The sequence below is a fragment of the Bradyrhizobium genosp. SA-3 genome (assembly GCF_004212635.1).
GTDB lineage: Bacteria > Pseudomonadota > Alphaproteobacteria > Rhizobiales > Xanthobacteraceae > Bradyrhizobium.
On the sequence record NZ_PSRT01000033.1, the window covers coordinates 1 to 55,246 of the forward strand.

A 55,246-nucleotide genomic window follows, 5' to 3' on the forward strand; every position below is an offset into this window, starting at 1 on the left:
GGACCAGAATGTGGACCGGCTTGCTCGGGTAATTGTCGGCGGCCTGCGCGGCGCCGCCCGCCAGCAGCAGACCGGCACCCAGCATCAACCCGCCGATCTTGTTCAAACCCAGCATTTCCCAGCACTCCTTGAGGGCATTCGCGCGCCTGGCGGCGGTCTTCAGGCCATTGCGGACGCCGCCCGTGGTTTTTGTTGACGAGACCTGATCTTTTGTACGATAGTACAAATCACATGGTACGCAAGCCCACCAGCAAGGAAACGGCCCGCAAGCCGAACATGCGCGAGGCGATTCTCGCCGCGGCCGAGGAACTGTTCGCTACCAACGGCTTCAATGCCGTCTCCGTACGCGACATCGCACAGGCGGCCGGGGCCAACCCCGGCAGCGTGACCTATCATTTCAAGACCAAGGACGGCCTGCTGCTGGAGATCTACCGGCGGCATTGTGGGCCGATGAATTTGCGCCGCTCCGAACTGCTCGCGGCCGCCAGGCGCGTGCGCGATCTCCAAGACCGGCTGGAGGCGATCGTGCGCGCTTATGTGGTGCCGGCTTTCACCTCGGGCAGCGATCTCGCCGGCGGCGGGGCCCGCTTCACGCGGCTCCGGGCTGTGATGTCGGCGGAAGGCAACGAGGTCGCGCGCAAGATCATCGCGCAGACTTTTGATGACACCAGCCACGCCTTCATCGACGCGATTCACGAGAGCCTGCCGCATATCCCGCGCACCGACATCGTCTGGCGCAGCCACTTCCTGCTCGGTGCACTCTATTATTCATTGGTAACGCCGGAGCGCGTCTCGCGCCTGTCGCGTGGCGAAGCTGATGGCGGCGACGCCGCCAACGCCATCGAGCAACTGGTGCAGGCCGCCGTTGCCGCGTTCCAGGCACCCGCGCTGGATCAAGCCGCGCCGGCGCGGCGGCGGCCGGTCGTCAGCAGCAAGACTTGAAAGAAGCCGCCCCGAGCGGAGGCGCCTCGCGCTTCCGCTCGCAAGTGGAGCATGTGATGGGGTGTTGAGGATATGAACAGGCGGGAGTGCTTGCATCTCTTGACCGGACTGGCCGGCGCAGCGCTCGCGAGCGAAGCCCGCGCGCAAGGCGGCGAGCAGAGATCGATTCCGACCATTGAGCCGCCGGACCCAAGTCCGAAAACGCCGTCGTTCAAGCTGCCGGCAAAATCCTGTGACAGCCATACCCACATTTTCGGTCCGGCATCCCGCTATCCGTTCTCCGAGAAGCGCCCCTACAGCACGGCCGATGCGCCGCTGGAGGCATTCCGCAGCGTGCACGAGAAGATCGGCGTCGAACGCTGCGTCATCGTGAATGCCACCGTGCACGGCACCGACAATCGTGTCGTCACCGACGCCATCGCCCAGAGTGAGGGCGCCTATAAGGGTATCGCCAACGTCAGTGACGAGATGAGCGAGAAGGAGCTGGCGGCGCTCGACAAGGCCGGCATCTGCGGTTGCCGCTTCGCCTTTCTCAAGCGCCTCGGCGGCGTCGGCGACATGGGAAAATTCCAGCGCGTCGTGCATCGCGTCGCCGAGCTCGGCTGGCATATCGACGTCTATTTCGAGCCTGATACGATCGCCGAATTCGCGCCCATTCTCGCTGCGCTGCCGACGCCTTACGTGATTGATCACATGGGCACGGTGCAGGCCGGCAAAGGCCTCGATGATCTCGGCTTCACGGCCTTGCTCGATCTCCAGAAGAAGGACGAGAAGTGCTGGGTCAAGATTACCGGCCTCGAACGTGCGTCACCCGCCGGCAAGCCGTTCCACGACGCCGTGCCATTCGCCAAGGCGCTGATCGACAATGCGCCCGATCGCGTGCTGTGGGGCACCGATTGGCCGCATCCCAATGTCAAGGTCATGCCGAATGACGGCGAGATCGTCGACCCGATCCCGCTCTACGCGCCCGACGCAAAGGTCCGGCAGAAGCTGCTGGTCGATAATCCTGCGCGCCTGTTCAAGTTCACCTGAGACGATGATGTACACGCCGACCATTCCGCCGCCCGATCCGAACACGCGCACGCCGAAATTCAAGCTGCCGAAGCTGTCATGCGACGCGCATTGCCACATCTTCGGCCCCGGTGCGAAATATCCGTACGCGCCTGACCGCTCCTACACGCCGCCCGATGCGCCGCTGGAGGACTTCCGCGCGCTGCATGCCAAGCTCGGCGTCGAGCGCGCCGTCATTGTCAATGCCAGCGTGCACGGCACTGACAACACGGTAGCGCTGGACGCCATCGCGCAGAGCAACGGCGCCTATCGGGCCGTCGCAAACATCGACGACACCATCACCGAGCGCGGGCTTCGGGCGCTGCATGACGGTGGATTCCGCGGCTGCCGCTTCAATTTCGTCCGCCATCTCGGCGGCGTCCCCGACAAGAGGGTATTCGACCGTGTCATCGCCTTGGTCGCGCCGCTCGGCTGGCATATCGACCTGCATTTCGACGCGATCGACTTGCCTGAATATGCCGATATGCTGGCAAAGCTGCCGCTGAACTACACCATCGACCACATGGGACGGGTGCAGGCCTCTAATGGGCTCGACCAGCTGCCGTTCAGGATTTTGATCGAGCTGATGCAGCGCGACGAGAAATGCTGGGTCAAGATCTGTGGCTCGGAGCGGGTGTCCTCGGCCGGTCCGCCGTTCACGGATGCGGTGTCGTTCGCGCGCAAAATCGTCGAGACCGCGCCAGGCCGCGTCATCTGGGGTACCGACTGGCCGCATCCCAACGTCAAGGCGATGCCGAATGACGGCGACCTCGTCGATCTGATCCCGTTGTTCGCGCCGGAGCCGGAGTTCCAGCAGAAGATCCTCGTTGACAATCCCGCGCGCCTGTTCGGGTTCGAGCAATGACGGCGCTCGCGATCGACAAGCCGCGCGGCCGCGCCTGGTGGAAGGAGCTCTGGATCCAGGTGCTCATCGCCATGGCGGCCGGCATCGCACTTGGGATCGCAAGTCCCGAGGCGGGCGCCAAGATGCAGCCGCTTGGCGATGCCTTCATCAAGGCGATCCGGATGCTGATCGCGCCGATCATCTTCTGCACCGTCGTGCACGGCATCGCGCACATGGCCGACATGGCGCGCGTCGGGCGCGTCGCGGTGAAGGCGATCGTCTATTTCGAGGTCATGACGACGATCGCGCTGATCATCGGCCTCGTCGCGGTGAACCTGCTCAAGCCCGGCGTCGGCATGAACATCGATCCCGCCAGAATCAATGCCAGCGCCATCGAGCCCTATGTCAAGCAGACCGGTGCGATCGGCTTCGTGCCGTTCCTGATGAACATCGTGCCCGCGACGTTCGTCGGCGCCTTTGCCGAGGGCAATATCCTCCAGGTGCTGTTCATCTCCGTACTGTGCGGCTTTGCGCTGGTGCAGCTCGGCGAGCGGGCCGCGCCGCTGATCCATTTGATCGACATCGCCGCCAAGATGGTGTTCGCCGTCGTCGGCTTCGTGATGTGGGCGGCGCCGATCGGCGCGTTCGGCGCCATCGCGTTTACGGTCGGCAAGTTCGGCGTGGGCTCGCTGGCTTCGCTCGGCAAGCTGCTGGGTGGCTTCTATCTCACCTGCGTAGTCTTCATCATCGCCGCGCTCGGCCCCGTCGCGCGCCTCTGCGGCTTCTCGCTGCTCAAGCTGATCAGCTACATCTGGGAAGAGCTGCTGATCTGCATCGCCACCACGTCGTCCGAGACGGTGTTGCCGCGGATGTTGACCAAGCTGGAAAAGGCCGGCTGCGAGAAGAGCGTCGTCGGGCTCGTGATCCCGACCGGCTATTCCTTCAATCTCGATGGCACCTGCCTCTACCTTGCCGCGGCCTCGGTGTTTCTGGCACAGGCGACCAACACGCCGTTCGGCCTTGCCGAGCAGATCGAGCTGCTGCTGATCCTGCTCGTGACCTCCAAGGGCGCGGCGGGGATTGCGGGCGCGGCCTTCGTCGTGCTGGCGGCGACGCTGTCGGCCACCGGCACCATTCCGGTGACGAGCGTTGCGCTGGTGCTCGGCATTCATCGCCTGATGTCGCAGGGGCTGACGCCGACCAATCTGATCGGGAACGCGGTTGCGACCATCGCAATTGCCAAATGGGAGGGCGCGCTCGACGGCGAGCGCCTCCGGCGTGTGCTCGACGGCGAGGAACAAGCGGCCGCTGTGGCTTGATGAACCGGCTTCCTGCCTGAGGCAGACGGCCTATGATGCTTACGAACGAAAGAGGGGAGTTTGTCCCATGAAAACCGGTCTCGTGATCACCGCCCATCCCGGCGATTTCGTCTGGCGCGCCGGCGGCGCCATCGCGCTGCATGCGAAGAAAGGCTATCGCATGAAGATCGTGTGCATGTCCTTCGGCGAGCGCGGCGAGAGCCAATTCGCCTGGAAGGAAAAGGGGGCGACGCTTGAATCAGTCAAGGCCGGTCGCAAGGACGAGGCGGAGCGGGCCGCAAAGCTGTTAGGTGCCGAGATCGAGTTCTTCGATTGCGGCGACTATCCGTTGAAACTCACCGAGGCGCATTTCGACCGCATGGTCGACATCTACCGCGAGATCAATCCGAGCTTCGTGCTGACGCACGCACTGGAAGACCCCTACAATTTCGACCATCCGAACGCGGCGCATTTCGCGCAGGAGACCCGCGTGGTCGCGCAGGCGATGGGCCATAAGCCCGGCGCGCAGTACAAATATTCCGCGCCGCCGGTCTTCCTGTTCGAGCCACATCAGCCGGAGCAGTGCAATTACAAGCCGGACCTGCTCCTCAAGATCGACGAGGTCTGGAAAGAGAAGTACGAGGCGTTCCAGATCCTGGCCGCGCAAAAGCATCTGTGGGGCTATTACGAGCGTGTCGCGCTCAACCGGGGCATCCAGGGCAGCCGCAACACCGGCGTGCCCATGACCTATGGCGAGGCCTATCAGCGTCTGTTTCCGACCGTTGCGGAGGAACTCGCATGAAGCCGGTCGTCGTTCGCAACATCAAGCGTGCCGATCCCGCCGGCATGGCGGAATACGGCGTCTCGACCGTGCACGAGGCCTATGGCCGTGCCGGCCTGATGAAGCCGTATTTGCGGCCGGTCTGGCCCGGCGCGGCGATTGCCGGTCCCGCGGTCACCGTGCTGGCGCAGCCCGGTGACAATTGGATGATCCATGTCGCGGTCGAGCAGTGCAAAAAGGGCGATATCCTCGTCGTCGGCTGCACCGCCGACAACACTGACGGAATGTTCGGCGAGCTGCTCGCGACTTCGCTCCAGGCTCGCGGCGTGCAGGGATTGATCATCGATGCCGGTTGTCGCGACGTCAAAGCGCTGCACGAGATGAAGTTTCCGGTGTGGTCGCGCGCGGTCTCGGCCAAGGGCACGGTGAAGGCCACGCTCGGCTCGGTCAATGTCCCCGTGGTCTGCGCCGGCGTCAATGTCGACCCCGGCGACATCGTGGTCGCCGATGACGACGGCGTCGTCGTGGTGCCGAAGCGGAACGCGGCCGAAGTCGCCGAGAAGGCGAAGAAGCGCAATGCGGATGAAGGCGGCAAGCGTAAGCGCCTGGCTTCGGGCGAACTCGGCCTCGACATGTACAGCATGCGCGAGGCGCTGGCGAAAGCCGGGCTCGTATATGTCGACAATCCCGAGGACGTCTGAGGCTACGGCGGGAGCGGGCGGATGGATCGTCTCAAGCTGAAGGCCGTGCTCGGCAGTCACCCTCATGTCCGGGCGGTGAAGAGCGGCGAGCTCCGCTCCGACCTTTTCGACCTCGACTTCGTCGAGTACACGCCGACCAACACAGCATTCAAGCCGATGGTGCGCGAACAGGCCTTCGACGTCTGCGAGATGGCAATCGTCACTTATCTGATGGCGAAGGCGCACGGCAAGCCGCTGGTGCTATTGCCGGCCACCATGCTCGGCCGTTTCCAGCATGCCTACGCGCTCTACAATCCCGCGAGAGGAACGCTCGGTCCGTCCGACCTCGAAGGCAAGCGCGTCGGCATCCGGTCCTTTACAACGACGACGGGGGCCTGGATCAGGGGCATCCTCGCCAACGACTACGGCGTCAATCTCGACAACATCCGCTGGGTGACGTTCGAGGATCCGCATGTCGCCGAATATGTCGACACCACCGAGCGCGCCCCGAAGGACAAGAAGGTCCTACAGATGCTGCTCGACGGCGAGCTCGACGCCGTCCTCGGCGAGACCTCCAACGATCCCAAGCTGAAGCCGCTGTTCCCCGATCCGGCCGCAGAGGCCGCCAAATGGTACGCCCGGCGCGGCGTCGTGCCGGTTAATCATCTCGTGGTCGTGACCGAGCAGCTCGCCAAATCACGCCCCGACGTGGTCGCAGGCGTCTATGATCTGCTCAAGCGGAACAAGGAGCTGGCGGGGCCCGCGGCCTCGCCGGACCTCATTCTGTTTGGCATCGAAGCGAACAGGAAACCGTTGGAGCTGATCGTCGACTACGCGTTCCAGCAGGCGCTGATCCCGCGCCGCTGCGCGGTCGAGGAGCTCTTCGACGAAACGACACGAGGATTGAACTGATGGCGGATCCGAGACGATGGCAGATCGGGCTGGTCGGCTATGGCGAGGTCGGCAGGATCTTGGCCGAGGATTTGCGCCAGCAGGACATCAAAGTATCGGCCTACGACATCAAGCTCGGAGGCGAGCAGGGCGCTTCGCTGCAGGCGCATGCGGCGAAATTCGGTGTGGTGCTCGCAGGCTCTCATGCCGAGCTGACCGCGAAGTCCGATTTCATCGTGTCTGCGGTCACCGCAAGCCAGGCCGTTCCGGTGGCACAGGCATGCGCGACCGCGATCAACCACGGCACCTGGTTCCTGGATTTCAATTCGGCCTCACCGGGCGCCAAGCAGCGCGCTGCTGCGCTGATCGATGGCGCTGCCGGTCGCTATGTCGAGGGCGCGGTGATGACCTCGGTGCCGCCGTACCGCATCAAGGTGCCGCTGCTGCTCGGCGGCCCCGGCGCGAAGGAGCTCGAGCCGCTTCTGAATGCGATCGGCTTTGCGGCGAAGGTTGCCAGCGACAAGCTCGGTGTGTCCTCGGCGGTGAAGATGTGCCGCAGCATCATGATCAAGGGCCTGGAGGCCATGGTCATCGAAAGCTTCACCACGGCGCGTGCCTATGGCGTGGAAGATGCCGTACTGGCGTCGCTCGCGGAAACCTTCCCCGGCATCAATTGGGAGAAACAGGGCGCCTATTTCTTCCAGCGCGTAATCGAGCACGGCCGCCGTCGCGCTGAAGAAGTGCGCGAGGTCGCCGAGACCGTGCGCGAGGCGGGACTGACGCCGTGGTCGGCGCAGGGCACGGCCGAGCGGCAGGCCTGGGTGGCCGATCTCGCCGATGAAGGGCTGTTCGGCGCCAGGGGCACCAGGGAATTCGCCCGCAGCGCTGACTGGCGCACCGAGGCGGATCGGATCCTCGCGAAGATCAATCGCGCAAAATAATCAGCTTACGACCGCATCGCCGGCCTGGAAGCTCACGACCTGGTCGCGGGCGCGTTCGATCAGGTCGATGAGATTTCGTGCTTTGCGGGCGAGCTGCTCCGTGGCCGGTTGCGTGCGGAATTCGGCCAGTACCGCGCGAACGCATTTGTTGGCAGCGTCGAGCGTCCAGAGCGTACGGTTGACGTCGTCCTGCGTCTGGATTCCCGAGATATCGAGATCCGACAGAACAAGGCCGATGCCGTCGAGCCGCTTCACCGCGCGATCGGTGGGCGTTCTGGCCTGGATAGAATGATAGTCGATGCTGCTGAATGCGCTGAACATATCCATACTTTCCCGATCGCACGCAAATGATCAGTGCAAAGTCGTAATTATGGTCAGCGCGGTGGGCCTTGCAACGCGTGGGGCTACGGTCCGGGATTCTACCGGACTCGGATAGAGGGCTGGATCGGCGGTATAATCGAACGGAAGCGGTCAATAGCCGGGCCCGCATCCCGACAATCTTACCGCTGGAAGCGGCGAGCCGGCCTTGCCTGTGAATGGTGCGACCCTACGGCGTCGCGACGTCAGCTCCGGGGCGGAACAGATTCGGCCGCTGCCGCTCAAATGTCTGTCGGCCAGTCTTGAAGCCCATCACCACGTCAGGCAGCTCCGCGATGGCGAAGCGGCTGTCTCGCGTATCGAGCACGACGAGATCGGCGGGGTTGCCGACCTTGATGCCGTAATCGCCAAGGTTCATCAGCCGGGCCGGCAGCTCAGTCACGAGATCGAGGCAGGTGTCGAAATCGCTGACCGAGGCGTGCGCGACGTTGGCATAGAAGTTTGCCATCCGCAGCAGCGAGGCGTCGCCGAACGGCGTGAACGGATTGAGCACATTGTTGGTGGCGACCGAGCACAACACGCCGTTGCCTGTGAGCTTGTGGGCGAGCGTCAGTCCGCGCGGCGCGTTGTGGGTGGCCTCGCGCCCCATCAGATAGAGATCGGTCGCGGGCAACACGGTGACGGCAACGCCTGACGTCGCCAGCTGCGCGGTGGCAGCCTTCATTCGCTCGGGCGGCAATGCCGAGAGCTTGGTGGCGTGACCGATCGCTACGCGTCCCCCATAGTTGCGTCGCTCGGTCTGGCGGCAGACCTCATCGAGGTGCCACCAGGAGGGATCGAGATCGAAGTCGAGATGGAGGTCGACGTCGACGTCGAATTCCTGCGCGAGATCGAAGATGCGTTCGAGATGGGCGGTCGGGTCGGTGTCCATATAGGGGCAGCCGCCGATCACCTCGCCGCCGTCGCGCAGCGCCTGGATCAGCAACTCCTCAGCTCCGGGGTCGTTGGTCAGGCCTTCCTGCGGGAAGACGCAGAGCGACAGGTCGATCGCCCAGGCATAGTCGCGCTTCAGCGCCTTGACCGCCTCGAAGCCGCGCAAGGCGATGCGCGGATCGATCTCGACATGCGTGCGCATGCGCGTCGTGCCGTGCACGATCGCACGTTCGAGCACCCGGGCGCCGCGGGCATGGATGTCTTCGACCGTGAAATCGCGCTTCATCCCGGCAACGGCGCGGATGGCATCCGAAACGCTGCCGTGGTCATGCCCGCAGCGGCCGAGCAGGCAGGCCTTGTCCAGATGGATGTGGGTATCGACGAAGCCGGGCAAAGCCAGGTGGCCGCCGAGATCAACCTCGACCGCGTCGCAGACGAGCCGCGGTTCGATCGCGGCGATGCGGCCATCCTTCACGCCAATATCGACGGGGTCGGCGGTCCCGCGCAACAGGGCGCGGCGAAGGATCAGGTCGAAGGCGGTCTGCGTGCTCATGCAGCGACTTTTGCGGCGGGAGAATGCCGCAGTCAATCGCGACACGGGGCCAGAGGGCCCCAGAGCAGCAGGGCAGATGTTCAAAATATATGCATGCATTCCGAGAGGTCGGCGATAGTATTCGGCAAAGCCAGGAGAATGCGCCATGTCCGTAACCGCCGAAGCCGAGACCGTATCGTTGTCGGACGCCGAGATCGTGAAAGCCTATCTCACGGCATCGATGATTCCCGATCCCGATGCCGCGGCAGCCTATGTCGCGCCCGGCACGATCATCACGTTCACGGGTGGCCGCGAGTTCGACCATCCCCGGGGGCCTACCGCCTTCAACGCCAAACGCTACCGCTGGGTTAAGAAGAAGATGGACCGCTTCGACGTCTGTCCGGGTCATGGCGAGACCGTCGTGTACAGTGTCGGCACACTGTATGGCGAATGGAAGGACGGGACCGCCTTCGAAGGCAACCGCTACGTCGACCGCTTCGTGGTGCGGAACGGCAAGATCACGAAGATGGATGTCTGGAACGACAGCGCCGAGCGTATCCTGGTCCAGCGCGGCATCGACGCGTAAGCCCTTTCTCGGGGCCGAGAGGCGAAGCTCGCTTTCTGCGGAGACGAACTGCCGCTCATCATATCGAAAGCCGCGATAGCTGCTAGTCGCAAGCCCGTCTGGCGGCTGGCGCGTGCCTGCGCTATCAACGCTCGTGACTGCGCCCGGCATGGAGGCGCGAGCGCCTTGAGGAGCACCCGATGTGTCTACCCACAATTATTCTGGCCCTGACGTGTCTTGCGGGCGCAGCATCAGCCGAAGACCTGTCGGGCACGCTCCAGAAGATCAAGGAGACGAAGAAGATCACGCTGGGCTATCAGGAGGCCTCGGTCCCGTTCAGCTATCTCGACGGCAACCAGAAACCGGTCGGCTTTGCCATGGATATCTGTCTCAGGATCGTCGACGCCGTGAAGAAGCAGCTCGGCATGCCCGACATCACCATCGACACGCTCGCGGTGACGTCGTCGAACCGGATTCCGCTGATGGTCAACGGCACGCTCGATCTGCATTGCTCGGCGACCACCAACAATGCCGATCGCCAGAAGCAGGTCGCCTTCACCAACACGCACTTCCTCAGCGCGACGCGATTCGCGGCGAAGAAGGCCGCCAAGATCAACACCATTGACGATCTCAAGGGCAAGGCCGTCACGGCGGTGGCCGGCTCGGTCAACCTGACGCAACTCGCCAAGGTCAACACCGAGCGCAATCTCGGCATCAATGTGATGCCAGCCAAAGATCAGGCCGAGGCCTTCCTGTTGCTCGAGACCGACCGCGCCCAGGCCTATGCGCTCGACGATGTCCAACTCGCGGTCGCGATCGCGCGATCGAAGGAGCCGCAGCTCTACATGATCAGCGAGGAGGCGTTCTCGAAGCCGGAGCCTTACGGGATCATGCTGCGGCGGGAGGATGCGCCCTTCAAGGCGCTCGCCGATCGCGCGACCGCAGAGCTCTATGCGAGCCCCGAGATCGAGGTGCTCTACAAGAAATGGCTGCAATCGCCGACCCCGCCGAACGGCCTCAACTACAACGTCCCGATGTCGCCGGCTTTGCGCTACGCCTTCAAGAAGCCGAGCTCGAGCGCCGATCCTGATGTCTATGTGCTGAACTGAGGCGAGGGCGACTTTCACCTCTCCCGCAAGGAGAGGTGAAGACAGTGCGCCGGCTGAGGATCAGCGCGCCGCTGGCCAGCGAGCGCTGATATTCGCCACGTTCGGCGACGGTGGAGGTATTGGACTAACGCAGCGAGCAGATGGATCACGCTTGGCTTGGGGAAAAACCGGCAACAAGCGTTTCAATGCCAAATCGTAGGGCTAATCCTGGTTGGCGTATGTGAGTCGGGGAAGCTGTATGGGCGTTTGGTTTTTAGTCCTAGCAACCTGCGTCGTTGGCACGTTGCTCCTTTTGGCATTCTGCCGATAGGGCCGACAGCGGATGCACTTGTTGCTGCGAAGCATCAGCGAGCCGCTGAATAGCGGTTCCAGGCCGATGGCTTTTGACTGTGCATGGATGAGCGCGTTCACTTCCGGGATTGGAGGCGGACGTGAGTTGGTTGTTTGCGTTTTTCATTGCCGCGAGCGCAGTCGTTCTGATCGCTCATGCGATTGACGCGATGCGTTCCTGATATTCGCAGCGGTTCGGGTCGCTAGTCTATGCAAGCGACGACAATGTTCCGAGGCGGGCGCGTGTCAATTTGAGGAACTTGACCTGCAGGTCAAGGTTGTCACAGTAGGAGGAATACGATCATGCTTGCATTCTATCTGCCGATCATAATCTTCGGAGCGATACTCGACGGAATTTCGAAGCAGCGTGCGTCTGCATCGATTGAGGAGCCGCCAAGCGTCGATTAGACTGCGATCCCCAATGCGTATTCTCCAGTACCATGAGCCAACGCCTCCTTAGGCGTTCGAGTATTTCTTCAGCTCGAACCGCGCGATCTGGTTCCTGTGCACCTCGTCCGGCCCGTCCGCGAGCCGCAGCAACCGTGCGGTGGCGTAGGCTTGCGTCAGCCCGAAATCGTTCGAGGTGCCGCCGCCACCATGGGCCTGGATTGCCCAGTCGATGATCTGGCAGGCCATGTTGGGCACGGCGACCTTGATCATTGCGATCTCGGCCTTCGCCACCTTGTTGCCGACAGTGTCCATCGCATAGGCGGCGTTGAGCGTCAGCAGCCGGGCCTGCTCGATCATGATGCGCGCTTCCGCGATGCGCTCCTGCGTCACGGTCTGCTCCGAGACCGGCTTGCCGAAGGCGACGCGACTGCGCACGCGGCGGCACATCTTTTCCAGCGTGCGTTCGGATAGCCCAATCAGCCGCATGCAGTGATGGATGCGGCCGGGGCCGAGACGGCCCTGCGCGATCTCGAAGCCGCGGCCTTCGCCGAGCAACATGTTCTCTTTGGGCACGCGGACATTGGTGAAGACCACTTCGGAAGCGCGGTCGGGCACGCCGTAGAAGCCGAACACGGGGAGGGGACGTTTCACCTCGATGCCCGGTGTGTCCATCGGCACCAGGATCATGGATTGCTGCTTGTGCCGGTCCGGATTGTCAGGATCGGTCTTGCCCATGAAGATGCAGATCTTGCAGCGCGGGTCGGTCGCGTTGGTCGTATACCATTTGCGCCCGTTGATGACGTAATGGTCGCCGTCGCGCACGATCGAGCTTTCGATGTTGGTCGCATCGGATGATGCGACCGCCGGCTCGGTCATGGCGAAGCAGGAGCGGATTTCGCCCGCGAGCAGCGGCTTCAGCCAGCGCTCCTTGTCCTTTTCGGTGCCGTAGCGCTCCAGCACCTCCATGTTGCCGGTGTCGGGCGCCGAGCAGTTGAACACTTCGGGCGCCAGATGCGAGCGGCCCATCACTTCGCAGAGCGGGGCGTATTCGAGATTGGTGAGGCCGGCGCCGTGATTGCTTTCGGGCAGGAACAGATTCCAGAGCCCTTCGGCACGAGCCAGCGGCTTCAGCTCCTCGACGACGGGATAGACCTTCCACGGTCCGAGCTCTTCCGCCTCGCGATAGAAGCGCTCCTCGTTCGGATAGATGTGCCGGTCCATGAAGCTCTCGAGCTTGCGCTTGAGCTCGACGACTTTTGGCGACATCGGGTAGAGCATCTTTCGTCTCCTCGTCGGTCAGGATGTAGTTGATCGGGTAGTAGACCGTGAACTGCTCCTCGCGGCGTTCTCCAGCGTGAAGCGCGCGTGCTTGCGGAACGGCATCCCCCAGTAGCAGTTGAAGGCGAGGCCGGGATTGACGCAGACGGCGATCGATGCAGGCCCAATCCGGAAAACGCCATGGGATCCTCGATCAAAACACCATGGGATCCTCGATATAGGGATTAGCGACACCCCGCTATATCGCCCGCGAATTGACCAAAAGGTGAAGACCGCGCATGGAATGAACCCAGGCGCGATCGGCCATCGGTTCAAGCGACGCGGTATTCCCTGAACTTTTCGCGCAGGGCGGATTTGAGCACCTTGCCGGTCCCGGTCATCGGGAATTCGTCCAGGAATTCGACGGCGTCCGGCAGCCACCAGCTTGCGATCTTCGGGCGCATGTGGTCGAGCAGAGTCTTGCCGTCGACGGTCGCGCCCTTCTTGCGGACGACGAGGAGCAGCGGACGCTCCTGCCATTTCTCATGCGATATCGCGACCACCGCGGCCTGAAGCACATCGGGATGAGACAAGGCGACGTCCTCGAGCTGGATCGAGGAGATCCATTCGCCGCCGGACTTGATCACGTCCTTGGAGCGATCGGTCAGCGTGACATGGCCTTGGCTGTCGATCACAGCCATGTCGCCGGTGATCAGCCAGCCGTCGCGGTCGAGGCCTTCGTCTAACTTCATGTAGCCGGAGGCGACCCACGGCCCCCGAGCGCGCAGATGGCCGACGGTCTTGCCGTCGCGCGGCAATTCATTGCCGGCATCATCGACGATGCGCAAGGCGGTGCCGAAGCAGGCGCGGCCGGACACTTGGCGCCGATCGAACTTCTCCTTGTCGCTGAGGTGCTCCGAGCCCGGCCGCAGGCCCGGCATCGAGCAGCCCAAGGCCTCGGTCATGCCCCAGGCCTGGATGTAGTCGATGTTGTAATCGCGCTTGAGCTTCTCGACCATCGCGCGCGGCGGGGCCGAGCCCGACGATAACGTTGCGCGCAGCGTCGAGAACTTGTTGCCGGTGCGCTCGAGCCAGTCGAGCAGGATCAGCCAGAAGCTCGGCACGCCCGCCGACAGCGTTACCTTCTCGCCTTCGAGCAACTCATAGAGCTTGTCGGGCTCATAGTTGCGGCCGGGCAGCACCAGCTTGGAGCCGGTATAGGGCGCGGTGAACGGCATGTTCCAGCCATTGCCGTGAAACAGCGGCGCCATCGGCATCATCACCTCGCGCACGCCTTCGACATGGCCCGGCAGGAAGTCGAAATTGCAGCAGGTCATGGTCTGCAGGATCGCAGCGCGGTGCGAATAGATCACGCCCTTGGGATTGCCCGTCGTGCCCGACGTGTAGCAGATGGTGGAGGCGGACTTTTCGTCGAACTCAGGCCAGGCGAAACCGACCTCGTTCTCCTTGTCCAGAAGCTCCTCGTAGCAATGGACGTTCGCCAGCTTCGTCTCCGGCATCCGCTCGCGCGAGGACATCACGACATAGGCTTCGATCGTCGATAGTTGCGGCGCGATCGCCTCGACGATCGGCAGCGTGGCCCGGTCGATGAACAGCAAGCGGTCTTCGGCGTGGTTGATGATGTAGACGAGCTGCTCGGGAAACAGTCGCGGGTTGACGGTGTGCAGCACATAGCCCATGCCCGGCGCCGCATAGAACATCTCGAAGTGGCGGTGGGTATTCCAGGCCAGCGTGCCGACGCGATCGCCGGATCTCATGCCGAGCCGCTTCAAGGCGAGCGCCATACGCTTGATGCGCGGATGGGCGTCAGCATAGGTGTAGCGATGGATATCGCCCTCGATCTCGCGCGCGACGATCTCGGCTTCGCCGTGATAGTCGGCGGCATACTGGATCAGGCCGCTGATCAGGAGCGGCATGTCCATCATCAATCCCTGCATGGTCTCCTCCAGACGCCATGTCGTTGCATGGCGTACGCTTGTGATTGCGTGCGAGGTTAACGGAACGCCCCGCGACGTTCACGCAAAAAAGAAGCCGCGTGATTGCATGCCGCACTTTTTCGGGGCTAACTTCACGCGAACGGCCGGCGAAGTGGTGTCTGCCGCGGAGGAGACGAATGTCAGCGGAAAAACACAAGACCGGTGCGGCGCACGAATCTACCGTCGATATCTCCGCCCTTCGTGCGCGCTATCGCGACGAGCGCGACCGCCGTTTGCGCAGCGAAGGCAAGGCACAATATGTCGAGGTATCAGGCGATTTCGCTCGCTATCTCGACGATCCCTGGGCCGATCCCGGCTTCACACGCGCAGCTGTCAGTGAAGAGACCGAAGTGCTCATCGTCGGTGGCGGCTTCGGCGGCCTCTTGTGCGGTGCGCGCCTGCGCGCCGCCGGCATCGACGATTTCCGGATCGTGGAAAAGGCGGCCGATTTCGGCGGCACCTGGTACTGGAATCGTTACCCTGGAGCTGCCTGCGACACCGAGAGCTACATCTACCTGCCGCTGTTGGAAGAGACCGGCTACATGCCGGTGCGCAAATACGCGCGGGCTCCGGAGATCTACGAGCACTCCCGCCGCATCGGCCGTCATTTCGACCTCTACGCGCGTGCGCTGTTTCAGACCATCATCTCACGGATGGAATGGCAGGAGCAGGAGGCGCGCTGGCTGGTCGACACTGATCGCGGCGATCGCATCCGCGCGCGCTTCGTCATTCTCGCCGGCGGCCCGCTGAGCCGGCCGAAGCTGCCGGGCATTCCCGGCATCGAGACGTTCAAAGGCCACAGCTTTCACACCAGCCGTTGGGATTATGGCTACACCGGCGGCACTGCTGAGGGCGGCCTCACCGGTCTTGCCGACAAGCGCGTCGGCATCATCGGCACCGGTGCCACCGCCGTGCAATGCGTGCCGCACCTCGGCTGTTCGGCAAAGGCGCTTTACGTCTTCCAGCGCACACCGTCCGCGATCGGCGTGCGCGACGACCGACCGACGGATCAAGCCTGGGCACTGAGCCTCAGGCCCGGCTGGCAGCGCGAGCGCATGGACAATTTCACCGCCGTGATCTCGGGCGAGCCGTTCGAACGGGATCTGGTGCAGGACGGCTGGACCGGTCTGCTCGGCGAAATCCTGCTGGCGCCGCGTCGCCAGCCGCAGCCGGTGACCTCGCTGGAAGAGGCGCTCAGGGTGATCGAGCAGGCCGATTACGGCAAGATGGAGGAGATCCGCGCCCGCGTCGATGCAATCGTCAAGGACGAGGCGGCCGCGGCGGCGCTCAAACCCTGGTACAAGGCGTTCTGCAAGCGGCCGTGCTTCCACGACGAATATCTCGACACGTTCAATCGTCCCAACGTGCATCTCGTCGACACCAAAGGGCAGGGCGTCGAGCGCATCACGGAGGATGCCGTTGTGGTCGACGGCAAGGCCTATGAGCTCGATTGCCTGATCTATGCCAGCGGCTTCGAGGTCGGCACCGATTACGCCCGCCGCATGGGCTTTGAGGTCTTTGGCCGCGACGGCATCAGCCTGTCCGAGCGCTGGCGCGACGGCGTCAAGACGCTGCACGGCGTCTACAGCCGCGGTTTCCCGAACTGCTTCCTGATCGTCACGGTGCAGGCCGGCCAGAGTGCCAATTTTCCGCACATCATCGACGAGCAGTCGCAGCACATTGCCTATGTGATCGCGGAAGCGCGCAAGCGCAAAGCGCGAACGCTGGAGCCGACGCTCGCGGCCGAGAGGGCCTGGGTCGACGAGGTCGTCAAGGCTGCGCTCGGCCGCCAGACCTATCTCGCCGAATGCACGCCCGGCTATTACAACAATGAAGGCGTGCTCGATCCGATCGCGGCAAGAAACAGCCAATATTGGCGCGGACCGGTGGCGTTCCTGCGGCTGCTCGATACATGGCGGAAGGAGGGCACCCTGGAAGGCCTCGAATTGTCCTATGATCGCGCCATGGAGTCGGCGCTTTCGAGCGGGTAAGATCGCGCCACGGATCGGTAGGACGGGAGACAGTGGGTATGATCAGGGGCAGGGCCGTTGCGGGGGCGGTTTTTGGCGCGATGGCGCTGCTTGGTTGCCTGGCGCCCGCCGCCGAGGCCGCGCAATGCGGCAGCTCGCCCGCCGGCTTCGAGGCCTGGAAGCGCGAATTCGGTGCGGAGGCGCAGGGCAAGGGCATCGGCCCCACCGCGCTGTCGGCCCTGATGCAGGCCAATTATGCCAGCGCAACCATCGTAGCCGATCGCGGCCAGCGCAGCTTTTCGCTGACACTCGACCAGTTCCTTGCCAAGCGCGGCGCCACCACCATCGTCGCCAAGGGACGGCAGCTCAAGCAGTCGCAGGCCGCCTTGTTCGCCTCGATCCAGCAGCGCTACGGGGTCCCGCCGGGGCCGCTTATCGCGATCTGGGGCATGGAGACCGGCTTCGGCAGCCAGCGCGGCAACCAAAACATGCTGTCGTCGATCGCGACCCTTGCCTATGACTGCCGCCGTCCCGAATTCTTCACTGACCAGCTCTATGCCGCCTTGAAGTTGATCGACCGCGGCACGCTGTCGGGATCGACCCGCGGCTCCATGCATGGCGAGGTCGGTCAGACCCAGTTCATGCCGAAGAACATCCTGGCCTATGGCACCGGCAATCTCGACGTGGCTGCCAACGCGCTGAATTCGACGGCGAATTTCCTCAAAGCCCATGGTTGGCGCGCAGGAGCCGGTTACCAGCCCGGCGAGCCGAATTTCGCCGCCATCGAGGCCTGGAATGCGGCCGGGGTCTATCAGAAGGCGATCGCGCTGATGGGTCGGCAGATCGACGAAGGAGGAGCGGCGGCGGCCTCGCGCTAAGTCGTTCAGCAAGGCGTGATGCGCCGGCGCGAGAAAGTTGTTGCCATCGGGAACTGACGGCACGACGTTTGCTTTGATCAGGTTCAGGGGTGGGCATGAGGAGACTCAACATGGCAACCCAGATTGTGATGGACCAGACCGGCGATACACGCCACGAGTTTGATCCTGGCAATGCCGAAGCGCTGGCGCGAGCCGAACGGCGCTTTCGGGAGCTGACCGGAGCCGGCTTCACCGCCGCGCTTCGAACCGGGCCCGGCGAGGTCACCCGTATCAGATCGTTCGACCCGACTGCGGAGGAAACGCTGTTCTATCCGCGACTGGTCGGCGGTTGATCTGAGCTGATCATGATTGCGGCAGTTTGGCTCCGCGGCCCGGCGCGTGCGCGTCTGCATGCGCTGCGCGAACTCTATCGGCGCTTCTTCGGCGAGAACACGCCGGATGCCCGGGGCCGCCGGCTGCTCGCCGAATGGCTCTCGCCCGCTCAACGCGGGCAATTCGAACAGCACCGGTATTTCGACGTCGTCGGCTGCGACACCGGCAAGACCTATCGCATTCACTACGGCACCGCAGCCAACGTCCACGAAGTCGACGGTGAAGGCCGAGCGACGATGGGATGGTGCTTCGTCCCGTCAGGCTTCCTCGTGCCCGGCGACGTGATGCTGGCGCAGAAGATCGCGCTCGAAACCGACGAAAGGGGCGCGCTTGCGCTCGCCAACCGGTTTCCTGCTGCAACGCATTCCGAGCACTTTTACCGGCGCCCATTCTAGCGCCGGGAGGATGGATTCGAGCCGGCTACGAGGCTCCACCTCTCCTTCGGGAGAGGTGGAGCGAACTCGGCAACGATGTCTGTCAGAAATGTGTGGTGCGGTAGGCATCCAGCGCATGCGCCGCGAAGACGCCGATGCTGCAAAGGGCGAGCAGGGCAGAGATCAATTCGATCATAACACGTCCTCCCGCAGCGGCTGGGCGACGAGATTCTGGCAGCATGAATATTCGTAGATCAGGTCGAGGAGGAATTGCATGGTGGCCGTCCCTGTATTTATTTTGACAACCACTTAACCGGCCATCTGTTTCAGGCGTGTTTCGTCGCATCGGGAAAGGGGTTTCGCCGGGAACCCCGTGGCCTGTTTTGTGCGCCGGGGACCCGCTACCCTCGCCGTACGCCTCCGGCGGACGTGGCATCATGTTGCGAAGCAAAATCATGGCGCCGGTCGCCGGCTCCGCGGCCGGCGTGATCGCCTTTCATCGCGTCAACGAGACGGTCTTTCGCAAGACCGTGCTCGTGTGTTGCTGCTCTCGAGGATTTCCCTGATCTAGTGACCCACCGTCTGGACCGGCGCCGCGCTGGTGTCGCTGCCGTGATGCGTCAGCGGCTTCATGCCGGTGACGGTTCGCAGCAGCACATAGAACACCGGCGTCAGGAACAGGCCGAACACGGTGACGCCGATCATGCCGGAGAATACCGCAACGCCCATGGCCCGCCGCATCTCCGAGCCTGCGCCGGTCGAGAGCACCAGCGGCAGCACGCCCATGATGAACGCCATCGATGTCATCAGGATCGGACGCAGCCGCAGCCGGCTGGCCTCGATCGCGGCGCGGATCGGCGTACGGCCTGCGAATTCGAGCTCGCGCGCGAATTCGACGATCAGGATCGCGTTCTTGGCGGAGAGGCCGACGAGCACGATCAAGCCGATCTGGGTGAAGACGTTGTTGTCGCCCTTGGAGATCCAGACGCCGAACATCGCTGCCAAGAGGCCCATCGGCACGATCATGATGATCGAGAGCGGCAAAGTCAGGCTCTCATAGAGGGCGGCCAGCACCAGGAACACCAGCAGGATCGCCAGCGGGAACACCCAGATGCCGGAATTGCCGGCGATGAACTCCTGATAGGTCAGGTCGGTCCATTCGAAGGCAAAGCCCGGCGGCAGCACTTCCGCCGCGATCCGCGTCGCCGCTTCCTGCGCCTGGCCCGATGAAAAACCAGGCGCAGCCGCCGCGTTGATGTCGGAGGACAGGAAGCCGTTGTAGCGGATCGCGCGCTCCGGCCCCGCGCTCTGGCGGATCTTGAGCAGCGCCGACAACGGCACCATATCGCCCGAGGACGAGCGCACCTTCAACTGCCTGATGTCGTCGGCGCGCGCGCGGAACGGCGCATCAGCCTGCACGCGGACGGAATAGGTGCGGCCAAACTTGTTGAAGTCGTTGACGTAGTAGGATCCCAGGTAAATCTGGAGCGTGTTGAATACCTCCGTCACGGGCACGCCCAATTGGAGCGCCTTGGTGCGGTCGATATCGGCGAACAGCTGGGGCACGTTGACCTGGAAGCTCGAGAACACGCCGGCGATCTCCGGGGCCTTCTGCATCGCCGCCATGAACGCCTTGGTCGCCTCGTTCAGCGCCTCATAGCCGAGACCGGCGCGGTCCTCGATTTGCAGCTTGAAGCCGCCGATGGTGCCGAGACCGTTGACCGGCGGCGGCGGGAACATGGCGATGAAGGCTTCCTGGATCCCGGCATATTTCTTGTTCAGCTCGGCAGCGATCGCGGGGCCGCTGAGCGAGGGATTCTTGCGCTCGTCGAACGGCTTGAGCGTCGAGAACACGATGCCGGCGTTGGAGGAGTTGGTGAAGCCGGAGATCGACAGGCCCGGGAAGGCGACCGAGCTCTCGACGCCGGGCTGGGTCAGCGCGATGTCGCTCATCTTGCGGATCACCTCTTCGGTGCGGTCGAGCGTTGCACCATCGGGCAGGCGGGCGAAGCCGACCAGATATTGCTTGTCCTGGCCCGGCACGAAGCCGCTCGGCACCTGCTGAAACAGGAAGGCGGTGAGGCCGACCAGGACGACGTAGAGACCCATCACCGCGGCCTTGCCCGAAATCACCTTGGTGACGGTGCCGCTGTAACTCTCCGACGAGTAGGTGAACGCCCGATTGAAGCGGCGGAAGAACCAGCCAAGGCTCTTCTCCATGATGATCGTCAGCCTGTCCTTCGGCTCGTTGTGACCCTTGAGCAGCAGCGCCGACAAAGCCGGCGACAGCGTCAGCGAGTTGACGGCGGAGATCACCGTCGAGATCGCGATTGTCAGCGCGAACTGCTTGTAGAACTGGCCGGTGAGGCCGGAGATGAAGGCGAGGGGGACGAACACCGCGATCAGCACCATCGCGATCGCGATGATCGGGCCAGAGACCTCGCGCATCGCCTGATAAGTGGCATCGCGCGGCGACAGCCCGGCCTCGATGTTGCGCTCGACGTTCTCGACCACGACGATGGCGTCGTCGACGACGATGCCGATCGCGAGCACGAGACCGAACAGGCTGAGCGCGTTGATGGAGAAGCCGAACACGTGCATCACGGCGAACGTGCCGACGATCGAGACCGGCACGGCCAAAAGCGGAATGATCGAGGCCCGCCAGGTCTGGAGGAACAGGATCACGACCAGCACCACCAGCGCGATCGCTTCCAGCAGCGTGTGGATGACCGCCTCGATCGAGGAGCGCACGAACTGGGTGGGGTCGTAGACGATCTGGTAGGACACGCCCTCCGGCATGTTCTTCTTGATCTCGGCCATGGTGGCGCGGACGTGGTCGGAGATCTGCAGCGCGTTGGAGCCCGGCGCCTGGAAGATCGGGATCGCCACCGCCTGCTTGTTGTCGAGCAGCGAGCGCAGGCCGTATTCGGAGGCGCCCAGCTCGATGCGCGCGACGTCGCGCAACCGCACCACTTCACCGCGCGCGCCGGTCTTGACCACGATGTCGCCGAACTGCTCCTCGTTCGCGAGCCGCCCCTCCGCATTGACGGAGAGTTGCAGGTCGATACCCCTGACGTTCGGAGAGGAGCCGACCACGCCGGCGGCGGCCTCAACGTTCTGCGCCTGGATCGCTTTCACGATATCGCTTGCGGTCAGGCCGTGCTCGGCTGCCTTCTGCGGATCGACCCAGACCCGCATCGAATAGTCACCGGCACCGTAGAGCTGGACATCGCCGACGCCGTCGATCCGCGCGAGGCGATCCTTGACGTTGAGCACGGCGTAGTTGCGCAAATACGTCATGTCGTAGCGGCCGTTCGGCGACAAGAGGTGCACGACCATGGTGAGGTCGGGCGACGATTTCTTGGTGATGATGCCGAGCTGCCGCACCACGGCGGGCAGGCGCGGCTCGGCCTGCTGCACCCGGTTCTGCACCAGCTGCGTCGCCTTGTCGGGGTCGGTGCCGAGGCGGAACGTCACCGTCAGCGTCATCGCGCCGTCGGTGGTCGCCTGGCTCGACATGTAGAGCATGTTCTCGACGCCGTTGATCTGCTCCTCGATCGGCGTCGCCACCGTCTCCGCGATCACCTTGGGATTGGCGCCGGGATAGGTCGCGCGCACCACGACGGACGGCGGCACGACGTCGGGATATTCCGAGATCGGCATCGCGAACAGCGAGATCAGGCCGGCCAGGAAGATCAGGACCGACAGCACGCCGGCAAAAATCGGACGATCGATGAAGAACTTTGAGAGATTCATGGCTTTGCCCCTGGGCAATGTCTTGGTCGTCTCCACGCAGCTCCGCCGTCATTCCGGGGCGCGCGAAGCGCGAACCCGGAATCCAGAGGTGAAGTGATGGGAGTTTCGTAAGCTCGAGATCCCGGGTTCGCGCTACGCGCGCCCCGGGATGACGGAAAACACTAGCGTTGCACCACGTCCTGATTGCTGTGGTTGGATGCTGCTTGCTGCCCTCGCGCGCCCATCGCCGCCACCTCGGTCTTGAGGAGGGCGCCGGGACGCACGCGCTGCAATCCATTGACCACGATGCGGTCGCCGGAGTTCAGGCCCGAGGTGACGATGCGCAGCCCATCGACGGCGCCGCCGAGCGTGACCGGCCGGTAGACGGCGCGGCTGTCGTCACCGACCGCCATCACGAACTTCTTGTCCTGGTCGGTGCCGATCGCGCGCTCGTCGATCATCACCAGCGTCTGCTGCTTCGGTTGCCCCATGCGCACGCGGGCGAACTGGCCGGGGATGAGACGCCCGTCCTCGTTGCGGAAGACCGCGCGAACGCGGATGGTGCCGCTCTGGCCGTTGACCTGGTTGTCGATCAATTGGATGTGGCCTTTCGCCGAGAGGCCGCCGGAGGTCGCCATCTCCACGGGGATCTGGTCGAGCTTGCCGCGCTGGCCGGAGCCATCTGCAATGGAATTCAGCGCGCGCAGCACGACCTCTTCGTCCGCATCGAACGAGGCGTAGATCGGATTGACCGAGACCAGCGAGGTCAGCACCGGGGATGCTGTGCCGGCGGCAACGAGATTGCCGACGGTGACCTCGATCTTGCCGACGCGACCGTCCACGGGCGCGCGCACCTCGGTGTAGTCGAGATTGAGCTTTGCGGTCTGGAGCGTTGCCTCGGCCGCCTTCACGTTGGCGATCGCCTCACGATTGGCATTCTCGCGCTGGTCGAAATCGCGCCGCGTCACCACGGCGTTGCCGACCAGCTGCGCGCCGCGCTCGAGCTCGCTCTGGGTGAAGACGACGCGCGCCTTGGCGGCTTCGAGCTGGGCGTTGGCCTTGTCGACCTCGGCCGCGTAGGGCGCGGGATCAATCTTGAACAGCACGTCGCCGGCCTTCACCAGCGCACCTTCCGTGAAATTGGTCGACAAGATCGCTCCTGCCACGCGGGGGCGCAGCTCGACACGGTTGATGGCCTCGAGCCGGCCGGAGAAATCGTCCCACAGCACGGTCTGCCGTGGCTCGATCATCGCGACGGTGACGGAAACGGCTTGCTCGGCCGCGGCAGCCGGTGCGGTCGCTTGCGCCGCGTGAAAGTAGCGGCCGGTCGCGATCGAGCCGGCTACGGCGAGGGCGCCCACGATGGCGACACCACCGAGAAGGCGGCGAAAACGGCCGGTGCGGGCGGTATTTTGGGAGGGGGGCATTTGCGCGCTCCAGATATGTAGTGTTCACTACAGATGTGGAGCTGGATATCGCAGCGCAAGATACTTATGTACCGTTCGCTAAGAAAATTGTAGCTGCATACCGCAAGAATTGGAAGACGGCAGAGAAAATAAAGCTAGAACAAATAGATAGGATTTGGCGTTAAGCTTCCAGCAGAACGCGAATTCGGTAGGAGAGAGGCACATGGGCATGGGACGCCCCCGCGAATTCGACGCCGAGGTGGCGTTGGATCAGGCGATGGAAGTGTTTTGGCGCCATGGCTATGAGGGCGCGACCATTGCCCAGCTCACCGAGGCCATGGGCATCAATCCCCCCAGTCTCTACGCCTGCTTCGGCAACAAGGAAGGCCTGCTGAAGGCCGCGCTAGACCGCTACACCAAGCTGCGCGGCGTCTGGATGGACGAGGTGGTCGCAGCCCCGACCGCCCGCGCCGTCGCCGAGCGGATGCTGATGGGCATCGCCGACAAGCAGACCGATCCGGCCAATCCGCCCGGCTGCCTGCTGGTGCAAGGCGGCATCGCCTGCGGCACCGGCTCCGAGAACGTCCCGTTCGAGCTCGCCGCCCGCCGTGCCCAGAACGAGGACCAGCTCCGCGACCGCTTTGTGCGTGCCAAGGCCGAAGGCGATCTGAAGGAGGGCGCCGATCCTGCCGCGCTCGCGCGCTACGTCTCCGCCGTCGCAGTCGGCATGGGCGTGATGGCGTCCTCAGGCGCGGACCGCGAAGCGCTGCGGCAGGTGGCGAACGTCGCCGTGCAGGCGGTCGAGGCGCAGTCGGCCGACAAAACGTAACGGCCTTTGTTATTTCGCGAATTGCGTTGAAGGCAGTGACGGTGGCGCGAAAAAGCCGCCGAACTCGCGCTCGATCAGCCCGGCCAGCGTAATCGTCGTGCGGTCCTCGAGATAGGGGCCGATGATCTGCACGCCAATCGGCAAGCCCGCAGGTGTGCGCTCGATCGGAACGGCGGTTGCCGGCAGTCCGCAGGTCGACGCGGGGTCGGCCCAGATGAAGCACGCATCGGCGTAAGGATAGAGCTTTCCATCGATGTCGAGTTGCCGCGCGTCGAACGGCTCGGACTGATCACGTGGAAACGCCGGCACGGCGGCAGCGGGATAGATCACCGCGTCGAACTCCCGGAACAGTTCCTGCCACCGTTGCTGCAGCTGCAGGCGGGCCGCATCAGTCGCCAGCCACTCGCGGTGGATCATGGCCCAGCCGCGGGCGCGTTCGGCCGCCAAGCTGCGGTCGTCGGGCGTCAACGCGGCGGCAAGGCCTTGCGCCTCTGCGAGGGCGGCCGGTGTCAGGCGTGGACTTCGCGCTGCGTTCAGCAGCTTCATGTAGAACCGCGCGGACTGGGCGAGATCGGGCAGCGACGCACTTGAACGCGCGACTCGCGCGCCTGATCGTTCGATCCGCTCGGCCAATCGCCCAATGGCTGAACGCACGGCCTCGCCCGTCGGCATCAGCGGGTGGGTATCGATCACGAGAATCCTGAAATTCTTGAGCTGTTCATGTCTCGGAGCAGGCAGCGCCAGGCGATAGCCGATCCCGTCGCGCATTTCGTCGGGGCCGGCAATCACGTCGAGCGCCAGCGCCAGGTCCGCGGCAGTGCGCGTCATCGGCCCAATGACAGCCAGGTCCCCCTGGCTAGGGACGGGCGGTGCCGGCGGCAGGCTGTATCCGCGCAGCGGGACCAGACCGAGACTCGGCTTATGTCCGAATACACCACAGAAATGCGCGGGCACCCGGATCGAGCCGCCGATATCCGAGCCGATCGAGAGCGGACCGAATCCTGCGGCCAGTGCCGCGCCCGATCCGCCTGAGGAGCCGCCGGGCGACCGGCCGAGGTCCCACGGATTGTTCGTCGTCCCATGGATATCGTTGTAGCTCTGGAAATCCCGTAAGCCGATCGGGATGTTGGTCTTGCCGATGATGACGGCGCCCGCCGCCTTCAATCGCGAGACGACCAGGGCGTCCTCCGCTGGCTGGAAATCCCTGAAGTGCGGAAAGCCCCATGTCGTCGGCAGGCCTGCGACATTGAACGGTTCTTTCATAGTCACGGGAATGCCGAGGAGCGGCCGCCGCTCGCCGCGGCCAAGTGCGGCGTCGGCGGCGCGTGCGGCGTCTCGCGCGCGCTCGAAATCGCGGACGATGACGGCATTGATCTGCCCGTCCAACGCCTCGATGCGCGCAATCGTATGCGCGAGCAGCTCTGACGCGGAGATCTTGCGCGCGTGCAGGGCGCTCAGCAGTGCGCTGATCGAGCCGTAGTCCAAGTCAGCGGCATCTGCGGCCGGCGCTCGTTGCATCACGGTCTCCATTGTATCTCACGTCGCGTCGAGGCTCTTCCGGCCGCGAACTGGTCCGGGGGATCGAACATGCAATCTTGGGAATGGGATGAGAAGGCGGCCGTAGTGGGAACCAGATCTGCCCGCCGGTCGGGCGGAAGGCGGCCGCGATCCTCGATGCCTTCCGAGCGGTTAACGGCGTCGGCCGACTTGCGAATTCACAACCGGCGATCATGCAATTTTGCGCCTGTTTTGCCCGACGTGTCAAACGTTCCCCCGCGCAGGGCTCGCGCCGCGTGGTGCGAAATTCTTCAATGATTTGTACTGTGCATGGGGTCGTTTTCGCGTTTTTTGTTTGAGCGCCCGGCTGGCAGCAAAGATCGCAACGTCGGCCAATCAAAATCGGTACCGATACGGGAACGCCTAAGAGTTTTTACACACAGTTCTGACACGCTCCACGCGTCAAGACCGCAGCCTGCGTCGTCGCATCTCATTGCGCGCACGAAAAGACAGGCCCGCGGCCATCGAGGGGGCGTAAGCCATGACTGCAGTTGCGTCGGACGCTGATCGCGCGAAGCGGGGGATCGTGCCGATCCTGCTGTGCGTCGTGCCGTTCAGTCAGATTCCGCTCGACGCCTATACGCCGGGCCTGCCGCAGATGGTGGTGGACCTCGCAGCCGATCCGGCTTCGATGCAGAACACCGTCACCGCCTACATGCTCGGCATGTCGCTCGCACTGGTGCCGGTCGGCATCGCCTCCGATACGCTTGGCCGCCGCAACGTTCTGCTCGCAGGCCTGTCAGTGCTCATCGCGATGAGCATTGCCTGTGCGCTGGCCACCAGCGCCTCGCTGCTGCTTGCGCTGCGTTTCCTGCAAGGCATCGGCGGCTGCACCTGTCTCGTCGTTGCCTATGCGGTCGGAGCCGACTGTTTTCGTGGCCGCGAGCTCACGGCGATCTCCGGTCTGCTTGGCGCTGCCTGGGGTCTCGCGCCCGTGCTGGCGCCTGCAGCCGGCGGCTTCATCGTTGAGCTGACGTCGTGGCGCGGAGTCTTCGTCGTCATTGCCATCGCCGCGGCAATCGTCGCCGCGATCGTCATGCTGCTGCTGCCGGAAACATTGCCGGCGGAGCGGCGAGCGCCGTTCGATCCGCGCCGCACCGCCGGCATTCTGCGCGAGGCCCTCGTTCGCCCGGGCTTCCTCGCCTTCGTGCTGGTGTTTGCTGCCGCAGCCAGCGCGCAGTTGGCATTCGGCGTCGTCGCGCCGTTCTTCTACCAGACCGGCCTCGGTTATTCGGCGGCCATCTACGGTCTCGTCGCGCTCGGCCTTGGCGGGGTGAATCTCGCCGGCGAGCTCGGCTGCGCCCATTTCGCGCGCTTCATGCCGGCCCGCATGCTGGGCTTCGGCGCCTTCGCGCTGTTTCTCGCCGGCGCTGCGCTCCTGACCGCGACTGGCATGGTCTTTGGTCTCGATTTTGCGTCGATCACGATCGGCGGCGCGCTGGTGCTCGGCGGCTGCGGCGTGCTGTGCCCGATGATGTACGGCATGGCGCTCGGCCTGTTCGAGCGCGACCACGGCCTGATCGGCGGCCTCATCAGCGCGCTCTGCTACCTCGCCGTGAGCGGTGCCATGGCAATCGCGGCGGTGTTGCCCGAGGCGACGCAGGCACCGATCGGAGGGCTCTATCTCGGCCTCTGCGCCATCGCGGGCACGCTGCTTGCGATCTCGCTGCCCTCGGCGCGCCAGGCCACACAGACCTAAGGAAGGAACCACATCATGACCACCGTCGGTATTCGCGGCACGTTCTTCGACTTCGTCGACGATCCCTGGAAGCACATCGGCAACGAGCAGGCCGCGGCGCGCTTTCACCAGGACGGCCTCATGGTCGTTACCGACGGCGTCATCAAGGCGTTCGGCCCCTACGACAAGATTGCCGCCGCGCATCCCGGCGTTGAGATCACCCATATCAAGGATCGCATCATCGTCCCGGGCTTCATCGACGGCCACATCCATCTGCCGCAGACCCGCGTGCTCGGGGCCTACGGCGAGCAACTGCTGCCTTGGCTCCAAAAGTGGGTCTATCCGGAAGAGCTCAAATACCGGGATCGCAACTACGCGCGCGAGGGCGTGAAGCGTTTCCTCGACGCGCTGCTGGCGTCCGGCACCACCACCTGCCAGGCCTTCACAAGCTCGTCGCCTGTTTCAACCGAGGAACTGTTCGAGGAAGCGGCCCGCCGCAACATGCGCGTCATCGCGGGCCTCACCGGCATTGATCGCAACGCGCCGGCCGATTTCATCGATACCCCGGAGAATTTCTACCGCGACAGCAAGCGTTTGATCGCGCAGTACCACAACAAGGGCCGCAACCTCTACGCCATCACGCCGCGCTTCGCCTTCGGCGCCTCGCCGGACCTGCTGAGGGCGTGTCAGCGCCTCAAGCATGAACATCCGGATTGCTGGGTCAACACGCACATCTCCGAGAACCCGGCCGAATGCAGTGGCGTGCTGGTCGAGCATCCGGACTGCCAGGACTATCTCGGCGTCTATGAGAAGTTCGATCTGGTCGGACCAAAGTTCTCCGGCGGCCACGGCGTCTATCTCTCCAACAACGAGTTCCGCCGCATGTCGAAGAAGGGCGCGGCGGTAGTGTTCTGCCCGTGCTCGAACCTGTTCCTCGGCAGCGGTCTGTTCCGGCTCGGCCGCGCCACCGATCCGGAGCATCGCGTGAAGATGTCGTTCGGCACCGACGTCGGCGGCGGCAACCGCTTCTCGATGATCTCTGTGCTCGACGATGCCTACAAGGTCGGCATGTGCAACAACACGCTGCTCGACGGCAGCATCGATCCGGCGCGCAAGGATCTCGCCGAAGCCGAGCGCAACAAGCTCTCGCCCTATCGCGGCTTCTGGTCGATCACGCTCGGCGGTGCCGAGGGTCTCTACATCGACGACAAGCTCGGTAATTTCGAGCCCGGCAAGGAGGCCGATTTCGTCGCGCTCGATCCGAACGGGGGTCAGATCGCGCAGCACTGGCACCAGTCGCTGATCGCCGACGGCGGCGGGCCGCGCACGATGGACGAGGCCGCGAGCATGCTGTTCGCCGTGATGATGGTCGGCGACGATCGCTGCGTCGACGAGACCTGGGTGATGGGCAAGCGTCTCTACAAGAAGGACTGAGGCGGACGGCTGCCAATGAGCGCATCTTCTGACACGGCCGGCCAGCCGGTTGCACTCGTCATCCAACGCCGCATCGCCGACGACGGCTTTGCCGTGTTCGCGCGGTGGAACGGCGAGGTCGGCGAGGCGCTCAAGGCCTGGCCCGGCTTCCTCAGCCAGGAGGTGGTGCCGCCGCAGCCGCCGGCGCATGTCGACTGGGTGACGATCCTGCGCTTTGCGAGCCCGGCCGCTGCCCGTGCCTGGCTTCAGAGCGATGTGCGGGCGCGGCTCATCGCAGAGGTGCAGCGCTTCTTCGTCGGTTCGGAGGATGTCCATATCCTGCCCGATACCGGCGTGCAGCGCGACAGTGCGGTCTCCGCCGTGATCTCCTTCAAAGTCCCGGACGGACTCGAAGACGCTTTCCTCAAATGGCAGCAGCGCATCCAGGCCGCAGAAGCCGAGTTCAAGGGATTTTTGCGCCACAAGATCGAGCGGCTGATTCCAGGCCTGCATGACGAATGGATCATCATCCTGTCGTTCGACAGTGATGCCAACCTCAATGCATGGCTGGACTCGCCGTTGCGGCAGTCGCTGCTGAGCGAAGGCGAGCGCTTCAACGCCGGCATGAATGTCAAGCGGGCGAGCTACGGCTTCAATTTCTGGTTCCCGGCCGGAAAGGCGCAGGCTCCGGAGCAAGGACCTGGCCTGATCTGGAAGAGCAACCTCATCGTCCTTCTGGTGCTCTATCCCGTGGTCTACCTCTGGGGCTACTTCATCAGCGCGCCCTTGATCGACAGTCACGGCGTTCCGGTCTGGCTGTCGCTCTTCGTCGGCAATCTCGTCAGCACCCAGCTGCTCGGCTGGTGGCTGGTGCCCGCTGCCTTTAGGGCGCTCGATTGGTGGATCTCGCCGAAGGCGAAGATCGGACGCCAGATCGCAGGCTATGCACTCCTTGCCGCGCTCTATGCCGCGTCGATGGGCCTGTACGCGCTGCTGCTCGCGTGGCATTGGGGACGGTGAGACCGTCCACAATTGGACACGTGACGACCATGTTTGCCCTGACGTTTCTCGGAACCTCGGCCAGCGTTCCGTCGGCGGAGCGCAACCATCCGGCGCTCCTGGTGGAGGCGGCGGGCAAGCGTATTCTGGTCGATTGCGGCGAGGGCACGCAGCGCCAGTTGCTGCGCAGCGGTGCCGGCTTTCGGCGGCTCGACCGCATCCTGCTGACGCATGCCCATCTCGATCACGTACTCGGCATCCCCGGCCTCTTTTCAACGCTGGGCTTACGGCAGAGCGCCGACGTGATGACCATTCATGGCGGTCAGGGCACGCTCGACCTGGTCGTCCGCATGCTTGCGGGCCTGTGGGGCGCGGGCAGGGCGCCGATCGCGGTGGAGTTCTCAGCCCTGACCGAAGGGCAGGTCATCGACGCCGGCGACTTCACCATCGACTGCTTTCCGGTTCGCCATGCGACACCGACAGTTTTGGCTTCGCGTTCCAGAGTCCCGCCCGCCGCCATCTTCGGCCGGAGCGACTTGCTGAGCTGGGCGTTCCAGACGGGCCGATGCGCGGAGAGTTGGCCGCGGGACGACCGGTCGTGATCGCGGATCGTACGATCGATCCGGAGGACGTCCTGGGGCCGCCAAGCGGCGGCAGGAAGCTCGTCGTGATCGGCGACACGGAGACCACGGAAGATCTCTCCAAATACGCTTCCGGCGCCGATCTTCTGGTGATCGAGGCAACGTTCCTCGATCGCGACGCCTCGACCGCGCGGGACTATGGGCACCTCACTGCGCGCGATGCGGCCACGTTTGCGGCCGCGACCAACGTCGGCCAGCTCTTGCTGACGCATCAGTCGGGTCGCTATGAGGACGATGAGGTCCTTGCGGAAGCAGCCAGGATTTTTCCGAACACCCGGATCGCTGCCGACCTCGATCGCATTGCCATCTAGTCCTCACGACGGCGTTCAGCTCGTCAATCCGGACTTGATGGCGAGGTCCTGCACCTGGCGCGTCAGCTGCATCAGGCGCGGCAGCGCCTGGTCGCGAAAGGCCGGCATGTCCATGCGCACCGCATCGATGGTGACGCTCAATCCGGCGATCACAAGACCCTGGGCGTCGAAGATCGGCGCTGCCAGCGTGCGCAGGCCATAGGCGTTCTCGCCGTCGGAAACGGCGTGCCCTTTCTTCTTCACCTGATCGAGCCGGGCGAGCAGGGCGTCGAGGTCGGTGAGCGTTCGCTCCGACAGTTTGACGCGTGGTCGCGACTCCAGTCGCGCGATCTGCTCGTCCCGCGCCAGATGCGCCAGCATGACATGGCCGAGCGCCGCGCTATAGGCGGGGATTCGCGTGCCCGGCCGGCGATCCATCTTGTGGCGGTCGAGGCCCGCGCCGACCCGCGCGAGATAGACCACGTCGCCCCCGTCGAGGATGCCGAGCGAAGCCGCATCGCCGACGTCAGGCACGAGGTCGCGCAGCAGCGGCTCGACGATCGGCCGCAGCGACCCGTGCGACAGCACGGTGTAGCCGAGATCGAGACAGGCAACGCCAAGGCGGAACCGGCGGCTCTGCGGAACGGCCTGGAGGTAGCCGAGTTCGATCAAGGTCTGTATCAGGCGGAACGCCGTTCCGCGATCGAGGTCGGCCCGTGCGGCAATCTCACTCAGGGTCAGCTCGAAGGCCTCGCTGGTGAAGCTCTTGAGCACAGCGAAGGCCTTGCCGACGGAAGCGACGTAATTCTTTGGATTTTTCGCGTCAGTGTCCGATACGCGTTTCGTGGCCTTCTTTTCGACCTTGGCCATGCTCGAATGTCTCGCCATGACATGTCCCCTTGACGTGGCGGCAAGCTGATTTTACGACGGGACAATCCAATAACAAATGTTCGCATTCCGAACAACATCGATTTGACGATCGGAGGAAGTTTGTCGACATCATCGCTGCACCCTCATGGCGTGTTCTCCGCCGCACTGACTCCGCTCGATGCCGAGTTCGCCCCCGATCATGCGCGTTTCGTCGCACATTGCCGCTATCTGCTCGACGAAGGCTGCGACGGCATCGCGCTGCTCGGCACGACCGGTGAGGCGAACTCGTTCTCGGCCACGGAGCGCACCGCGCTGCTCGAAGCGGTGGTCGCCGCCGGCATCGCGCCGCAACGCCTTCTGCCGGGCACTGGTGTCACCGCGCTCAGCGAAACTATTGCGCTTACGCGTCACGCGCTCTCGGTGGGTGTCGACACCGTGGTGATGCTGCCGCCGTTCTACTACAAGGGCGTCAGCGACGACGGCATTTTCGCGTCGTACAGCGAGGTCGTGCAGCGCATCGGCGATGCCAGGCTCAGAGTCGTGCTCTATCATATCCCGCAAATTTCGGCGCAACCGATCTCGCACGGGCTGATCGAGCGGCTGCGCGCGGCTTATCCGGCCACCTTCACCGGCATCAAGGATTCCTCCGGTGACTTCGCCAACATGACCGCGATGGTCGAACGCTTTCCCGGCTTTTCGGTCCTGGTCGGCGCTGATCCGTTGCTGTTGCCGCTGCTGCGCAAGGGCGGCGCCGGCTGCATCACTGCGACGTCCAATCTCGTGGCGCGCGACCTTGCCTACGTCTACAAGCACTTTCGCGACAGCGACGACGACGCGGCGCTCAAGGCCGCGCAGGCGCGCATCGTCGGGGCACGCGAATTGGTCTCGCGCTTCCCGCAGATGGCCTCGCTCAAGGCGCTGGTGGCCGCGCGCACCGGCCATGCCGGATGGCAGCGGCTGCGTCCGCCTCTGGAATCCTTGCCATCGGCTCAAGTGAAAGAGCTGCTTGCGAATGCCGCTGCATTCGCAGCCGCCGTCTAGCCGCGACGCCGGCGGCGAGGCGATCCGATGTCCGACTCTTTCCAGGAAGCGCTGTGCGGGCTCGCTGACATCGTCGGCGACAAGCACGTCATCGCCTCCGGAGCCGACCAGGAGCCCTACGTGGTGGACTGGCGCGGCCGCTATCACGGTCACGCGGTCGCGGTAGTGAAGCCCGGCTCGACCGCCGAGGTCGCCGCCGTCGTCAAACTCTGCGCGGCAACGCAGCTCGCGATCGTGCCGCAGGGCGGCAACACCGGCATGTGCGGGGCCGCGACGCCGGACGATCGCGCAGGCAATGTCGTGATCCGGCTCGACCGTATGCGGGCCGTGCGCGACGTCAGCCCGCTCGCCAACACGATCACCGTGGAAGCCGGCTGCATCCTCGCCGAGGTGCAGAACGCAGCTCGTAACGTCGATCGCTATTTTCCCTTGAGCCTGGGGGCCGAGGGCTCCTGCCAGATCGGCGGCAACATTTCCACCAATGCCGGCGGCACGGCCGTGCTTCGCTACGGACCGACACGCGACCTCGTGCTCGGGCTGGAGGTCGTGCTGCCCGACGGGCGCGTCTTCAACGGCCTGCGCGCGCTGCGCAAGGACAACACCGGTTACGCGCTCAAGCAGCTCTTCATCGGCGCAGAGGGCACGCTCGGCATCGTCACGGCGGCGGTCCTGAAACTGTTTGCGCCGCCGCGCAGCTCCGCGCTGGCGCTGCTGAAATTGCAAGGCGTCGAGCAGGCGCTCGAGATCATGCAGCGCCTGCGCGGTGTGGTCGGCGACCGGCTCGGCAGCCTCGAGATCATGTCGCGCTCGCAGATCGAGGCGATTGCGGAGACCGTGCCGCATGTGACTATTCCGTTCGAGCTGACGACGCCGTGGTATCTGATCGTAGAGTTGACCGACACGCTCGCAGGCGTTGACCTCAACGAGCCGCTCGCCACGGTGCTCGCGGAGGCGATGGAGGCCGGGCTCACTGACGACGTCATCCTGGCGTCGAACCTGGCGCAGGCCAAGGCGATCTGGGCAGTCAGGCACAGCGTGTCCGAAGGCAACAAGCGCAGCGGCTATGTCGTGTCGCATGACAGCGTGGTGCCGCTGGAGCGGCAGGCGGCCTTCGTCGCCAATGTCGAGGCCCGGATCAAGGCTGCCGTGCCGCATGCGCGCGTCGTGATGCACGGCCATATCGGCGACGGCAATATCCACGTGATCGCGCTGATCGACCGCGCGCATTGTCAGGACCCTGCTGCAACGGCCGCGCTGGTGGCTGAGATCAACGAGATCGTCGATGACGAGACCGCAGCGCAAGGCGGAGCCATCAGTGCCGAGCACGGCATTGGCATCACCAATCGCGGCCGGCTCGCGCGCGTCACCGATCCCCTCGATATCGAGCTGATGCGAGACATCAAGCAACTGTTCGATCCGAATGGCCTGATGAACCCGGGCAAGATCTTTAGTGCCGGAGGCGCGCGACGATGACGAGCGTCCGCCTGCTTGCCGACGATCTCACCGGTGCGCTTGACACCGCGGCGGGGTTCGTCGGCCTGTGCGGACCGTTCGACGTCATCTGGCCGGATGCGCCTCAAGTGCCGCACACTCCGAGCCTCGCGATCGATAGCGGAACCCGCGAGCGACCTAAGGCCGAGAGCATCGAGATCGTCGAACGACTGGCGCCGCAGCTCCGCGGGGCGGCGATCGCCTACAAGAAGGTCGATAGCCTCCTTCGCGGCGCATGGGCGGCCGAGCTTGGCGCCTGCCTGCGCAGCGGCGATTGGGCGTCCTGCGTGGTCGCTCCCGCCTTCGACTATCAGGGGCGCCGCACAATGGGTGGCCAGCAATTTGCGCGCACGGTGCAAGGCGAGTGGCACCGCGTCGGCGATAATCTCCTGGCCCAGCTGCGGCAGGACGGCATCGAGGCGCGGCAGGGCGGGGCCGACACGCTGTCGCAGGGCGGCGTTCAGGTCTTCGACGCCGAAAGCGATATCGACCTCGATCGTATCGTCGAGATGGGGCGGCGCATGCCGGGACCCGTGCTATGGTGCGGCAGCGGCGGGCTCGCCGGCGCGCTCGCCCGCAGCCATCGCGCCGATGCGCCGAGCCAATTGAAGCTGCCGGTGCTGGGGCTGTTCGGCTCGGATCAGCCCGCGACTGCGTCTCAGCTGGCCGCGTGCGGCGAGGCAACTATCGCGCTTGCGGAAGGCGAGGGCGCGGCGCCTGTGCGGCGCAAGCTGGCCGATGGCGCCGTGGCACTGGTCAAATTCTCTCTCGCCGACGGCCTGACGCGCGCCGAGGCGGCGCGGCGGATCGCGCGCGAAATGACGGCACTTATCGCGTCGCTCGAACCACCGGGCACGCTGATCGTTGCTGGCGGCGAGACCCTGAAGGCGGCGTGCGTTACACTTGGCGCGCATGCGCTCCAGGTGACGGGACGTATCGTGCCGGGATTGCCTCGTTCGATCTTGCAGGGCGGCCGGTGGGCTGGAGTGGACGTGATTTCGAAGTCCGGTGCATTCGGGCCCAGCGAGCTCTGGCGCGATCTGCTTCGGGACAATCATTTGCTCGACATGAGGAGTCCGACATGACCTCTCGTCATCTTGCCATCACCATGGGTGATCCCGCCGGGATCGGACCGGAGATCATCATCAAGGCCTGCGTCGGGCTGAAGGACCGGATCACGAAGGGCGATCTGCGCCTGCTGATCATCGGCAGCGGCGCGGCGCTTGATGGCGCAAAGGCCGCGCTCGGCGCGGACATTGCCATTCCCGAAGTAAGCGACGAGGATCGCGACTGGCCGAATCTGTGCTTCCTTCAGGCCGACGTCGAGGGCGAGCCGATAAGGCCCGGTGTCTTGAGCGCTGACGGCGGCCGTTTTGCCTACAAGGCGATCGAGCAGGGCGTGCGCCTGACGCAGGCGGGCCGCACCGCGGCCATCGTCACGGCACCGCTCAACAAGGAAGCGCTCAACAAGGCCGGCTATCACTTTCCCGGACATACCGAGATGCTCGCGCATCTCACCGGCGTGCGCGGTTCGGTGATGTTGCTCGCCCATGGCAACATGCGCGTCAGCCACGTCTCGACTCATGTGGCGCTGGAGGACGTGCCGAAGCGTCTGACGCCGGAGCGCCTGCGCATGGTGATCGATCTCACCAACGACGCGCTGCGCCGGCTCGGCATCGAAAGGCCGAAGATCGCGATCGCCGCGCTCAATCCGCATGCGGGCGAGGGCGGCCTGTTCGGCCGGCAGGACATCGACGTCTCGGCGCCGACAATCGCCAAGGCGGTCGCTGACGGTCTCGACGTCGTCGGTCCAGTGCCGGGCGACACCATCTTCGTCAAGCTGCGCGCCGGCCAGTACGATGCCGCGGTCGCGATGTATCACGACCAGGGCCACATCCCTGTCAAGCTGCTCGGGTTCCAGGTCGATCCCGCCACCGGACGCTGGCAGGAGCTCTCCGGCGTCAACATCACGCTGGGCCTGCCGATCATCCGCACGTCGGTCGATCACGGCACCGCCTTCGACATCGCCGGCAAGGGCATCGCCAACGAGCACAGCCTGATCGAAGCTATCGACTATGCCGAGCGGCTGGCCGTCGGCGCTTCCTCCGCATCCAAGTCATGAGATCGAACGCACGATGACCAACGCCTTCACGCCCATCGAAATCCTTCGTCCGGCCGCGATCGAGTTCGGCTGCGGTACAATCGCAGCCGCGGCACGCTTCGCCGAACGGATCGGCGCCAAACGGCCGCTGGTGATCTCGGACCCGTTCAACGCGCGTCGCGTCGACACGCTGGCGCTGCCCGGCGCGGTCAAGCTGTTCGGCGATGTGAAGCCCGAGCCGGACCTGCCTAATCTCGAGAAGGCGGTCGCGATGGCGCGCGACGCCAAGCCAGATCTCGTCGTCGGGTTCGGCGGCGGCAGCGCGATGGATCTGGCCAAGCTGGTGGCGGTGATGTGCACGAACGACGTGGCTTTCGCCGACATCGTTGGGCCGGAGAAGGTGGCCGGTCGCAGCGTGGCGCTGATGCAGATTCCCACCACCTCGGGCACCGGCAGCGAAGCCGGCACCCGCGCGCTCGTCACCGACCCCGTGAGCCAGAACAAGCAGGCGGTGCAGAGCCGCTTCATGCTGGCTGACATCGCCATCGTCGATCCGGATCTGACGATGACGGTGCCGAAAGAGGTCACTGCGGCGACTGGCGTCGACGCGCTGGCACATTGCGTCGAGGCCTATACCAGCCGCAAGTCGCATCCGACAATCGATCTCTATGCGCTCGAAGGCGCGCGGCTGGTCGGGCAGTATCTCAAGCGGGCGGTGGTCGATGGTGGCGATCGCGAGGCGCGTGCGGGCCTGGCGCTGGCCTCGCTCTATGGCGGCTATTGCCTCGGGCCGGTGAACACGACCGCCGGTCATGCGGTGGCGTATCCGCTCGGCACGCGTCACCATGTGGCGCATGGGCTTGCCTGTGCGGTGATCTTCCCGCACACGCTGGCCTTCAACATGCCGGCCGTGGAGGCGAAGACCGTCGCGGTGCTCCAGGCGCTTGGATTGCCGAAGCAGGGCGATGCAAAGCTGGCGTTCGACGCAACCTACAAGTTCTGCGCCGATCTCGGTATCGAGATGCGGCTGTCGGCGCTCGGCGTGCCCAAGGACGACCTCGGCGTGATGGCCGACGAGGCACACGCCATTCGCCGCCTGCTCGACAACAATCCGCGCGACCTCAGCCGGGATGCGATCCTGAACATGTACGAGGTCGCGTTCTAGAGCATGATCCGGAAAAGTGTGTAGCGGGTTTCCGAAAAGACCATGCTCAAACAAATTACCTAAGGCGCGATGCATCGCGCTTTAGCCACCTCCGCCGCTCGTTCGCGGCACCCAATCAACAACACTGAAAACAGAGGAAACTTCGATGAGATCGACGTGGCTTGTTCTTGCCTCACTCATGCTGTTGGCGACGTCGCCGGCAAAGGCCCAGGACAGTTATCCGTCCAAGCAGGTGACGGTGATCGTTCCCTTCGCCGCCGGCGGTACCGCCGACATCTTCGCCCGCATGGTCTCCAACCATTTGCAAGCGAAGTTCGGCAAGCCATTCGTGGTCGAGAATGTCGGCGGCGCCGGCTCGATCCTCGGCGTGACTCGGCTGGCGAAGTCGGCACCTGATGGCATCACGCTCGGGCTTGCGAGCACGTCCGCGCTCGCGATCAACCCGTCGCTCTATGGTCCGAAGCTCAGCTACCAGCCGGACAAGGATCTTGTGCCGGTTGCCCAGATCAGCGTCGTGCCCAACGTGCTTGTCGTGAACCCCAACAAGATCAAGGCGCGCACCGTGCCGGAGCTGATCGCTTATCTGAAGGCGAATCCGGACAAGGTCTCGTTCGGCTCGGCCGGCGTCGGCACCTCGCAGCATCTGGCCGCCGAGCTGTTTCAGCAGATGACCGGCACCAAGATGGTGCACGTCCCCTACAAGGGCTCCAGCCAGATGCTGACGGACCTGTTGGGCGGCCAGATCGATCTCGCCTTCGACAACGTGCCGCTGCTGCTGCCGCAGGTGAAGACCGGCCAACTCGCGATGCTTGCGACCGCAACGCCGAAGCGCGCCACTTTCGATCCGGAGGTGCCCGCCGTTGCCGAATTCCTGCCGGGCTTCGAGGCCGTGGCCTGGCACGGCTTCTTCGTCCCGGCCGGGACGCCGAAACCGATCGTCGAAAAGCTCTCCGCCGAGATCCGCGCCTTCATGCAGCAGCCGGACACGGTGCAGAAATTGGCCGAGCTCGGCGCCACCGCGGTCGCGGTGGCTTCCGAGCCGTTTGCGGCCTACATCACCGCTGAGACGGCGCGGTGGAAGAAGGTGATCGAGGCGGCAAACATCAAGATGGATTAGAAGGATCAACAGGACCCGCGTGGCAGCGCTTGCCAGCCCGGAGGCGAGCAGGTAGAACGCTGCCACGCCTGAGCCGTGATTTGCGCCAAACGCGCTTCCGGCCACAGTCGAGCAAATCAACAAGACCTTGAATTTGTTCGACTATTCCGTTGGGGAATGGTGTAACGGTAGCACAACAGACTCTGACTCTGTTTGTCTTGGTTCGAATCCAGGTTCCCCAGCCAGTTTGCAGTTTCAGCAGTAAAATCAATTAGTTAGAAGGAAGTGCGGCGCACAAAATCGGTGCCGCTCGTAACCGCTTTTCGGCACCGGCGACCGTAGCCGGCGACTCAATTTCGCCACAATCTCCACGCAAGATAATTGCGCGTTCGGACTTCGCTCCGAAACAAAAGCACACAGAGAATCCGTTCAATCGCTCGCCTAACCAGCGGGCCTAACGCTCTGTTGTGCTTTCTTGTCTCTCACGTCACGCTTCAAATCCCTTCTTCGTATCGAGACCAAAGCCACGTCGGGCGTCTCCACGCCTGAGGCTTGGCTGTTCGAACTGTTCGGCGCGAACCCGACCTTGGCCGGCGTGACCGTCACGCCCCATAGCGCTATGACGTGCGCGTCGGTCGCATGCGCAGTGCGCTCGATCGCTGAAGCCGCCGGCTCGCTTCCCCTCCACATTTACAAGCAGCTCCCGGACGGCGGCAAAGAGAAGGCCACCGATCACCCGCTCTACAAGATCCTTCATGACGCGCCGAATAGCTTCACGCCGGCCGCACTGTTTCGCACCCAGCTCATGGCGGATGCGCTGCTCCAGCCCTGGGGTGGCTTTGCGCAAATTGTCCGCGTCGATGGTGGCAAGCCCGCCGAACTGATCCGGCTGGACCCCAGGACCGCACCCGTAGCCGTAGACGACCGGGACCTTGAACCGACCTACAAGGTGAACGGTCGCGAGATCGCTGGCGCCGACGTGATCCATATCCCGAGCCCTTCCTACGACCAGCGCAAGGGCCTGGTTGGCGAAGGCCGCGAGGCCATCGCGCTCGCGATTGTTCTGGAACGCCATGCCGCGCGCCTATTCGGCAATGGCGCTAGGCCTTCGGGCGTTCTCAGCTTGAAGGGCACCATTACGCCCGATGCGCTCGGCAAGGCCAAGGCCGCATGGCAGGCCGCTCACAGCGGAAGCAACTCCGGCGGCACCGCAGTCTTGCCCAGCGATGCGTCCTGGCAGGCGCTCACGTTCAACAGCGTCGATAGCCAGTTCCTTGAAATGCGAACGTATGCGGTGGCGGAGATCGCGAGATTGTTTCGTGTCCCGTTGCACCTGTTGATGCAGGTCGACCGCGCTCAGCCGCGCTCCATCGAATCAATCGGGCAGGAATTCCTCTCGCAAGCTCTGCTCCCCCGGCTCAAGTCCTTCGAGCAGGAGCTAGAGCTGAAGCTCCTGACGCCGGAAGAGCGCGATCACTATGCCATCGAGTTCAATATCGACGGCTTTGCGCGCGCCGATCTTCTCGCCCGCGCCCAGGCCCTTAGCGCGACCGTCTCAGCGCGCATTCTCAACCCGAATGAAGCTCGCCAGATCGGCTTCGGCTTGCCGGCCTATGAGGGCGGCGACGTGTTCGAGAACTTCAACACGTCATCCGCACATGCCGGCGGCGCCCTCAATGCCGGCAACGATAACAATCAAGAGGATGCCGCCTGATGCTTCGCACAATCCATCTGCACGGCCGACTCAGCAAAGAATTCGGCGCCTCGTATCGCTTTGAAGTCGCGACGGCCGCTGAAGCGTTGCGCGCGCTGAACTGTGCTTTCCCCGGTCGCTTCGTGAAGGCGATTGAGCAGGGCTATTACAAGATCGTCCGTGGCGACAAGCGCAACGGCATGCAGCTCGACCTCGACTTGGTCAAGGGCTTCAATCTCGGCCTTGCCGATCTGCACATCATTCCAGTTTCGCGGGGCGCGGCCTCGAATACCGCAAAGGGCACCACCAAAATCGTTCTCGGTGCGGCACTGGTCGGCGGCGCAATCTTTCTAAGCGGCGGTGTGCTCGCCACGCCGCTCGCCGCGTCCGGCATTCTGAGCGGCACGACCTATGGCACCGTGGCCGCGCTTGGACTCGGCCTCGCTCTGTCCGGCGCCTCAACGCTGCTCGCCAAGCCTGCCGGTCAGTCGACGGAGGGCTCCAATGGCCTCAGCGTCAACGGCGGCAACATCGGCAATTCAGGCAAGCAAGGCGACGCCATTCCGCTGATCTATGGCGAGTGTCTGGTCGGATCGACCCCGATCTCCGTCTGGTCGAGCATTGAAGACATCAGCGTCTATGCCGACAGCGCCGGCTCCATTGAGACCGCATTTGGGGAGGCCGGCTGATGGCTGATCTCTCTTACACCGCGTTCTTCGGCGACCAGGAATACGCATTCAAGCTCACACCGGCACTGATCCGCGAGCTTGAGACCAAGTGCGGCTCTGGCGTCGGCATGATTGCCAACCGGCTGTTCTCGCGCAACTTCGCCCAGGCCGACATCACCGAAACCATCCGGCTCGCTCTGATCGGCGGCGACATCACACCCAAGCGAGCCCATGAGCTGATCGTCGCCTATGTCGACGGTCGCCCGCTGGTCGAAACATACGAACTCGCCGCAAAGATTTTGGAGCGGACGCTGTTCGGCGCTCCCACCTCGAAAGGAAACAACTAAGTGACTTTTGCCACCGGCACTCCCATCAGCGACGCCAATGCATTACCAGTCACCGTTACAGGCGACAGCACCCGCGTCGACTACAGCGCGAACATCACTATTTCGAACGGCCAGAGCCTATCTCCGGCGATTGACTTGGCTGGCCATGTGTTGTCGCGCATTGAGCTTCCGAGCGCTTGGACTGCCGCCACGCTTACGCTTCAGGTCAGCACGGATGGCGTGACCTATCGCGACCTCTGGGACGAGAGCGGCGAAGTCACGTATCAGGCCGGCGCTAATCGCGCCATTCACCTTAGCTCGTTCGGCTGGTGGACCATCCGCTACCTGAAGATTCGCAGCGGCACCTCCGCCGCACCGGTCAATCAAGGGGCTGACCGCACCATTGCGCTTTACAGCGGTTACAAGGCGTCGTGATGGACCGCCTAGAGATCAAGGCAACGCTGAGCGTCAGCGATGAAGGTGAAATCACCGGCATCGCTTGGCCGTTCAATGCAGGCCCCGACAGCTATGGCGACCTCATTCAAAAGGGCGCCTTCAACATCGCTGTCAGCGACATGCCGATTCTTTTCAACCACGATCCCAGCGACCTCATTGGCACCTGGACGGAGGTGAAAGAGACGGACGAAGGCCTGATGGTGAAAGGCAAGCTGCACATGGACCGCCCGCGCGCCCGTTCTGTGCTCGCCATGATCCGGGGCCAACTCGCCAGCGGGCTCAGCATCGGCTTCCGCACCAAGGCCGCGATCAAGCAAGGCACCCGTCGCCTTATCACCGCGCTTGACGTTTTCGAAACATCGATCGTGCGTAACCCCGCCCATCCTCGCGCCCGTGTAACCGGGGCGAAATCCGACGACACGGCGCGTGCCGTGGCCGATCTCATCAAGCGATTCACGGCATCGCTTAAATCCTAGGAGCTTTGACTACCCAATGAAGACTGCGAACGCACTGGAATTCAAGGACGCCGGCGAGGCCGATGATCCGATTGCCTCCGTTGCCAAGGAACTGGCGGAGTTGAAGGCGGCCCTCGAAACGAAGGCAGCCAACGACAACACCAAGCTCACCGAGCGCTTGGACCGTATCGAGGCCAAGATCAACCGGCCCGGCAGTCGCGCTGCCAACGATAATGAGCCCAAGATCGAAACCAAGGCTTTCGAGTCGTTCCTTCGCGGCGGAGCTGACAAGATGGACGATCTCGAAAAGAAGTCCCTGGTCGTCAGCAATAACACTGCGATCGCACCGCCGGAATTCGGCAACGAGATTCTGAAGCTCCTGCGCCAGTTCTCGCCCATTCGCCAGTATGCAAACGTTCGCACCATCGGCGCCGGTCAGGTGAAGTATCCTCGACGCACGGGCAGCCCGGCCGCCGTGATCGTCGGCGAAACCGAAGACCGCACCGGGAGCGAGCCGTCCTATGAGCAGATCGGCATCACCCCGTATGAGTATGCGACTTATACGGACATTTCCAACTGGCTTCTGGAAGACAACGCCTATGGCATCGAGGGCGAACTTCACTCGGAATTCGGCGAGGCATTCGGCATTGGCGAGGGCACCCACTTCGTCAAGGGTAACGGCACGACCCAGCCCATGGGCTTGCTGAGCGCGACCGGTATCACCACCGTCATCACCGGCAACGCTGCGGACTTCCCGACCTCCACGCCCGCCGACGTGCTGATCAATATGTTCCACAAGCTCCCGGGCGCACATGCCCAGAATGGCGTGTGGCTCATGAACCGCAACACGCTCGGTAAGATTCGTCTCTGGAAGGATGGCATGGGCCGCTATCTGGTCCTGGACCCGATCTCTGACGGCGCGCCGACCACCTTGCTCGGCCGTCCGATCGTTGAGGCGGTCGATATGCCCGACATCGCCGCTAATGCCTTCCCGGTCATGTTCGGCGACCTCAAGGGCTATCGCATCGTCGATCGCGTCGGCATTTCGATCCTTCGCGACCCCTACACGCTTGCGACCAAAGGACAGGTCCGCTTCCACGCGCGCAAGCGTGTCGGCGCCGACGTGACCCATCCTGATCGCTTCGTGAAGCTCAAGGTCTCGGCGACCTAAGAGGAAATGAATATGCGGCTCGCAGCGAACACTTTTGCCCTCCAGCTCGGCAGCAGGTCTTTCGACCTGAAGCCGTCGCTGCGAGCCGCGTTCATCCTATACGAACGTTATGACGGCTTCCATAACCTCTCGCGCCACCTCGCCGAAGGAAGCCTAACCGCCGCCCTCGACATCATCAGCGCGACCATTGTCAACGCCAAGGCCTGGGGCGAATACGCGCTCCCGACTAACAGCGCCATCGTGTGCGACCTAATGGCCGCGACTGGCGACCTGATAGAATTCGTCATGTTGCTCGCTGGCGCAGACGACAAGGCCAGCGACAAACCGCAGGCCGGCAAGCCCATCCCGTTTGATGAATGGTTCACGAGCCTCTTTGAGATCGGCACCGGTTGGCTGTCGTGGCCTCCGGAAACCGTGTGGGACGCCACGCCCGCAGAGATACTCGCTGCCCAGCGCGGCCGCGTCGCAATGCTCAAGGCTATCTTCGGCGGGAAAGACGACCAGTGCGCAGATGTAACGGACAATTCATTCGCCGACCTCAAGGCCGACCTCAACGCCATCGGTGACCTCACCAATCATTCGAGGCCGCGCTGATGGCCTGGAAACCGCGCCGCGTATGTCGCTGCGGCAAGATCATTGCGGCAACCGATCTCTGTGAATGTCAAATCAGGCGCAAGGCAGAGGCCGATCAGCGCAGGCCCAACGCCAACGATCGCGGCTATGACAGCAAGTGGCGTCGCGAGAGCAAGGAATTCCTAGCTCAACCTCAGAACCGCTTCTGTGCTTGTGGCTGCGGTCGCATCGCGGATTGTGTTGACCACAAGACCCCTCATCGCGGCGACATGAAGCTGTTCTGGGACCGGAAGAACTGGCAGCCGCTCGCCAGCTCGCCCTGCCATGCCAGCCGCAAGCAACGCACGGAGCGCCGGCAATGAGCGACAAGGAGCTTTGGCGCGCCGTAGTCCAGCAAGCGATCACAGATGCAACCCAACCACTCTCGACCAAGCGACGATCGGTTCGCCTTGATCAGGTGCGCACACGCGAATGGCTCACCGAGCCGAACAGCGACTTTGAGGACGTTTGCGAACTCGCAGAGCTGGACCCCGTCAAGGTGCGCAAGCATGTGCTGCCCATGATCGCAGAGGCAACGAAGAACGATCAGCCGATGCCACAACGCACGCGCCAACGCCGTGTCCGCTTCTCAGCAAGGCACACCCGGGGGGTGGGTGAAAACATCTCAAACGACCGCCGCGACCGGTGCCCCCGGGTCGCGCAAGAGAGCGTCTAATTGGAGTTTTTTTCGACCATGCCCGGCATCACCCTTGACCAAGCCAAAGCCCATTTGAACGTCACTCTGGACCAGGACGACGCCCTGCTTACCGACAAGCTGGCGGCGGCAAAGGTGTGGGTTGGTGCCTATACGGCCTCGAATGTGGACGCGGACGGCACACCGGCGCCAGTGAATGAAGCCGTCCTGCAATTGACCGCGCACCTCTACCAGAACCGGGAAGCATCCCTGGTTGGCGTCACCGCCCAGGAATTGCCGTTCGGTTTCCTCGACCTTCTGGCCCCTTACCGCGCGTTTTGCTTCTGAAATGACGACTTCTGACCCGTCTCTTGCCCTCCAAAAAGCCATCCGGTCGCGTCTTATCGCGAGCCCGGAGCTGATGGCGCTGGTCCAGGCTGAGCACGTCCTGGACGCCAATGGTCGCCCCGAGATCATGCCGGCCGTCTACATCGGCGAGGGACAGACCATCTTCCGGCGCTGGGATGCGACGACGCATGCCACGCTGCACGTCTGGTTCGCTGAACCGGGTTTGGTCCAGTGCAAGGAAGCCGTTTCGGCCATCGTTGCGGCGCTGCGGGTCGACGCCCAGGCTGATGGCGTGCTGCAAATCGACGGCTTCACAGTCCATGACATGCAGGCCACCCAGACCCGGTATCTCCGCGACCCGCATGGCTCGTTCAGCCACGGCATTGTTTCCGTCGCTGCTATCGTGAAAGCGAGGGCGGCATGAGGGCCGGCAACCTCGACCGCATCATTGAAATCCAGCGCCGCACCACCGGCCTGGACCTCTATGGGACCGTGATCGAAACCTGGACCACGTTTGCCACCATGCGGGCCCAGCTGCTCAAGAATGCCACCGACGACCGCGAGGGTGCCCGCGGGCACACCACCGACGCGGTGCTGACGTTCCGCATGTATTACTTCGCCAGCCTCAGCCTCAATGACCAGCTGCTCTATGAGGGGCAGCAATACGAGATCACCGGCATTGCCGAGATCGGCCGACGCGTCGGGATGGACGTTACCTGCGAGCGAGTTGGCGCATGAACCGATCATATTTCATCGGCATTCGGCTCACCATAAATCCGAGTGAGCCTTTCATTTTGATCCATTTCCGGCGCCATTCGCTTGATCAGTGGGGCAAGCGCGTCTGCAACCAGCGTCGCAGATTGCCAAATTTGATGCAAAGCGACGTTTGCATCTCCTACGATCCACGGCGGCTCTTTGTCATAACGCCCCCATCGGAACTGATCTTGGTCGCTAACCTCGCTAAGCGCCACCAAGTCACGAAGGCTGCTTCTCACGGCCCGAATTTCTGCCAGCGCTTCCCTGGGAAACAGATCAAGATATGTCCACGCCTCCTCCAGTTCGGGTGGCTCTTCAATCGCAAAAAGCGTGCTGCGGTCAACGATCTTGTCCTGATCAAGAGGCGGAAACATAAGTCCCGACTGCATATCGTGAGCCTTCCGTGCAAGCGCGCGGAACGCCATCTCAATCTTGAGGTAAAGCGCCAACCTGCGGCGCGAATTTTCGAGCGCGAGCACCTCGCGGTCATGTCGCACCTTCGCCGTTGCCCCCAGATAGGCAATTCCAGCGGCGAAGAGAGCCAGCAAACCAGTCGTCAGTGTTTGCCACTCCTTCAGGTGCGAAAGATCTACTGGGCCCCAAAGGCCCAGCCACGTCACTATCATCAGGATCAGAACGATCCCGACGGCACTCGCCATTCCTGCGAATCTGTCGAAGTTCACATGGGGAACTTGCCCAGCACCCTAGGATTTGTCGAGAGGGTTGCGGCATGAAGGGTCGAAAACCACAACTTGCCGCTGACGCTAACGCGCTTGATGCCTCGACCAAGCCGCCGTCGTGGTTGAGCAAGAACGCCAAGGCCGAATGGCGCCGCGTGATGCCGGAGCTTGCCAAACGCCGCATCCTCACCATCGCGGATCTTGGTTCGCTGGAGAGCTATTGCGTAGCCATGGGCAGGGTTCGGCAGTTGGAAGCGCTCTTGCGCACCGATATCGACCTGAAGCTCCTCCGCGCCCAGGACAAGAGCATGGTGACCGCGCGCCAGCTTGCGGCCGAACTCGGCTTGACCCCTGTTTCCCGCTCGCGGCCAGCCGTGCGCGACAATGACGACCAGGACGACGATGAAAACCCGCTCAACATCGTCTGACACCTATCCGCATTGGATTTTCGACAACTCGCCCATTTCCGACCCGTTCGGGTATGGCGAGCGCGCGGTGCGCTTTCTCAGGTCGCTGAAGCATCCCAAATCGACGCAGCCCAAGAGGCGCTTCCAGCTTGATCCCTGGCAGGAACGTATCGTGCGCGCGATCTATGGGCCGCGCGATGAAGCCGGCAACCGGATCATCTCGCGTGTCGTCATTCTCATTGCAAAAGGCAACAGGAAGACCTCTCTCTCGGCAGCGTTAGCGCTGCTTCACACCATCGGCCCGGAGCGCGTCTCTGGCGGCGAAGTCATCTTTGCCGCCAGCGATCGAAAGCAGGCAGGCATCGCTTTCAAGGAAGCGCGTGGCATCATCAAGGCGGACCCGAAGCACCTTGTTCCGGTGACGAAGGTCTACGACGCCTTCAACAGCGCGAAGAAGATCAGCTATCCCCGCGACGGCACCGAGTTGGAAGTGATCTCCTCCGACGCGCCGTCCCAAGACGGGCGGACGCCCAGCTTTTGCCTGGCCGATGAAATCCATTGCTGGCGCGGAACGTCACTGTGGACCGTTCTCGCCAACGGCCTGGACAAGATCGACAACAGCTTGCTCGTCATCGCCACGACTGCCGGTCGCGGACAGGACAACATCGCCCATGAGGTAATCGAGCGCGCCCGCAAGATCGCCCGCGGCGAGATCGTTGATCCTACTTGGCTGCCGGTCCTGTTCGAGTCTCCGGCAGACGTTGATTATTCCAGCGAGGAAGCTTTCCGCGGGGTGAACCCCGGCAGCGTTCATGGATATCCGTCTCTGGCCGGCTTTCGGCGGCACGTAGCAACGGCAAAAGATAGCCCCACCGAGAGGGACAGCCTTTTGCAATTCAAGTTGAACGTCTGGCTTGACCATTCGACCTCGCCCTTTGTGGACATGGCGACCTATGACAATGGCGCGGCTCCGATCGACTACGAGGCCTTGCGCGGTGCGCCGTGCTGGATTGGCGTCGATATGTCCAAGACTACCGACCTTTCATCTGTAGTCGCGTGTTTCCGAGACGGTGAAACCTACACGGTGTTGCCGCACTTCTTTTGCCCCGAGGCGGATATCCGGAAACGGGGTGACCTGGACGGCGTGAATTACACCTCTTGGGCCAAAGACGGTTTCATTACGCCGACCCCCGGCAACGTGATCGATAACGCTGCGGTCGCGGACTACATCCGTGGTCTGGCGGAGCGCTTTCAGGTCCAAGAGATCGGCTTTGACTTGGCCTATGCCCAAGCCGTCATTGCGCTATTGAGCGACGAATTCGGCGAACGTCTCGCCAGCATCAGGCAGGGTTGGGTGACGCAATCGCCCGCGCTCAACACCCTTGAGGCCGCGATCATCGGCGGCAACTTCCGCCACGGCGGCCATCCCGTGTTGCGCTGGAACTTCGCCAACGTCGCGATCCACAAGGACGCGAACGACAACCGCATCATTCACAAGAGCAAGTCGACCGATCGCATTGACGGCGTCGCCGCGACTTGGATGGCCGTGTCGCGCGCGGCCGCCGGCGAAAGCACGCGCTCGCTCTATGACCTGCCCAACGCTGTTGAGCTTCTATCCTGGTGACGCATGGCCGACAACGACGACCTCGACGCATACCTCAATTCGCTTCCCGACAAGTTCACCGAGCACCTTAGCGACGTGCTGCGGGAACAGGCATTCCGCCTTTCCGACGCTCAGCGCGAGGCCTTGCGCCAGCTCGAGCAATCACCCGAGACCGGCGCTTTGGAAGCGTCGTGCACGGTGGCCCAGGGCGAAAACGAACTTGAATACTTGGTGCAGGCCGGCGTCGACATGACGACGAAGGAAGTCCGCGATGGAAGCGGCGTCGAATACGACTACGCGCTCGCCTTCGAATTTGGGACAAGCCGCCAGCCGGCGCGGCCGTTCTTTTATTCCACCTACAACGCCATGCGCGACGACATGCAGCAAGCAATCAACGATGCAGTTAGTGAGGTTCTGAATGACTGAGACCAGCCGCGAAATCACCTGGGTAGGCGGCACCCATACCCTTGACCTGGGCCACCCCTGGGTCCGCCGCGTCATCTCATGGCGAGGTATCAACGGACAGGCGCCGGCCGCTCTGCTCGCGCGTTTCGGTGCGGATAACTACAGCCCGGAAGATGTAGAGCGCGTAATCGAGCTGGGACTGATCGGGGGCGGCATGCCGGAGCGCGAGGTTGAGGCATTGCTTGCCAATGTGCGTCGCCAGCCGATGGCTGCCGGCGTCGCGCTTGCCAGCACTGTGCTGGCGACCCTGCTTGTGGGGGGCGAAAATGTCAGCGCCGCCGCTTAGCATCCCGGTCAAGCTCAACCTCGATCAGCTGAAGGAACAGCTGCGGCAAACGTCGTCGCTCACCGGCACCGCTACGCGCCAGATCGCGAAGCAGTTCCTCGACATGAATAAGGACCTCGCCAAAGACGCGATCTTTGCGACCATGGCGCGCGGCGCCGTTGATCTCGCCGGCAAGATCGCGCTCGCGGTCGGTGCCTATAAGCTCATGACTGCCGCGATCAGCGGCGCCCGCGAGCAGATGCAACAAATGATCGATATCGCCGACAAGGCTCAAAACCTTGGCGTCTCGCCCGCATTCTTGCAGGCCTTCACCAGCGAAGCGCACAAGCTCAAGGTTGAGGCCGGCGAGCTCGAATCCGCGCTCGACCATGCCTTCCAGGCGACCAAGGACCGCTCGCCAGTCGACATTGGCGAGTGGAGCGTCGGCGAAGAAAAGATCACCGCCGTTGAGAAGGCCTTGCGTGTCTACAATGAGACGCTCGCGAAGGCGACCGGCCAACAATTGCAAGGCTTGGTCCTTTTCCGAGATGCTCAGACCCAAGAGGACAAGATCAAGGCTGTGCTCGCAGCCATGATCCAGCTCGACCAGATCGGCCAGCATGCCGCCAGCCTGGACCTTGGCGAACGCATGTTCGGCGCCCAGATCGTCGACCGCATGCGGCAAGGTAAGACCAGCGCCGAAAGCATGTTGCAAACGATCAAAGAGGCCAGCGCGAACGCGGACGGCATTTTCAGCAACGCCTTGGTTGAGCGCGCGAAGGAAGTCGACGACCAGCTCAAGCTCGCGCACCAACGTCTCTCGACCGCGCTAAAGCCGTCTTGGGATGACCTCGCCAGCGTCATGATGGACATCAAGAGCGCCTGGGCCGACGTGATCGGCTACATCGCCAAGGCGGTGGAGCTATCTAATAAGCTTCCGCGCATCCCCGGCCTGCCGGCGAGCGCGACCGACCTGGAGGCCAAGCGGGATGCACTAGCGCAGGTGAACGCCCGCCTGAACGGGACCGGCAGCGGCCTTTTCGGCAGCGTTGAGCTTCCGCCGTTGTCCATTCCCGGCATCGGGCAGGTCTACGCTGGCACCCGCGCCGACCTGGAAGCGCACCGCGACCGGCTGCAAAAGGAAATCGCGGCGCTGACTGCCAACCAGGATCAGTATGGCCCTCCGGCGCCAAGCCAGTCGCGCGGCACCGGCCCGGCGCCGACGAAGATCAGCACCGGCAGCAGCGTGGACAAGCTCGGCTCGGCTGCGGACAGCATCGAGAAGCGGACCGCCGCGTTACGGGAGGAAGCGGCCGGTCTCGACCTGTCCACCGCCGCGCGCGAGAAGAACAAGATCGCGGCCCAGCTCCAGGTCGTCGCGATGCAGGCCAACGCGGCGGCCGGCAAGGGCGAAGGCGTCGTTACGGCTGAGCAGCGCCGACGCATTGAGGAAGTCACCGAGGCTTACGCCAAGGCCACCGAAGCCATCGAAAAGGCCACGGTCGCTCAGTCGATCCGGCGGGGGCGCGAGACCTCGCTACTCGATCCCCAAGACGTGCAGATCGCCGAACAGCTTCGGGGCCTCTATCCCGACGTGTCGCAGGCCCTCAACTCGGTTGAGGCCCAAGCCACGCGCACCAACGAGGCCATGCGGTCGATCGGCAACACCATGTCGAGCAGCCTTACCACCGGCCTCGCCGACATCCTGGACGGCACGAAGAGCGTAAGCGAAGGTTTCGCCAGCATGGCAAAGAACATCGTCCGAGCGATCGAAGAGGCCGCAATCAAAATGATGATTGTGCAGCCGTTGATGCGATCGTTCGGCGGCCTATTCGGCGGAGGTGCGACTGGTAGCGTCATGGTTGGCGACTACGCCATGCCCACGTTCGCCGATGGCGGACCCGTCGCGGGACCGGGCGGACCTAGGGATGACCGGGTTTTGGCCCGATTGTCGCACGGCGAGTTCGTCGTCAATGCCGCGTCGACAGCGAAGCACCGTGCCGCGCTCGAAATGATCAACTCCGACCGCATTCCCCGGTTCGCGGACGGCGGGCTTGTCGGCGGCGCTGGCAGCACGGCCGCGCCAATGATCGCTCCCTCGAATGTCATCGCGCCGCAGATTGCCGTCACCGTGCAGGGAAGCCCTGGCATGTCGACTCAGGACCATGAGCGCATGGGCCAGACCATCGCCCAGACGGCTCAGCATCACATCCGGACTTTGATCGGACAGGAGATCAGAGCGCAAATGCGCCCGGGCGGTATCCTCCGGCGGTGACAAACCGAGCGAAGGTCTGCTCGCGGACGCTATAGAGCCCCTGAAAAACGAAAACCCCCGCCGGCGAGCGAGGGTTTTCAAAGGAGTGTCCAGTTAGACGGTGTCAACACTGACTGGACGGTCCAGACCGAAGGTTCCAAGGCCCATGTCTGAACGATCTGATTATAGCACTTCACCTCAGGTTCTCGCAGCCAATTTCAAAAAAAGCGTAGCTGCACCGACGCGGCCGAATTACGCCGAGCTGATCCGCGAGCACGCTGCGGAGAAGAAACGGCGTCGTGCGCGTAACCGGCAGCGGCGGCACCGCGCGCGACCGCGCGAAACGAGCATCGCCAAGCTTGCGACCTCGCTTCGCAAGGCGATCGCGAAGCCGCGAGGGAATAAGCAGCTCGAGCAATTGCGCAACCGCGTGGGGGAGCTCGCGAGCTTCCGCTTCCTCGCCCGGATCATCATCGCGCGGCACGGCCGCATGCCCGACGCCGATCTCGCGCGACATCTTGGCGACGGCTTCACCCGAAAGAAGGCGTGGCAATTGCGCCAGATCGTTGCCGACCTCGAAGCCGAAGGCGGGCCGTGGCACAACATCTAGCCATCAATTTCGGAATTTCTGCTGTCGCGCTCCTGGAAAACCATAGCGATCTGAATAGCTTGCGGTGGCAGGGTGGAACAGATTTTCAAGCAGGGTGGAACAGATTTAAGGCGTTCTGTTCAACCCTGTTTTCAGAAACCCTATGAAGCAAGGGGGTTTCGAAAAGCCGGTCTGTCACGCTTGCTAGAAGTAGCTAGTTGTTTGGTTGTTTAGAAAAGCGAGGGCGTAGCCCTCTAGGAAGCGTGACAGCGAAACTCGCGGTCTCCCTCGCTCCGCTCGGTCGCTTCGCTCCCGGGGGCTGCCGCCCCCGAACCCCCGCCGGGCCTGCGGCCCGGCTTTTGAGATCACGTCGCCGGAGATGGGATGCTTCCGGCTAGGAGGATACTTCCGGCCAGAGAGGGACTGCCTCTGGCCACGCTCGCCGCCTCCGGCGGCTCACTACCAACACCGGGCGGCACCTTCGACTCACCAGCGGGCTCCTAATGGGTTTCAAAAAAGGAACGGACTGCCGGATTCCGACAAGCTCCTTATCAAAGAGTTAAGTGATTCCCGTAAGACTAACGCGCATATTTTAAAGGTTTGGAGGACAACGATGTCCGAAGTGATCAATTTCCCGCGCAGGCAAGAGCCTTTTGCGCCGCATCCCGCCGTTCTTCGGATTCAAGGGCTCACCATCCTTTTAGCTGAGCTGCACGGGGCGAGCTTGCGCACCCAAGACGACATGCGTCGCGCGCTATGGATCCTCGATCTCACCAACAGGAGCGTTCAGTTAATTCTATCGGACTTCAAGGATGATCCGAATATCCAAGAGCTTATTCGGCAGGCGGAGGAACTGACGGCTTCGGTAGAGGAAGCTCGTCGCATGGTCCAGCACCTGGACGCCCCAGCTTTGCATAAGGCTGCCGCTCTCCGGAAATGACGCCGACTATCTCGACGTCTGTTTAGACAATAAGGTCGGGAGACCTGCGAGAATGAAGCTGATCGCTGCGCGGAAGTATTCGTTCCTCGACGCCCAAACTTTGAGCGAGCGCCAAGCGCGCGACACGCTTTTTCGATACGGTGAAAATTCCTTTCTGTTGCACATGACCTCGGGCGAGGAAGAGGACGACCAAATCATGTGGCTGGACAGCCGCGCAGCACTGCTCTGGATCAATCAGAGCGTTGAAGAATACGGATCAATTTAGGGCTGATGTTAGCAGCCTGAGGCCCATGGTAGAGACCCGTCGTGCACCACGCTTCCGCGTGGCCAAGCCAGCGCAGATCGAGCGTGGGGGCGATAAAATCCCCTGCGTGATCCGGAATATCTCGACGTCGGGTGCGGCACTGCAACTCTCTCATTCGACTGACCGAATACCCACCGCCTTTACATTGATCATACCAGAAGACGATCTGATGTTGCCCTGTCGTGTGGTCTGGCGGACTCCGTTCAGGATCGGCGTGACGTTCATTTGAGATTGATGGGCTCTGAACGGCACATGAAAGTCAGTCCTGACTTACAACCTTTAATTGAATAAATATCTTGACGCCACTTAACGAATATGAGTCTTATGCGATCACACCGCCAATGGTGGGGCTGAAAGGGAATACCAATGCTGATTGCTGACGACCGTTACCTCGCGCTTGTGAAGACGCTGACAGAGCTGGACCGGACGACGCAGTGCCCGTTCTCAAGTCCCAGAGATCGGCGCACCTGGATCGAAACAGAGGTTCAGCAAGCGCTGTGCGTCGCTGGCGTCTATCCGGCCAGCAGCGAAGTCGCATGACAGCCATGCAAAGATTTGCTGCGAGATCCCATATCGCGCTGACTACAGGCTCAGCGCGATAGGCAGTCACAGTCAGGGCCGTTCGCTCCTCCATGTCGTTCCCAGCCGGCGCACCCCGCCGGCTGGTTTCGTCTAGGGGGATCATCCCGACTGATGACATGGAGCAGAGCGAAATGAATACCAAAGAACTTCCGAAAGTTGAATCCGTTAGCCTACCCGATGGATGGAAAGAAGCGGGGGAAGAATCCGCCATCTCCATTACGCTTGAGGTATGGGGACGCAAGTGCAGCATGATCGTCGGCGGCGACGAGGCTTTCCGTTTTGTTGAGCAAGTCCGCGACCTGCATAAGCGCCGTCAAGCGCGGCTCCACTATTTGGAGACCACCGATGATGACGTGCAAGGGCATGTCACGATCAAACATTGCAGCAACGGCTACGTTCTCACACTTGAATATACTCTCTGCGAAATCGTGGGCGACGACGTTCTCAGGCAAGAGGCCAGACGCGATCTACGCCTATCGGTCGAGCAGATGAACGACTTCCTCGACCAGATCACATCTACGGCCTCGGAAATCGATCTGGAGGCAATCGCCGCCTGAAAGAGACCCAGCGTATACATACACGTATTGCTGACCAAAGAGGGCGCGGATCACACCGCGCCCTTTTCTTGCCCACGATCGGGCTTAGATTCCCGACAGGAGGCTCTCATCTGACGGAGATCAGGAGATGACTGACTTCGAAGTCAAACTATACGAGGTGACCCAAAAGGGCGCCGCGACGCGAGACACGATGACCGCCGAGACTGACAGCAAATCCGACGCCATCGCGAAGGCGCAAGCTTGGGCGAAGAAAGAGGCCGGCGGACGTGAGGATCTTCGCGTAAGCATCAGGTATGCGGGGGTTCTGGTCGCCGATTACAAGCTGGACTCTCTGTAGTTTTCCAGCTCTGCGATACAAAGGGCGCGGATCACACCGCGCCCCTTTCAGTTTCGGACTTGCCTAATAGTCGAGCGTCAGATAATCGTCACACTTAACTGTGACAGCGAAATTGCTAGGACGGGTAATGACATTGAATGCCGAGCGGGCGGCTAAACTGCTCCGTATGTTGTCATCAGAGCACGATGGCGAGGTTATTGCCGCCGCGCGAAAACTTTGCCAAATGGGCATTCACGATATTGCCGAGCGGGTAGAAGGTGGTGAGGAAAGGAGCGCGTCAGTTCACGCCGCTTTGAATCTCATTGCCGAGCAAACAATAAAGAGTCTTCGGGCTGAAATTCGCTCGCTAAAGAAGCAGTTAAGAGTGGGGCTAATTCGAT

General features: G+C 63.1%; 59 protein-coding genes, 1 tRNA gene and 2 pseudogenes. 51 read left to right on the top strand and 11 right to left on the bottom strand.

Annotation, left to right across the window (positions count from 1 at the left end; all coding sequences use genetic code 11):
* Positions 1 to 163 (bottom strand): annotated as a pseudogene (locus CWO91_RS44245) (tripartite tricarboxylate transporter substrate binding protein); the annotation flags it as partial.
* Between the two features lie 68 nt (positions 164 to 231).
* Between CWO91_RS44245 and CWO91_RS13615 the strand changes: the two are divergent.
* From CWO91_RS13615 to CWO91_RS13650, 8 genes are all read left to right on the top strand, one after another.
* A complete protein-coding gene (locus CWO91_RS13615; protein ID WP_130213919.1) occupies positions 232 to 942 on the top strand; it encodes a TetR/AcrR family transcriptional regulator in 711 nt (236 codons plus the stop codon).
* A 72-nt stretch (positions 943 to 1,014) separates the two neighbouring features.
* The gene (locus CWO91_RS13620) at positions 1,015 to 1,974 is read left to right on the top strand and encodes an amidohydrolase family protein (RefSeq protein WP_130213920.1); all 960 of its coding nucleotides are present in this window, start codon (positions 1,015 to 1,017) and stop codon (positions 1,972 to 1,974) included.
* 4 nt (positions 1,975 to 1,978) lie between these two features.
* The gene (locus CWO91_RS13625; RefSeq protein WP_130213921.1) at positions 1,979 to 2,857 is read left to right on the top strand and encodes an amidohydrolase family protein; all 879 of its coding nucleotides are present in this window, start codon (positions 1,979 to 1,981) and stop codon (positions 2,855 to 2,857) included.
* Entirely contained in the window at positions 2,854 to 4,155 is a 1,302-nt protein-coding gene (dctA, locus tag CWO91_RS13630; RefSeq protein ID WP_130213922.1) for a C4-dicarboxylate transporter DctA, read from the top strand. Before CWO91_RS13625 ends, dctA begins: the two co-directional genes overlap by 4 nt.
* Before the next feature lie 67 nt (positions 4,156 to 4,222).
* On the top strand, positions 4,223 to 4,936 hold the full coding sequence (locus CWO91_RS13635) for a PIG-L deacetylase family protein (protein WP_130213923.1): 714 nt from the start codon (positions 4,223 to 4,225) through the stop codon (positions 4,934 to 4,936).
* Positions 4,933 to 5,616, top strand: a complete 684-nt coding sequence (locus tag CWO91_RS13640) for a 4-carboxy-4-hydroxy-2-oxoadipate aldolase/oxaloacetate decarboxylase (protein WP_130213924.1) — start codon at positions 4,933 to 4,935, stop codon at positions 5,614 to 5,616. Before CWO91_RS13635 ends, CWO91_RS13640 begins: the two co-directional genes overlap by 4 nt.
* A gap of 21 nt (positions 5,617 to 5,637) precedes the next feature.
* A complete protein-coding gene (locus CWO91_RS13645; RefSeq protein WP_130213925.1) occupies positions 5,638 to 6,507 on the top strand; it encodes a hypothetical protein in 870 nt (289 codons plus the stop codon).
* The gene (locus CWO91_RS13650; RefSeq protein ID WP_130213926.1) at positions 6,507 to 7,427 is read left to right on the top strand and encodes a DUF1932 domain-containing protein; all 921 of its coding nucleotides are present in this window, start codon (positions 6,507 to 6,509) and stop codon (positions 7,425 to 7,427) included. Before CWO91_RS13645 ends, CWO91_RS13650 begins: the two co-directional genes overlap by 1 nt.
* On the opposite strand, the gene CWO91_RS13655 is transcribed toward CWO91_RS13650, so the two are convergent.
* Both CWO91_RS13655 and CWO91_RS13660 read right to left on the bottom strand, forming a co-directional pair.
* On the bottom strand, positions 7,428 to 7,748 hold the full coding sequence (locus CWO91_RS13655) for a hypothetical protein (protein ID WP_165405432.1): 321 nt from the start codon (positions 7,746 to 7,748) through the stop codon (positions 7,428 to 7,430).
* A 226-nt stretch (positions 7,749 to 7,974) separates the two neighbouring features.
* Positions 7,975 to 9,231 (bottom strand): amidohydrolase family protein, encoded by a 1,257-nt coding sequence (locus CWO91_RS13660; RefSeq protein WP_130213928.1) that lies wholly within the window; start codon positions 9,229 to 9,231, stop codon positions 7,975 to 7,977.
* A gap of 145 nt (positions 9,232 to 9,376) precedes the next feature.
* Here CWO91_RS13660 and CWO91_RS13665 point away from each other — a divergent pair, with 145 nt between their 5' ends.
* Both CWO91_RS13665 and CWO91_RS13670 read left to right on the top strand, forming a co-directional pair.
* Complete coding sequence (locus tag CWO91_RS13665; RefSeq protein ID WP_130213929.1) at positions 9,377 to 9,796, top strand: nuclear transport factor 2 family protein; 420 nt, start codon at positions 9,377 to 9,379, stop codon at positions 9,794 to 9,796.
* A 179-nt stretch (positions 9,797 to 9,975) separates the two neighbouring features.
* Positions 9,976 to 10,884, top strand: a complete 909-nt coding sequence (locus CWO91_RS13670; protein ID WP_130213930.1) for an amino acid ABC transporter substrate-binding protein — start codon at positions 9,976 to 9,978, stop codon at positions 10,882 to 10,884.
* A gap of 786 nt (positions 10,885 to 11,670) precedes the next feature.
* On the opposite strand, the gene CWO91_RS13675 is transcribed toward CWO91_RS13670, so the two are convergent.
* The 3 genes from CWO91_RS13675 to CWO91_RS13685 are packed head-to-tail and all read right to left on the bottom strand — an operon-like array spanning position 11,671 to position 14,819.
* Positions 11,671 to 12,882 carry an acyl-CoA dehydrogenase family protein gene (locus tag CWO91_RS13675; protein WP_130213931.1) on the bottom strand — a complete coding sequence of 404 codons (1,212 nt, stop codon included), beginning with the start codon at positions 12,880 to 12,882 and terminating at the stop codon, positions 11,671 to 11,673.
* Positions 12,883 to 12,900: 18 nt separating this feature from the next.
* Entirely contained in the window at positions 12,901 to 13,302 is a 402-nt protein-coding gene (locus tag CWO91_RS45440; protein WP_433995558.1) for a DUF2961 domain-containing protein, read from the bottom strand.
* Positions 13,194 to 14,819 (bottom strand): long-chain fatty acid--CoA ligase, encoded by a 1,626-nt coding sequence (locus CWO91_RS13685; protein ID WP_130213932.1) that lies wholly within the window; start codon positions 14,817 to 14,819, stop codon positions 13,194 to 13,196. Before CWO91_RS13685 ends, CWO91_RS45440 begins: the two co-directional genes overlap by 109 nt.
* A 176-nt stretch (positions 14,820 to 14,995) precedes the next feature.
* Here CWO91_RS13685 and CWO91_RS13690 point away from each other — a divergent pair, with 176 nt between their 5' ends.
* From CWO91_RS13690 to CWO91_RS44995, 5 genes are all read left to right on the top strand, one after another.
* Positions 14,996 to 16,849: a flavin-containing monooxygenase gene (locus CWO91_RS13690; RefSeq protein ID WP_130213933.1), complete on the top strand. Its 1,854-nt coding sequence runs from the start codon at positions 14,996 to 14,998 to the stop codon at positions 16,847 to 16,849.
* A 38-nt stretch (positions 16,850 to 16,887) separates the two neighbouring features.
* The gene (locus CWO91_RS13695) at positions 16,888 to 17,706 is read left to right on the top strand and encodes a lytic murein transglycosylase (protein ID WP_130213934.1); all 819 of its coding nucleotides are present in this window, start codon (positions 16,888 to 16,890) and stop codon (positions 17,704 to 17,706) included.
* Positions 17,707 to 17,816: 110 nt separating this feature from the next.
* Entirely contained in the window at positions 17,817 to 18,038 is a 222-nt protein-coding gene (locus CWO91_RS13700; protein ID WP_091888574.1) for a hypothetical protein, read from the top strand.
* 12 nt (positions 18,039 to 18,050) lie between these two features.
* Positions 18,051 to 18,473 carry a hypothetical protein gene (locus CWO91_RS13705; RefSeq protein WP_130213935.1) on the top strand — a complete coding sequence of 141 codons (423 nt, stop codon included), beginning with the start codon at positions 18,051 to 18,053 and terminating at the stop codon, positions 18,471 to 18,473.
* A 416-nt stretch (positions 18,474 to 18,889) separates the two neighbouring features.
* Positions 18,890 to 19,018: a hypothetical protein gene (locus CWO91_RS44995; RefSeq protein WP_283810957.1), complete on the top strand. Its 129-nt coding sequence runs from the start codon at positions 18,890 to 18,892 to the stop codon at positions 19,016 to 19,018.
* Between the two features lies 1 nt (position 19,019).
* On the opposite strand, the gene CWO91_RS13715 is transcribed toward CWO91_RS44995, so the two are convergent.
* Together CWO91_RS13715 and CWO91_RS13720 are read right to left on the bottom strand one after the other, a co-directional pair.
* Positions 19,020 to 22,208 carry an efflux RND transporter permease subunit gene (locus CWO91_RS13715; protein ID WP_130213936.1) on the bottom strand — a complete coding sequence of 1,063 codons (3,189 nt, stop codon included), beginning with the start codon at positions 22,206 to 22,208 and terminating at the stop codon, positions 19,020 to 19,022.
* 161 nt (positions 22,209 to 22,369) lie between these two features.
* Positions 22,370 to 23,614 (bottom strand): efflux RND transporter periplasmic adaptor subunit, encoded by a 1,245-nt coding sequence (locus CWO91_RS13720; protein WP_130213937.1) that lies wholly within the window; start codon positions 23,612 to 23,614, stop codon positions 22,370 to 22,372.
* Positions 23,615 to 23,816: 202 nt separating this feature from the next.
* Here CWO91_RS13720 and CWO91_RS13725 point away from each other — a divergent pair, with 202 nt between their 5' ends.
* Positions 23,817 to 24,422, top strand: coding sequence for a TetR/AcrR family transcriptional regulator (locus CWO91_RS13725; protein ID WP_130213938.1), 606 nt, complete (start codon positions 23,817 to 23,819; stop codon positions 24,420 to 24,422).
* Between the two features lie 9 nt (positions 24,423 to 24,431).
* On the opposite strand, the gene CWO91_RS13730 is transcribed toward CWO91_RS13725, so the two are convergent.
* The gene (locus CWO91_RS13730; protein WP_245471244.1) at positions 24,432 to 25,940 is read right to left on the bottom strand and encodes an amidase; all 1,509 of its coding nucleotides are present in this window, start codon (positions 25,938 to 25,940) and stop codon (positions 24,432 to 24,434) included.
* Positions 25,941 to 26,460: 520 nt separating this feature from the next.
* Here CWO91_RS13730 and CWO91_RS13735 point away from each other — a divergent pair.
* The 4 genes and pseudogenes from CWO91_RS13735 to rnz all read left to right on the top strand — a co-directional run bounded on the left by CWO91_RS13735 (position 26,461) and on the right by rnz (position 31,021).
* Positions 26,461 to 27,678: a multidrug effflux MFS transporter gene (locus CWO91_RS13735; RefSeq protein ID WP_130213940.1), complete on the top strand. Its 1,218-nt coding sequence runs from the start codon at positions 26,461 to 26,463 to the stop codon at positions 27,676 to 27,678.
* A gap of 15 nt (positions 27,679 to 27,693) precedes the next feature.
* Entirely contained in the window at positions 27,694 to 29,091 is a 1,398-nt protein-coding gene (gene guaD, locus CWO91_RS13740) for a guanine deaminase (RefSeq protein WP_130213941.1), read from the top strand.
* 15 nt (positions 29,092 to 29,106) lie between these two features.
* Complete coding sequence (locus CWO91_RS13745; protein ID WP_130213942.1) at positions 29,107 to 30,090, top strand: antibiotic biosynthesis monooxygenase; 984 nt, start codon at positions 29,107 to 29,109, stop codon at positions 30,088 to 30,090.
* 29 nt (positions 30,091 to 30,119) lie between these two features.
* Positions 30,120 to 31,021 (top strand): annotated as a pseudogene (rnz, locus tag CWO91_RS13750) (ribonuclease Z).
* 15 nt (positions 31,022 to 31,036) lie between these two features.
* Here the strand turns inward: rnz and CWO91_RS13755 are convergent.
* The gene (locus tag CWO91_RS13755) at positions 31,037 to 31,888 is read right to left on the bottom strand and encodes an IclR family transcriptional regulator (protein ID WP_245471245.1); all 852 of its coding nucleotides are present in this window, start codon (positions 31,886 to 31,888) and stop codon (positions 31,037 to 31,039) included.
* Between the two features lie 102 nt (positions 31,889 to 31,990).
* Here CWO91_RS13755 and CWO91_RS13760 point away from each other — a divergent pair, with 102 nt between their 5' ends.
* From CWO91_RS13760 to CWO91_RS13850, 19 genes are all read left to right on the top strand, one after another.
* Positions 31,991 to 32,911 carry a dihydrodipicolinate synthase family protein gene (locus CWO91_RS13760; RefSeq protein ID WP_165405433.1) on the top strand — a complete coding sequence of 307 codons (921 nt, stop codon included), beginning with the start codon at positions 31,991 to 31,993 and terminating at the stop codon, positions 32,909 to 32,911.
* Positions 32,912 to 32,938: 27 nt separating this feature from the next.
* Positions 32,939 to 34,384, top strand: coding sequence for an FAD-binding oxidoreductase (locus CWO91_RS13765; RefSeq protein WP_130213943.1), 1,446 nt, complete (start codon positions 32,939 to 32,941; stop codon positions 34,382 to 34,384).
* The gene (locus tag CWO91_RS13770; protein ID WP_130213944.1) at positions 34,381 to 35,487 is read left to right on the top strand and encodes a four-carbon acid sugar kinase family protein; all 1,107 of its coding nucleotides are present in this window, start codon (positions 34,381 to 34,383) and stop codon (positions 35,485 to 35,487) included. Before CWO91_RS13765 ends, CWO91_RS13770 begins: the two co-directional genes overlap by 4 nt.
* Positions 35,484 to 36,524, top strand: coding sequence for a 4-hydroxythreonine-4-phosphate dehydrogenase PdxA (gene pdxA, locus CWO91_RS13775; protein ID WP_130213945.1), 1,041 nt, complete (start codon positions 35,484 to 35,486; stop codon positions 36,522 to 36,524). The genes CWO91_RS13770 and pdxA overlap by 4 nt, the downstream gene beginning before the upstream one ends.
* Positions 36,525 to 36,537: 13 nt before the next feature.
* Positions 36,538 to 37,668 carry an iron-containing alcohol dehydrogenase gene (locus CWO91_RS13780; protein WP_208753023.1) on the top strand — a complete coding sequence of 377 codons (1,131 nt, stop codon included), beginning with the start codon at positions 36,538 to 36,540 and terminating at the stop codon, positions 37,666 to 37,668.
* 145 nt (positions 37,669 to 37,813) lie between these two features.
* On the top strand, positions 37,814 to 38,785 hold the full coding sequence (locus CWO91_RS13785; protein ID WP_165405434.1) for a Bug family tripartite tricarboxylate transporter substrate binding protein: 972 nt from the start codon (positions 37,814 to 37,816) through the stop codon (positions 38,783 to 38,785).
* A 150-nt stretch (positions 38,786 to 38,935) separates the two neighbouring features.
* Positions 38,936 to 39,009: transfer RNA gene (locus CWO91_RS13790), tRNA-Gln, on the top strand.
* 350 nt (positions 39,010 to 39,359) lie between these two features.
* Positions 39,360 to 40,478: a phage portal protein gene (locus tag CWO91_RS13795; protein WP_245471249.1), complete on the top strand. Its 1,119-nt coding sequence runs from the start codon at positions 39,360 to 39,362 to the stop codon at positions 40,476 to 40,478.
* On the top strand, positions 40,478 to 41,146 hold the full coding sequence (locus tag CWO91_RS13800; RefSeq protein WP_130213949.1) for a tail assembly protein: 669 nt from the start codon (positions 40,478 to 40,480) through the stop codon (positions 41,144 to 41,146). Before CWO91_RS13795 ends, CWO91_RS13800 begins: the two co-directional genes overlap by 1 nt.
* Positions 41,146 to 41,472: a gene transfer agent family protein gene (locus CWO91_RS13805; protein ID WP_130213950.1), complete on the top strand. Its 327-nt coding sequence runs from the start codon at positions 41,146 to 41,148 to the stop codon at positions 41,470 to 41,472. Before CWO91_RS13800 ends, CWO91_RS13805 begins: the two co-directional genes overlap by 1 nt.
* Positions 41,473 to 41,886, top strand: a complete 414-nt coding sequence (locus CWO91_RS13810) for a hypothetical protein (protein WP_130213951.1) — start codon at positions 41,473 to 41,475, stop codon at positions 41,884 to 41,886.
* Positions 41,886 to 42,383 carry an HK97 family phage prohead protease gene (locus tag CWO91_RS13815; RefSeq protein WP_130213952.1) on the top strand — a complete coding sequence of 166 codons (498 nt, stop codon included), beginning with the start codon at positions 41,886 to 41,888 and terminating at the stop codon, positions 42,381 to 42,383. Before CWO91_RS13810 ends, CWO91_RS13815 begins: the two co-directional genes overlap by 1 nt.
* A complete protein-coding gene (locus CWO91_RS13820) occupies positions 42,334 to 43,533 on the top strand; it encodes a phage major capsid protein (RefSeq protein ID WP_245471246.1) in 1,200 nt (399 codons plus the stop codon). The genes CWO91_RS13815 and CWO91_RS13820 overlap by 50 nt, the downstream gene beginning before the upstream one ends.
* A 12-nt stretch (positions 43,534 to 43,545) precedes the next feature.
* Positions 43,546 to 44,127, top strand: coding sequence for a phage tail assembly chaperone (locus tag CWO91_RS13825; protein ID WP_165405435.1), 582 nt, complete (start codon positions 43,546 to 43,548; stop codon positions 44,125 to 44,127).
* Entirely contained in the window at positions 44,127 to 44,468 is a 342-nt protein-coding gene (locus tag CWO91_RS13830; protein WP_130213954.1) for an HNH endonuclease, read from the top strand. Before CWO91_RS13825 ends, CWO91_RS13830 begins: the two co-directional genes overlap by 1 nt.
* Positions 44,465 to 44,821: a hypothetical protein gene (locus CWO91_RS13835; protein WP_130213955.1), complete on the top strand. Its 357-nt coding sequence runs from the start codon at positions 44,465 to 44,467 to the stop codon at positions 44,819 to 44,821. The genes CWO91_RS13830 and CWO91_RS13835 overlap by 4 nt, the downstream gene beginning before the upstream one ends.
* A gap of 18 nt (positions 44,822 to 44,839) precedes the next feature.
* A complete protein-coding gene (locus CWO91_RS13840) occupies positions 44,840 to 45,127 on the top strand; it encodes a head-tail connector protein (RefSeq protein WP_130213956.1) in 288 nt (95 codons plus the stop codon).
* Between the two features lies 1 nt (position 45,128).
* The gene (locus tag CWO91_RS13845) at positions 45,129 to 45,551 is read left to right on the top strand and encodes a DUF3168 domain-containing protein (RefSeq protein WP_130213957.1); all 423 of its coding nucleotides are present in this window, start codon (positions 45,129 to 45,131) and stop codon (positions 45,549 to 45,551) included.
* Positions 45,548 to 45,865 carry a phage head closure protein gene (locus CWO91_RS13850; protein WP_130213958.1) on the top strand — a complete coding sequence of 106 codons (318 nt, stop codon included), beginning with the start codon at positions 45,548 to 45,550 and terminating at the stop codon, positions 45,863 to 45,865. The genes CWO91_RS13845 and CWO91_RS13850 overlap by 4 nt, the downstream gene beginning before the upstream one ends.
* Positions 45,866 to 45,870: 5 nt before the next feature.
* On the opposite strand, the gene CWO91_RS13855 is transcribed toward CWO91_RS13850, so the two are convergent.
* Complete coding sequence (locus CWO91_RS13855; protein WP_130213959.1) at positions 45,871 to 46,566, bottom strand: hypothetical protein; 696 nt, start codon at positions 46,564 to 46,566, stop codon at positions 45,871 to 45,873.
* A 47-nt stretch (positions 46,567 to 46,613) separates the two neighbouring features.
* Here CWO91_RS13855 and CWO91_RS13860 point away from each other — a divergent pair, with 47 nt between their 5' ends.
* From CWO91_RS13860 to CWO91_RS13910, 12 genes are all read left to right on the top strand, one after another.
* The gene (locus tag CWO91_RS13860; protein ID WP_130213960.1) at positions 46,614 to 46,991 is read left to right on the top strand and encodes a P27 family phage terminase small subunit; all 378 of its coding nucleotides are present in this window, start codon (positions 46,614 to 46,616) and stop codon (positions 46,989 to 46,991) included.
* The gene (locus CWO91_RS13865; RefSeq protein ID WP_245471247.1) at positions 46,966 to 48,594 is read left to right on the top strand and encodes a terminase large subunit; all 1,629 of its coding nucleotides are present in this window, start codon (positions 46,966 to 46,968) and stop codon (positions 48,592 to 48,594) included. The genes CWO91_RS13860 and CWO91_RS13865 overlap by 26 nt, the downstream gene beginning before the upstream one ends.
* A 3-nt stretch (positions 48,595 to 48,597) precedes the next feature.
* Positions 48,598 to 48,999, top strand: a complete 402-nt coding sequence (locus tag CWO91_RS13870; protein ID WP_130213962.1) for a hypothetical protein — start codon at positions 48,598 to 48,600, stop codon at positions 48,997 to 48,999.
* Positions 48,992 to 49,324, top strand: coding sequence for a gene transfer agent family protein (locus tag CWO91_RS13875; RefSeq protein ID WP_130213963.1), 333 nt, complete (start codon positions 48,992 to 48,994; stop codon positions 49,322 to 49,324). Before CWO91_RS13870 ends, CWO91_RS13875 begins: the two co-directional genes overlap by 8 nt.
* Positions 49,227 to 51,578, top strand: coding sequence for a hypothetical protein (locus tag CWO91_RS13880; protein WP_130213964.1), 2,352 nt, complete (start codon positions 49,227 to 49,229; stop codon positions 51,576 to 51,578). The genes CWO91_RS13875 and CWO91_RS13880 overlap by 98 nt, the downstream gene beginning before the upstream one ends.
* Before the next feature lie 145 nt (positions 51,579 to 51,723).
* Positions 51,724 to 52,167, top strand: coding sequence for a hypothetical protein (locus tag CWO91_RS13885; RefSeq protein WP_130213965.1), 444 nt, complete (start codon positions 51,724 to 51,726; stop codon positions 52,165 to 52,167).
* Positions 52,168 to 52,759: 592 nt separating this feature from the next.
* Positions 52,760 to 53,086, top strand: a complete 327-nt coding sequence (locus CWO91_RS13890) for a hypothetical protein (RefSeq protein ID WP_130213966.1) — start codon at positions 52,760 to 52,762, stop codon at positions 53,084 to 53,086.
* 52 nt (positions 53,087 to 53,138) lie between these two features.
* Positions 53,139 to 53,351, top strand: coding sequence for a hypothetical protein (locus CWO91_RS13895; RefSeq protein WP_130213967.1), 213 nt, complete (start codon positions 53,139 to 53,141; stop codon positions 53,349 to 53,351).
* A gap of 25 nt (positions 53,352 to 53,376) precedes the next feature.
* A complete protein-coding gene (locus CWO91_RS13900; RefSeq protein WP_130213968.1) occupies positions 53,377 to 53,619 on the top strand; it encodes a PilZ domain-containing protein in 243 nt (80 codons plus the stop codon).
* Positions 53,620 to 53,756: 137 nt separating this feature from the next.
* The gene (locus tag CWO91_RS42930; RefSeq protein ID WP_165405437.1) at positions 53,757 to 53,930 is read left to right on the top strand and encodes a hypothetical protein; all 174 of its coding nucleotides are present in this window, start codon (positions 53,757 to 53,759) and stop codon (positions 53,928 to 53,930) included.
* 173 nt (positions 53,931 to 54,103) lie between these two features.
* The gene (locus CWO91_RS13905) at positions 54,104 to 54,529 is read left to right on the top strand and encodes a hypothetical protein (protein ID WP_130213969.1); all 426 of its coding nucleotides are present in this window, start codon (positions 54,104 to 54,106) and stop codon (positions 54,527 to 54,529) included.
* Positions 54,530 to 54,656: 127 nt separating this feature from the next.
* A complete protein-coding gene (locus CWO91_RS13910; RefSeq protein ID WP_130213970.1) occupies positions 54,657 to 54,866 on the top strand; it encodes a hypothetical protein in 210 nt (69 codons plus the stop codon).
* Positions 54,867 to 55,246 lie beyond the last annotated feature (380 nt).

Coding starts and splice junctions, on each gene's coding strand:
- CWO91_RS13830 (WP_130213954.1), top strand. CDS start 44,127: ATGGCCTGGAAACCGCGCCGCGTATGTCGCTGCGGCAAGATCATTGCG.
- CWO91_RS13780 (WP_208753023.1), top strand. CDS start 36,538: ATGACCAACGCCTTCACGCCCATCGAAATCCTTCGTCCGGCCGCGATC.
- CWO91_RS13875 (WP_130213963.1), top strand. CDS start 48,992: ATGACTGAGACCAGCCGCGAAATCACCTGGGTAGGCGGCACCCATACC.
- CWO91_RS13690 (WP_130213933.1), top strand. CDS start 14,996: ATGTCAGCGGAAAAACACAAGACCGGTGCGGCGCACGAATCTACCGTC.
- CWO91_RS13715 (WP_130213936.1), bottom strand. CDS start 22,208: ATGAATCTCTCAAAGTTCTTCATCGATCGTCCGATTTTTGCCGGCGTG.
- CWO91_RS13770 (WP_130213944.1), top strand. CDS start 34,381: ATGACGAGCGTCCGCCTGCTTGCCGACGATCTCACCGGTGCGCTTGAC.
- CWO91_RS13890 (WP_130213966.1), top strand. CDS start 52,760: ATGTCCGAAGTGATCAATTTCCCGCGCAGGCAAGAGCCTTTTGCGCCG.
- CWO91_RS13910 (WP_130213970.1), top strand. CDS start 54,657: ATGACTGACTTCGAAGTCAAACTATACGAGGTGACCCAAAAGGGCGCC.
- CWO91_RS13635 (WP_130213923.1), top strand. CDS start 4,223: ATGAAAACCGGTCTCGTGATCACCGCCCATCCCGGCGATTTCGTCTGG.
- CWO91_RS13745 (WP_130213942.1), top strand. CDS start 29,107: ATGAGCGCATCTTCTGACACGGCCGGCCAGCCGGTTGCACTCGTCATC.
- CWO91_RS13865 (WP_245471247.1), top strand. CDS start 46,966: ATGAAAACCCGCTCAACATCGTCTGACACCTATCCGCATTGGATTTTC.
- CWO91_RS42930 (WP_165405437.1), top strand. CDS start 53,757: ATGCTGATTGCTGACGACCGTTACCTCGCGCTTGTGAAGACGCTGACA.
- CWO91_RS13870 (WP_130213962.1), top strand. CDS start 48,598: ATGGCCGACAACGACGACCTCGACGCATACCTCAATTCGCTTCCCGAC.
- CWO91_RS13825 (WP_165405435.1), top strand. CDS start 43,546: ATGCGGCTCGCAGCGAACACTTTTGCCCTCCAGCTCGGCAGCAGGTCT.
- CWO91_RS13705 (WP_130213935.1), top strand. CDS start 18,051: ATGATTGCGGCAGTTTGGCTCCGCGGCCCGGCGCGTGCGCGTCTGCAT.
- guaD (WP_130213941.1), top strand. CDS start 27,694: ATGACCACCGTCGGTATTCGCGGCACGTTCTTCGACTTCGTCGACGAT.
- CWO91_RS13850 (WP_130213958.1), top strand. CDS start 45,548: ATGAGGGCCGGCAACCTCGACCGCATCATTGAAATCCAGCGCCGCACC.
- CWO91_RS13720 (WP_130213937.1), bottom strand. CDS start 23,614: ATGCCCCCCTCCCAAAATACCGCCCGCACCGGCCGTTTTCGCCGCCTT.
- CWO91_RS13765 (WP_130213943.1), top strand. CDS start 32,939: ATGTCCGACTCTTTCCAGGAAGCGCTGTGCGGGCTCGCTGACATCGTC.
- CWO91_RS13885 (WP_130213965.1), top strand. CDS start 51,724: ATGTCTGAACGATCTGATTATAGCACTTCACCTCAGGTTCTCGCAGCC.
- CWO91_RS13700 (WP_091888574.1), top strand. CDS start 17,817: ATGGCAACCCAGATTGTGATGGACCAGACCGGCGATACACGCCACGAG.
- CWO91_RS13655 (WP_165405432.1), bottom strand. CDS start 7,748: ATGTTCAGCGCATTCAGCAGCATCGACTATCATTCTATCCAGGCCAGA.
- CWO91_RS13860 (WP_130213960.1), top strand. CDS start 46,614: ATGAAGGGTCGAAAACCACAACTTGCCGCTGACGCTAACGCGCTTGAT.
- CWO91_RS13695 (WP_130213934.1), top strand. CDS start 16,888: ATGATCAGGGGCAGGGCCGTTGCGGGGGCGGTTTTTGGCGCGATGGCG.
- CWO91_RS44995 (WP_283810957.1), top strand. CDS start 18,890: ATGTTGCGAAGCAAAATCATGGCGCCGGTCGCCGGCTCCGCGGCCGGC.
- CWO91_RS13685 (WP_130213932.1), bottom strand. CDS start 14,819: ATGCAGGGATTGATGATGGACATGCCGCTCCTGATCAGCGGCCTGATC.
- CWO91_RS13625 (WP_130213921.1), top strand. CDS start 1,979: ATGATGTACACGCCGACCATTCCGCCGCCCGATCCGAACACGCGCACG.
- CWO91_RS13900 (WP_130213968.1), top strand. CDS start 53,377: ATGGTAGAGACCCGTCGTGCACCACGCTTCCGCGTGGCCAAGCCAGCG.
- CWO91_RS13845 (WP_130213957.1), top strand. CDS start 45,129: ATGACGACTTCTGACCCGTCTCTTGCCCTCCAAAAAGCCATCCGGTCG.
- CWO91_RS13805 (WP_130213950.1), top strand. CDS start 41,146: ATGGCTGATCTCTCTTACACCGCGTTCTTCGGCGACCAGGAATACGCA.
- CWO91_RS13675 (WP_130213931.1), bottom strand. CDS start 12,882: ATGCTCTACCCGATGTCGCCAAAAGTCGTCGAGCTCAAGCGCAAGCTC.
- dctA (WP_130213922.1), top strand. CDS start 2,854: ATGACGGCGCTCGCGATCGACAAGCCGCGCGGCCGCGCCTGGTGGAAG.
- CWO91_RS13895 (WP_130213967.1), top strand. CDS start 53,139: ATGAAGCTGATCGCTGCGCGGAAGTATTCGTTCCTCGACGCCCAAACT.
- CWO91_RS13835 (WP_130213955.1), top strand. CDS start 44,465: ATGAGCGACAAGGAGCTTTGGCGCGCCGTAGTCCAGCAAGCGATCACA.
- CWO91_RS13725 (WP_130213938.1), top strand. CDS start 23,817: ATGGGCATGGGACGCCCCCGCGAATTCGACGCCGAGGTGGCGTTGGAT.
- CWO91_RS13645 (WP_130213925.1), top strand. CDS start 5,638: ATGGATCGTCTCAAGCTGAAGGCCGTGCTCGGCAGTCACCCTCATGTC.
- CWO91_RS13880 (WP_130213964.1), top strand. CDS start 49,227: ATGTGCGTCGCCAGCCGATGGCTGCCGGCGTCGCGCTTGCCAGCACTG.
- CWO91_RS13660 (WP_130213928.1), bottom strand. CDS start 9,231: ATGAGCACGCAGACCGCCTTCGACCTGATCCTTCGCCGCGCCCTGTTG.
- CWO91_RS13640 (WP_130213924.1), top strand. CDS start 4,933: ATGAAGCCGGTCGTCGTTCGCAACATCAAGCGTGCCGATCCCGCCGGC.
- CWO91_RS13665 (WP_130213929.1), top strand. CDS start 9,377: ATGTCCGTAACCGCCGAAGCCGAGACCGTATCGTTGTCGGACGCCGAG.
- CWO91_RS13755 (WP_245471245.1), bottom strand. CDS start 31,888: ATGGCGAGACATTCGAGCATGGCCAAGGTCGAAAAGAAGGCCACGAAA.
- CWO91_RS13620 (WP_130213920.1), top strand. CDS start 1,015: ATGAACAGGCGGGAGTGCTTGCATCTCTTGACCGGACTGGCCGGCGCA.
- CWO91_RS13735 (WP_130213940.1), top strand. CDS start 26,461: ATGACTGCAGTTGCGTCGGACGCTGATCGCGCGAAGCGGGGGATCGTG.
- CWO91_RS13815 (WP_130213952.1), top strand. CDS start 41,886: ATGGACCGCCTAGAGATCAAGGCAACGCTGAGCGTCAGCGATGAAGGT.
- CWO91_RS13905 (WP_130213969.1), top strand. CDS start 54,104: ATGAATACCAAAGAACTTCCGAAAGTTGAATCCGTTAGCCTACCCGAT.
- CWO91_RS13840 (WP_130213956.1), top strand. CDS start 44,840: ATGCCCGGCATCACCCTTGACCAAGCCAAAGCCCATTTGAACGTCACT.
- CWO91_RS13670 (WP_130213930.1), top strand. CDS start 9,976: ATGTGTCTACCCACAATTATTCTGGCCCTGACGTGTCTTGCGGGCGCA.
- CWO91_RS13650 (WP_130213926.1), top strand. CDS start 6,507: ATGGCGGATCCGAGACGATGGCAGATCGGGCTGGTCGGCTATGGCGAG.
- CWO91_RS13615 (WP_130213919.1), top strand. CDS start 232: ATGGTACGCAAGCCCACCAGCAAGGAAACGGCCCGCAAGCCGAACATG.
- pdxA (WP_130213945.1), top strand. CDS start 35,484: ATGACCTCTCGTCATCTTGCCATCACCATGGGTGATCCCGCCGGGATC.
- CWO91_RS13785 (WP_165405434.1), top strand. CDS start 37,814: ATGAGATCGACGTGGCTTGTTCTTGCCTCACTCATGCTGTTGGCGACG.
- CWO91_RS13800 (WP_130213949.1), top strand. CDS start 40,478: ATGCTTCGCACAATCCATCTGCACGGCCGACTCAGCAAAGAATTCGGC.
- CWO91_RS13730 (WP_245471244.1), bottom strand. CDS start 25,940: ATGCAACGAGCGCCGGCCGCAGATGCCGCTGACTTGGACTACGGCTCG.